The 56,062-nt window shown below is 69.8% G+C and carries 57 protein-coding genes; 26 read left to right on the top strand and 31 right to left on the bottom strand.

Annotation, left to right across the window (positions count from 1 at the left end):
* Positions 1-66: 66 nt before the first annotated feature.
* The 5 genes from ORI60_RS29415 to ORI60_RS29395 all read right to left on the bottom strand — a co-directional run bounded on the left by ORI60_RS29415 (position 67) and on the right by ORI60_RS29395 (position 4,833).
* Positions 67-639 (bottom strand): hypothetical protein, encoded by a 573-nt coding sequence (locus tag ORI60_RS29415; RefSeq protein ID WP_266041244.1) that lies wholly within the window; start codon positions 637-639, stop codon positions 67-69.
* Between the two features lie 48 nt (positions 640-687).
* Positions 688-1,239 (bottom strand): hypothetical protein, encoded by a 552-nt coding sequence (locus ORI60_RS29410; protein ID WP_266041243.1) that lies wholly within the window; start codon positions 1,237-1,239, stop codon positions 688-690.
* 67 nt (positions 1,240-1,306) lie between these two features.
* Positions 1,307-1,858 carry a hypothetical protein gene (locus ORI60_RS29405; RefSeq protein ID WP_266041242.1) on the bottom strand — a complete coding sequence of 184 codons (552 nt, stop codon included), beginning with the start codon at positions 1,856-1,858 and terminating at the stop codon, positions 1,307-1,309.
* A gap of 29 nt (positions 1,859-1,887) precedes the next feature.
* Entirely contained in the window at positions 1,888-2,460 is a 573-nt protein-coding gene (locus ORI60_RS29400; protein ID WP_266041241.1) for a hypothetical protein, read from the bottom strand.
* 63 nt (positions 2,461-2,523) lie between these two features.
* Positions 2,524-4,833, bottom strand: coding sequence for a sodium-translocating pyrophosphatase (locus ORI60_RS29395; RefSeq protein ID WP_266041240.1), 2,310 nt, complete (start codon positions 4,831-4,833; stop codon positions 2,524-2,526).
* 216 nt (positions 4,834-5,049) lie between these two features.
* Here ORI60_RS29395 and ORI60_RS29390 point away from each other — a divergent pair, with 216 nt between their 5' ends.
* Together ORI60_RS29390 and ORI60_RS29385 are read left to right on the top strand one after the other, a co-directional pair.
* A complete protein-coding gene (locus ORI60_RS29390; protein WP_266041239.1) occupies positions 5,050-7,347 on the top strand; it encodes a DEAD/DEAH box helicase in 2,298 nt (765 codons plus the stop codon).
* A 145-nt stretch (positions 7,348-7,492) separates the two neighbouring features.
* Complete coding sequence (locus ORI60_RS29385) at positions 7,493-8,266, top strand: aminoglycoside adenylyltransferase domain-containing protein (protein ID WP_266041238.1); 774 nt, start codon at positions 7,493-7,495, stop codon at positions 8,264-8,266.
* Between the two features lie 565 nt (positions 8,267-8,831).
* On the opposite strand, the gene ORI60_RS29380 is transcribed toward ORI60_RS29385, so the two are convergent.
* From ORI60_RS29380 to ssd, 8 genes are all read right to left on the bottom strand, one after another.
* Positions 8,832-9,452, bottom strand: a complete 621-nt coding sequence (locus ORI60_RS29380; protein ID WP_266041237.1) for a bifunctional DNA primase/polymerase — start codon at positions 9,450-9,452, stop codon at positions 8,832-8,834.
* Between the two features lie 197 nt (positions 9,453-9,649).
* Positions 9,650-10,075 (bottom strand): Rv3654c family TadE-like protein, encoded by a 426-nt coding sequence (locus ORI60_RS29375; RefSeq protein ID WP_266041236.1) that lies wholly within the window; start codon positions 10,073-10,075, stop codon positions 9,650-9,652.
* Positions 10,072-10,371, bottom strand: a complete 300-nt coding sequence (locus ORI60_RS29370; RefSeq protein WP_266041235.1) for a TadE family type IV pilus minor pilin — start codon at positions 10,369-10,371, stop codon at positions 10,072-10,074. Before ORI60_RS29370 ends, ORI60_RS29375 begins: the two co-directional genes overlap by 4 nt.
* Positions 10,372-10,381: 10 nt before the next feature.
* Positions 10,382-10,543 carry a DUF4244 domain-containing protein gene (locus tag ORI60_RS29365; protein ID WP_266041234.1) on the bottom strand — a complete coding sequence of 54 codons (162 nt, stop codon included), beginning with the start codon at positions 10,541-10,543 and terminating at the stop codon, positions 10,382-10,384.
* Between the two features lie 9 nt (positions 10,544-10,552).
* On the bottom strand, positions 10,553-11,080 hold the full coding sequence (locus ORI60_RS29360) for a type II secretion system F family protein (protein WP_266041233.1): 528 nt from the start codon (positions 11,078-11,080) through the stop codon (positions 10,553-10,555).
* Positions 11,077-11,847, bottom strand: a complete 771-nt coding sequence (locus ORI60_RS29355) for a type II secretion system F family protein (RefSeq protein WP_266041232.1) — start codon at positions 11,845-11,847, stop codon at positions 11,077-11,079. Before ORI60_RS29355 ends, ORI60_RS29360 begins: the two co-directional genes overlap by 4 nt.
* Complete coding sequence (locus ORI60_RS29350) at positions 11,841-12,950, bottom strand: TadA family conjugal transfer-associated ATPase (RefSeq protein WP_266041231.1); 1,110 nt, start codon at positions 12,948-12,950, stop codon at positions 11,841-11,843. Before ORI60_RS29350 ends, ORI60_RS29355 begins: the two co-directional genes overlap by 7 nt.
* Before the next feature lie 756 nt (positions 12,951-13,706).
* Positions 13,707-14,741 carry a septum site-determining protein Ssd gene (gene ssd / locus ORI60_RS29345; protein WP_266041230.1) on the bottom strand — a complete coding sequence of 345 codons (1,035 nt, stop codon included), beginning with the start codon at positions 14,739-14,741 and terminating at the stop codon, positions 13,707-13,709.
* Between the two features lie 449 nt (positions 14,742-15,190).
* Here ssd and ORI60_RS29340 point away from each other — a divergent pair, with 449 nt between their 5' ends.
* The 4 genes from ORI60_RS29340 (at position 15,191) to ORI60_RS29325 (ending at position 21,004) form a co-directional block, all read left to right on the top strand.
* Positions 15,191-15,985, top strand: a complete 795-nt coding sequence (locus ORI60_RS29340; RefSeq protein ID WP_266041229.1) for an HAD-IB family hydrolase — start codon at positions 15,191-15,193, stop codon at positions 15,983-15,985.
* 630 nt (positions 15,986-16,615) lie between these two features.
* Entirely contained in the window at positions 16,616-18,271 is a 1,656-nt protein-coding gene (locus ORI60_RS29335) for a glycoside hydrolase family 3 N-terminal domain-containing protein (RefSeq protein ID WP_416234506.1), read from the top strand.
* On the top strand, positions 18,268-19,473 hold the full coding sequence (locus tag ORI60_RS29330) for a DUF1343 domain-containing protein (protein ID WP_266041227.1): 1,206 nt from the start codon (positions 18,268-18,270) through the stop codon (positions 19,471-19,473). The genes ORI60_RS29335 and ORI60_RS29330 overlap by 4 nt, the downstream gene beginning before the upstream one ends.
* A gap of 7 nt (positions 19,474-19,480) precedes the next feature.
* Positions 19,481-21,004, top strand: a complete 1,524-nt coding sequence (locus tag ORI60_RS29325) for a serine hydrolase domain-containing protein (RefSeq protein ID WP_266041226.1) — start codon at positions 19,481-19,483, stop codon at positions 21,002-21,004.
* Here ORI60_RS29325 and ORI60_RS29320 read toward each other — a convergent pair.
* Entirely contained in the window at positions 20,987-22,324 is a 1,338-nt protein-coding gene (locus ORI60_RS29320; RefSeq protein ID WP_266041225.1) for a PLP-dependent aminotransferase family protein, read from the bottom strand. The genes ORI60_RS29325 and ORI60_RS29320 overlap by 18 nt on opposite strands.
* Positions 22,325-22,373: 49 nt before the next feature.
* Between ORI60_RS29320 and ORI60_RS29315 the strand changes: the two genes are divergently transcribed.
* The 3 genes from ORI60_RS29315 (at position 22,374) to ORI60_RS29305 (ending at position 24,719) form a co-directional block, all read left to right on the top strand.
* Positions 22,374-22,820 carry a carboxymuconolactone decarboxylase family protein gene (locus tag ORI60_RS29315; RefSeq protein WP_266041224.1) on the top strand — a complete coding sequence of 149 codons (447 nt, stop codon included), beginning with the start codon at positions 22,374-22,376 and terminating at the stop codon, positions 22,818-22,820.
* Between the two features lie 70 nt (positions 22,821-22,890).
* Entirely contained in the window at positions 22,891-23,811 is a 921-nt protein-coding gene (locus ORI60_RS29310) for a MurR/RpiR family transcriptional regulator (protein ID WP_266041223.1), read from the top strand.
* Positions 23,808-24,719 (top strand): N-acetylmuramic acid 6-phosphate etherase, encoded by a 912-nt coding sequence (locus tag ORI60_RS29305; protein ID WP_266041222.1) that lies wholly within the window; start codon positions 23,808-23,810, stop codon positions 24,717-24,719. The genes ORI60_RS29310 and ORI60_RS29305 overlap by 4 nt, the downstream gene beginning before the upstream one ends.
* Here the strand turns inward: ORI60_RS29305 and ORI60_RS29300 are convergent.
* Positions 24,708-25,832, bottom strand: coding sequence for a globin domain-containing protein (locus ORI60_RS29300; RefSeq protein ID WP_266041221.1), 1,125 nt, complete (start codon positions 25,830-25,832; stop codon positions 24,708-24,710). The genes ORI60_RS29305 and ORI60_RS29300 overlap by 12 nt on opposite strands.
* A 95-nt stretch (positions 25,833-25,927) precedes the next feature.
* A complete protein-coding gene (locus ORI60_RS29295; protein ID WP_211257779.1) occupies positions 25,928-26,368 on the bottom strand; it encodes an Lrp/AsnC family transcriptional regulator in 441 nt (146 codons plus the stop codon).
* Between the two features lie 105 nt (positions 26,369-26,473).
* Between ORI60_RS29295 and ORI60_RS29290 the strand changes: the two genes are divergently transcribed.
* Both ORI60_RS29290 and kynU read left to right on the top strand, forming a co-directional pair.
* Positions 26,474-27,289 (top strand): tryptophan 2,3-dioxygenase, encoded by an 816-nt coding sequence (locus tag ORI60_RS29290; RefSeq protein WP_266041220.1) that lies wholly within the window; start codon positions 26,474-26,476, stop codon positions 27,287-27,289.
* On the top strand, positions 27,286-28,386 hold the full coding sequence (gene kynU / locus ORI60_RS29285) for a kynureninase (RefSeq protein WP_266041219.1): 1,101 nt from the start codon (positions 27,286-27,288) through the stop codon (positions 28,384-28,386). Before ORI60_RS29290 ends, kynU begins: the two co-directional genes overlap by 4 nt.
* Here kynU and ORI60_RS29280 read toward each other — a convergent pair.
* Positions 28,376-29,104, bottom strand: a complete 729-nt coding sequence (locus ORI60_RS29280) for an oxidoreductase (RefSeq protein ID WP_266041218.1) — start codon at positions 29,102-29,104, stop codon at positions 28,376-28,378. The genes kynU and ORI60_RS29280 overlap by 11 nt on opposite strands.
* A 259-nt stretch (positions 29,105-29,363) precedes the next feature.
* Between ORI60_RS29280 and acs the strand changes: the two genes are divergently transcribed.
* The 4 genes from acs (at position 29,364) to ORI60_RS29260 (ending at position 33,989) form a co-directional block, all read left to right on the top strand.
* A complete protein-coding gene (gene acs / locus ORI60_RS29275; RefSeq protein WP_266041217.1) occupies positions 29,364-31,346 on the top strand; it encodes an acetate--CoA ligase in 1,983 nt (660 codons plus the stop codon).
* A gap of 125 nt (positions 31,347-31,471) precedes the next feature.
* Positions 31,472-32,638 carry a Na+/H+ antiporter NhaA gene (gene nhaA, locus ORI60_RS29270; RefSeq protein WP_266041277.1) on the top strand — a complete coding sequence of 389 codons (1,167 nt, stop codon included), beginning with the start codon at positions 31,472-31,474 and terminating at the stop codon, positions 32,636-32,638.
* Positions 32,635-33,075, top strand: coding sequence for a phage holin family protein (locus tag ORI60_RS29265; protein ID WP_266041216.1), 441 nt, complete (start codon positions 32,635-32,637; stop codon positions 33,073-33,075). Before nhaA ends, ORI60_RS29265 begins: the two co-directional genes overlap by 4 nt.
* A complete protein-coding gene (locus ORI60_RS29260) occupies positions 33,072-33,989 on the top strand; it encodes an alpha/beta fold hydrolase (RefSeq protein WP_266041276.1) in 918 nt (305 codons plus the stop codon). The genes ORI60_RS29265 and ORI60_RS29260 overlap by 4 nt, the downstream gene beginning before the upstream one ends.
* Here ORI60_RS29260 and ORI60_RS29255 read toward each other — a convergent pair.
* Entirely contained in the window at positions 33,961-35,445 is a 1,485-nt protein-coding gene (locus ORI60_RS29255) for an FAD-dependent oxidoreductase (protein ID WP_266041215.1), read from the bottom strand. The genes ORI60_RS29260 and ORI60_RS29255 overlap by 29 nt on opposite strands.
* Before the next feature lie 72 nt (positions 35,446-35,517).
* Between ORI60_RS29255 and ORI60_RS29250 the strand changes: the two genes are divergently transcribed.
* Positions 35,518-36,213: a TetR/AcrR family transcriptional regulator C-terminal domain-containing protein gene (locus ORI60_RS29250; protein WP_266041214.1), complete on the top strand. Its 696-nt coding sequence runs from the start codon at positions 35,518-35,520 to the stop codon at positions 36,211-36,213.
* On the opposite strand, the gene ORI60_RS29245 is transcribed toward ORI60_RS29250, so the two are convergent.
* The 4 genes from ORI60_RS29245 to nth are packed head-to-tail and all read right to left on the bottom strand — an operon-like array spanning position 36,210 to position 39,336.
* Complete coding sequence (locus ORI60_RS29245; protein ID WP_266041213.1) at positions 36,210-37,397, bottom strand: MarP family serine protease; 1,188 nt, start codon at positions 37,395-37,397, stop codon at positions 36,210-36,212. The two genes, ORI60_RS29250 and ORI60_RS29245, sit on opposite strands and share 4 nt — an antisense overlap.
* 15 nt (positions 37,398-37,412) lie before the next feature.
* Positions 37,413-38,072 (bottom strand): NUDIX hydrolase, encoded by a 660-nt coding sequence (locus ORI60_RS29240; RefSeq protein WP_266041212.1) that lies wholly within the window; start codon positions 38,070-38,072, stop codon positions 37,413-37,415.
* Positions 38,069-38,632, bottom strand: coding sequence for a TlpA family protein disulfide reductase (locus tag ORI60_RS29235; RefSeq protein ID WP_266041211.1), 564 nt, complete (start codon positions 38,630-38,632; stop codon positions 38,069-38,071). The genes ORI60_RS29240 and ORI60_RS29235 overlap by 4 nt, the downstream gene beginning before the upstream one ends.
* The gene (gene nth / locus ORI60_RS29230; protein ID WP_266041275.1) at positions 38,629-39,336 is read right to left on the bottom strand and encodes an endonuclease III; all 708 of its coding nucleotides are present in this window, start codon (positions 39,334-39,336) and stop codon (positions 38,629-38,631) included. The genes ORI60_RS29235 and nth overlap by 4 nt, the downstream gene beginning before the upstream one ends.
* Before the next feature lie 136 nt (positions 39,337-39,472).
* Here nth and ORI60_RS29225 point away from each other — a divergent pair, with 136 nt between their 5' ends.
* The 3 genes from ORI60_RS29225 to ORI60_RS29215 all read left to right on the top strand — a co-directional run bounded on the left by ORI60_RS29225 (position 39,473) and on the right by ORI60_RS29215 (position 42,638).
* Positions 39,473-39,712, top strand: coding sequence for a hypothetical protein (locus ORI60_RS29225; RefSeq protein ID WP_030477588.1), 240 nt, complete (start codon positions 39,473-39,475; stop codon positions 39,710-39,712).
* 212 nt (positions 39,713-39,924) lie between these two features.
* Positions 39,925-40,599, top strand: coding sequence for a Crp/Fnr family transcriptional regulator (locus ORI60_RS29220; protein ID WP_030477589.1), 675 nt, complete (start codon positions 39,925-39,927; stop codon positions 40,597-40,599).
* A gap of 791 nt (positions 40,600-41,390) precedes the next feature.
* Entirely contained in the window at positions 41,391-42,638 is a 1,248-nt protein-coding gene (locus tag ORI60_RS29215; RefSeq protein WP_266041210.1) for an MFS transporter, read from the top strand.
* Between the two features lie 48 nt (positions 42,639-42,686).
* On the opposite strand, the gene dnaN is transcribed toward ORI60_RS29215, so the two are convergent.
* Genes dnaN through ORI60_RS29200 form a run of 3 tightly spaced genes read right to left on the bottom strand, consistent with a single transcriptional unit; the run spans position 42,687 to position 45,099 of the window.
* Entirely contained in the window at positions 42,687-43,778 is a 1,092-nt protein-coding gene (dnaN, locus tag ORI60_RS29210) for a DNA polymerase III subunit beta (RefSeq protein ID WP_266041209.1), read from the bottom strand.
* A gap of 59 nt (positions 43,779-43,837) precedes the next feature.
* Positions 43,838-44,728, bottom strand: coding sequence for a Gfo/Idh/MocA family protein (locus ORI60_RS29205; RefSeq protein WP_266041208.1), 891 nt, complete (start codon positions 44,726-44,728; stop codon positions 43,838-43,840).
* 14 nt (positions 44,729-44,742) lie between these two features.
* Positions 44,743-45,099 carry a hypothetical protein gene (locus ORI60_RS29200; RefSeq protein ID WP_266041207.1) on the bottom strand — a complete coding sequence of 119 codons (357 nt, stop codon included), beginning with the start codon at positions 45,097-45,099 and terminating at the stop codon, positions 44,743-44,745.
* A 39-nt stretch (positions 45,100-45,138) separates the two neighbouring features.
* Between ORI60_RS29200 and ORI60_RS29195 the strand changes: the two genes are divergently transcribed.
* Positions 45,139-45,933, top strand: a complete 795-nt coding sequence (locus tag ORI60_RS29195) for an NUDIX hydrolase (RefSeq protein ID WP_416234504.1) — start codon at positions 45,139-45,141, stop codon at positions 45,931-45,933.
* On the top strand, positions 45,930-46,739 hold the full coding sequence (locus ORI60_RS29190) for an MBL fold metallo-hydrolase (RefSeq protein ID WP_266041206.1): 810 nt from the start codon (positions 45,930-45,932) through the stop codon (positions 46,737-46,739). Before ORI60_RS29195 ends, ORI60_RS29190 begins: the two co-directional genes overlap by 4 nt.
* Here the strand turns inward: ORI60_RS29190 and ORI60_RS29185 are convergent.
* From ORI60_RS29185 to ORI60_RS29170, 4 genes are read right to left on the bottom strand one after another with little or no spacing between them, the layout of a single operon-like run.
* Positions 46,733-47,863: a hypothetical protein gene (locus ORI60_RS29185; protein WP_266041205.1), complete on the bottom strand. Its 1,131-nt coding sequence runs from the start codon at positions 47,861-47,863 to the stop codon at positions 46,733-46,735. The genes ORI60_RS29190 and ORI60_RS29185 overlap by 7 nt on opposite strands.
* Before the next feature lie 11 nt (positions 47,864-47,874).
* Positions 47,875-48,477: a hypothetical protein gene (locus ORI60_RS29180; RefSeq protein ID WP_266041204.1), complete on the bottom strand. Its 603-nt coding sequence runs from the start codon at positions 48,475-48,477 to the stop codon at positions 47,875-47,877.
* Positions 48,478-48,517: 40 nt separating this feature from the next.
* Complete coding sequence (locus ORI60_RS29175) at positions 48,518-48,973, bottom strand: RidA family protein (RefSeq protein WP_266041203.1); 456 nt, start codon at positions 48,971-48,973, stop codon at positions 48,518-48,520.
* Positions 48,970-49,125, bottom strand: a complete 156-nt coding sequence (locus ORI60_RS29170; protein WP_266041202.1) for a DUF4177 domain-containing protein — start codon at positions 49,123-49,125, stop codon at positions 48,970-48,972. The genes ORI60_RS29175 and ORI60_RS29170 overlap by 4 nt, the downstream gene beginning before the upstream one ends.
* A gap of 68 nt (positions 49,126-49,193) precedes the next feature.
* On the opposite strand from ORI60_RS29170, the gene ORI60_RS29165 reads away from it, so the two are divergent.
* Genes ORI60_RS29165 through ORI60_RS29155 form a run of 3 tightly spaced genes read left to right on the top strand, consistent with a single transcriptional unit; the run spans position 49,194 to position 51,603 of the window.
* Positions 49,194-49,445 (top strand): hypothetical protein, encoded by a 252-nt coding sequence (locus ORI60_RS29165; RefSeq protein WP_090007501.1) that lies wholly within the window; start codon positions 49,194-49,196, stop codon positions 49,443-49,445.
* Between the two features lie 44 nt (positions 49,446-49,489).
* Positions 49,490-50,482, top strand: coding sequence for an ArsA-related P-loop ATPase (locus ORI60_RS29160; protein WP_266041201.1), 993 nt, complete (start codon positions 49,490-49,492; stop codon positions 50,480-50,482).
* Positions 50,479-51,603, top strand: a complete 1,125-nt coding sequence (locus ORI60_RS29155; protein WP_266041200.1) for an ArsA family ATPase — start codon at positions 50,479-50,481, stop codon at positions 51,601-51,603. The genes ORI60_RS29160 and ORI60_RS29155 overlap by 4 nt, the downstream gene beginning before the upstream one ends.
* 13 nt (positions 51,604-51,616) lie before the next feature.
* Here the strand turns inward: ORI60_RS29155 and ORI60_RS29150 are convergent, their stop codons facing one another.
* Complete coding sequence (locus ORI60_RS29150; protein WP_266041199.1) at positions 51,617-51,907, bottom strand: WhiB family transcriptional regulator; 291 nt, start codon at positions 51,905-51,907, stop codon at positions 51,617-51,619.
* A gap of 237 nt (positions 51,908-52,144) precedes the next feature.
* Here ORI60_RS29150 and ORI60_RS29145 point away from each other — a divergent pair, with 237 nt between their 5' ends.
* Complete coding sequence (locus ORI60_RS29145) at positions 52,145-54,571, top strand: transglycosylase domain-containing protein (RefSeq protein ID WP_266041198.1); 2,427 nt, start codon at positions 52,145-52,147, stop codon at positions 54,569-54,571.
* A 3-nt stretch (positions 54,572-54,574) separates the two neighbouring features.
* Here the strand turns inward: ORI60_RS29145 and ORI60_RS29140 are convergent, their stop codons facing one another.
* The gene (locus tag ORI60_RS29140) at positions 54,575-55,225 is read right to left on the bottom strand and encodes a GntR family transcriptional regulator (protein WP_266041197.1); all 651 of its coding nucleotides are present in this window, start codon (positions 55,223-55,225) and stop codon (positions 54,575-54,577) included.
* Positions 55,226-55,278: 53 nt separating this feature from the next.
* On the opposite strand from ORI60_RS29140, the gene ORI60_RS29135 reads away from it, so the two are divergent.
* Positions 55,279-55,992 carry a haloacid dehalogenase type II gene (locus ORI60_RS29135; RefSeq protein ID WP_266041196.1) on the top strand — a complete coding sequence of 238 codons (714 nt, stop codon included), beginning with the start codon at positions 55,279-55,281 and terminating at the stop codon, positions 55,990-55,992.
* The last annotated feature ends 70 nt before the right edge of the window (positions 55,993-56,062 follow it).

Here is a 56,062-nt window from a genome sequence, read left to right as displayed (position 1 = left end):
ATCCGTCATGTCTCCGCGACGCCCGTACGACGAGACAGAGTGACACAACCATGCCGGACGGCCCGCTCAGGCCGCCGGCCAGGTGCTCATCGCCACTCCCTGCGGAGGGCTTCCGACCAGTTCAGCGAGCCGCGCCAGCCTCCGTCGGCCGGTTACCCGCAACGCCGGAGCCCCTACAAGGGTGCACGGAAGTCCGGATGCGAGCAGCGCATTTTGCAACGGTGCGTGTGTCTGCGGTGCGTTGGGGTCCAAACCGAGCAGATAAGCGGACTCCATCCAGCTGCCCGCGGCGAGCGCCCAGACGCGCAGCACTGCTCCGTTCAGCTCGAAGTCCGGCGGCACGGTCTTGACGGTTCCGTCCAGCCAGCGGGCGGCCAGAGGGGTGAGGTCGGTGCGGAACGGCGTGCGGACGAAGTGGGTGCCCTCCCCGTTGACGCACAGCTCGGTGGTGACGCCGCGCTCGGCGCAGGCCTGCTTGAGGGGGCGCAGCCGCCACTCGTCGCGCAGCTCGGTGTACACGCGGGCGGCCGTACCGCGCGCGAAGCTGACGGCCTGCCCCGGCCCGCAGAGGAAGCCGGCGAGGTCCGCCTTGGCCGGCGTGCGCGCCTCGGCCGAGAAGAAGGACAGCTGCCCAACCACGGCCCACAGGGTAGAACAGACGTTCGAGTGTGACCAGTGGGACAACTGTTACTGCCCGACCACCTGGCCCTTCGACCTGATCTCCGCGCACGGTTGCGACTTGCCCAGCGCGTCGGAATACTTCGGCCGCTTCTGCAGCTCCTGGAAGGTCGCGCGGAGATCTTCCGGGCTGGTCACGACGTTGGTGCCGGCCAGCGCCTTCTCCGCGCCCTCCAGGAACTGCGCGTTCGGTTCGAGCGCCCGCACCGGGGCCTGCGCGTCGCCGTACGACTTCGCGGACTCCGCGACGAACTTGACCAGCTGTTCGTGCACGTTCTCGAGGTCGTCCTCGGGCGGGCCGAGCTCCTTCAGCTTCTTCTCCGCGCCGGCGAACGCGGTGGCGTTGGACGTCAGCAGCCCGAGGTAGGCCGTCTTGACCGCGGCGAAGTCCGCCGGGTCCTGTTTGCGCAGCTCAAGGCCCGCTTCCAGGCCCGGGAGGACACCGCCGCAGAACGCGTCCACCCACTGCCGCTGCGCGTCGGTGATCGGCTTGTCCGCCTCCGAACCGCACGCGGACAGCACGACGGCACCGGTCAGCACAGCGAGCAGACGTGTCCTCATCCGTCCTATCTTCCCGGACGCCGGAAAACACCCGTTCGAGCGATCCGACCGGCTGTGTTCACGCTGGTCAGGAAGGAGGAGGAGACGCCTGCAGGCCCTTGCAGTTCGAAGCCTTCCCCGCCGCTCCCGCGAGGCCGGTCTCGTCGAACTTCTTCTGCACGCCGGCGCCCGCCTTCTCCAGCTCACCGGCCTTCGCGACCATCTCGGTGAAGGCGGTGACGACCTGGGTCGAGTCCGCCGACGAGTCCAGCTTCGACTTGGTGTCGGCGAGCAGGGTCTTGATCTGACCCATGCCGTCCTGCGCGGCGGCGGCCAGCTCCTTCGACTTCGGGTGCGGGCCGTCCTCCAGGCCCTTGAGGTCCGCGATCGACCTGTCGACCGCGGACACCTTGGACCCGAGCCAGTCCGAGAGACCCGTCTTGAGCTTCGACGGGTCGCTCATGTCGATCGGCGGTTCGTCGGCCATGGTCTTCACGGTGCCGTCGACGGCACCGCAGACCTTGTCCATCCACGCCACGACGTCCGCCTCGCTGGCGGTGGGCGTCGACGAACCTCCGCCGGTGCACGCGGTGACCGCGAGCAGGCAGCTGGTCATGACTGCGGTGAGTGTGCGACGCATGAGCCGGAAGTTACTCCGAACGGCGCCGCTCAACTCGTCGGCGTGACGTTGAGGCGCTGCATCTCCTGGCACTTCTGCGCCGACTGCGTGGCCTTCTGCAGCTCGGGGACGTCTTTGAGGTCGCGCAGCGGGTCGGCGAGCTCGGAGAGCTTGGCGATGGCCTCTCCGGCGGCCTGGAGGCCTCCGGTGGCGTTGTTGGCGTCGGCCTGCTCGACCTTCGTCTTGGCGTCGGCGAACACGGCGCCGAGCGAGGTGAACGTCTCGGCCATCTTGGTGACGGCCTCCTCACCGCCCGCGACGGGCGACGGGCCGACGTTCTTCAGGCCCTCGGCCGACTTGGTGAAGGCGTCGGCGAGCTGGCCCATGTACGCGGCCATCTCGGCCTTGAGCTTGGCGGAGTCACCGGCGTCGAGCTTGGGGGCCGTCTTCTCGATCTTGGCGAACTCGGATGCCGCACCGCACACCTTGTCCATGTAGGCGACGGCCTGGGGGTTGACCGCGCCGCTGGTGGGTGTCGTGGAAGTGCCGGAGTTGCCGCCGGTGGTGCACCCGGCCAGCGCAAGGGCGGCAACAGCGGCAGTGGCGACGAGGCTGCGCCTCATGTCGGAACTCCTCGGTCGGGGTACGTCGGGGGATACCCGAACGTACCCCGACCGGAGGTGGATCTACGCGGCGCCGTTGCTGACGGACTCCGCGGGCGAGTCCGCGATCGAGGTGCCGCGGCGCTTCGACACGACCACCGCGCCGACGATGATCAGGGTCGCCACCACGGCGATCGCGATCCGGATCGGGTCGGACGCGTTGTCACCGATGGTGAAGGTGACGATGGCGGGCGCGATCAGCACCGAGACCAGGTTCATGACCTTGATCAGCGGGTTGATGGCCGGACCGGCGGTGTCCTTGAACGGGTCGCCGACGGTGTCGCCGATGACCGTCGCGGCGTGGGCGTCGGAGCCCTTGCCGCCGTGGTTGCCGTCCTCGACCAGCTTCTTGGCGTTGTCCCAGGCACCACCGGAGTTGGCCAGGAAGACCGCCATGAGCGTGCCGGTCGCGATCGCACCGGCGAGGTACCCGGCCAGCGGGCCGACGCCGAGGCCGAAGCCGACGGCGACCGGGGCGAGCACGGCCATCAGGCCCGGAGTCGCCAGCTCGCGCAGCGAGTCCCTGGTGCAGATGTCGACGACCTTGCCGTACTCGGGCTTCACCGAGTAGTCCATGATGCCCGGGTTCTCGCGGAACTGGCGGCGCACCTCGAACACGATGGCACCGGCGGCGCGCGTCACGGCGTTGACCGCGAGGCCCGAGAACATGAAGACGACGGCCGCACCGATGGTGACGCCGACGAGGACGTTCGGGCTGAACACCACGTTGGTGAACGAGATCGGCAGATCACCCGCGAGGTTGCCGACCTTGGCCACGGCCTGGTCGATCGCGTCCTTGTAGGAGCCGAACAGCGCCGTCGCGGCGAGCACGGCCGTCGCGATCGCGATGCCCTTGGTGATGGCCTTGGTGGTGTTGCCGACCGCGTCGAGCTCGGTGAGGATCTGCGCGCCCTCGCCGTGCACGTCGCCGGACATCTCGGCGATGCCCTGCGCGTTGTCGGAGACCGGGCCGAAGGTGTCCATCGCGACGATGACGCCGACGGTCGTGAGCAGACCACAACCGGCGAGCGCGATCGCGAACAGCGCGACGACGACGGAACCGGAGAGCAGGAACGCGCCGTACACGGCGGCACCGATGACGAGCGCGGTGTAGACGGCCGACTCGAAACCGACCGAGATGCCGGACAGGATCACCGTGGCCGCACCGGTCAGCGAGGTCTGGCCGACCTCCTTGACCGGCTTGTGCTCGGTGCCGGTGTAGTAGCCGGTCAGCCACAGGATGACGCCGGCCAGCACGATGCCGATGATCACCGCGACGGACGCGATCAGCGCCGGGTTGCCGCTCGTGGACTTGACCGCGTCGCTGATGCCGTTGAGGTCCGCGAAGGAGCTCGGCAGGTACGAGAACGCCGCGATGGTGCACAGCACCGCGGAGATGACCGCGGAGATGTAGAAGGCGCGGTTGATGGCCGTGAGGCCGTTCTCGCCCGCCTTCGCCTTGGTCGTGTACACGCCGATGACCGCGGTCAGCACGCCGATCGCGGGAACGATCAGCGGGAACAGCAGGCCCTGCACGCCGAACGCGGCGGTGCCGAGGATCAGCGACGCGACGAGCGTCACGGCGTAGGACTCGAAGAGGTCCGCGGCCATGCCGGCGCAGTCACCGACGTTGTCGCCCACGTTGTCCGCGATGGTGGCGGCGTTGCGGGGGTCGTCCTCGGGGATGCCCTGCTCGACCTTGCCGACGAGGTCGGCGCCGACGTCCGCGGCCTTGGTGAAGATGCCACCACCGACGCGCATGAACATCGCGAGCAGCGCGGCACCGAAACCGAAGCCCTCCAGGACCTTCGGGGCCTGGCCGGCGTAGACGAGCACGACGAGCGCCGCACCGAAGAGACCGAGACCGACGGTGGTCATGCCGACGACGCCACCGGTGCGGAACGCGATGCGCGTCGCCTTTTCGCGACCGCCTTCTTCGTTCGCGGCGGCGGCGACACGCACGTTGGCGCGCGTGGACAACCACATGCCCAGGTAGCCGATGGTCGCCGAGAACGCGGCACCGACGAGGAAGAACAATGATCGGCCGATTCGCTCGGCCAAATCATCCGCCGGTAGCGCGAACAGCAGTACGAAAACGATCACGACAAAAATGCCGAGCGTCCGGAACTGCCGGTTGAGGTAGGCCGCTGCGCCCTCCTGAACCGCCTTGGCGATGTCCTGCATCTTGGGGGTGCCCTGGCCCGCGGCCAGCACCTCCTTGAGCAGCACGTACCCGACGGCGAGAGCAGCCAGGGCGACCACGGCGACCACGGCTACGACGCCGCGATCACCCCCGGAGAGCTCGAGGCCCTCCGCGAGGAAATGCCGGGACATCCGTCCTCCTGGTGAGTTGCCATGTGCAGCGCCAAGGCAGACCAGCCGCCCAGCGCGACGTGACGCATCCCTCATTGGATGCGATGAGCGGGGAGTCTAGGGGTTGGTTGCAACGAGGCAACGAAACGTCCCGATCCGTGCACACACCGTTATCTGCGCAGGAAGTCGAGTACGGCCCGGCCGGGACTGTCGGTGGTGTATGCGAAGCTCGATCCCGTGGTGGATCAGGGACGCCGGTTGCTGGACCGCGTGCTGGCGGGTGTGCCCGCCGGGGAGTCACCCCTCACGCACGCGCGCGATCTGCCGTTGCGGCAGGCAGATCACGTGCAGTGGCCTGCGTGGACGGCCCCGGCGGTCGTCGAGGCGTTCGTCGGGACCGGTGTGCGCGAGCCGTGGCGGCACCAGGCCGAGGCCGCCGAGCTGGCGTGGTCGGGGCAGCACGTGGTCCTCGCGACGGGCACGGCGTCGGGCAAGTCACTTGCCTACCAGTTGCCCGTGCTTTCCACTCTTTTGGCGGACACGAAGGCCACCGCGCTGTACCTGTCCCCGACCAAAGCCCTTGGGGCGGACCAGCTCCGTTCGCTCGAGGAGCTGGGGATCAAGGGCGTGCGCGCGTCGGCCTACGACGGTGACACCCCGATGGCCGAACGCGACTGGGTCAAGGCGCACGCGAACTGGGTCTTCACCAACCCGGACATGCTGCACCGCGGAATCCTTCCGCAGCACCCGAAATGGCTGCGGTTCTTCCGCCGGCTGAAGTACGTGGTGATCGACGAGTGCCATTCCTACCGAGGCGTTTTCGGTTCGCACGTGGCGTTGTTGATGCGGCGACTGAGGAGGGTCGCGCGGAAATACGGCGCGGATCCGATCTTCGTTTTGGCATCGGCCACTGTGGCTGATCCTTCCGGGTCCGCGCAGCGATTGCTGGGCGTCCCGGTTTCCGCTGTTGTGGACGACTTCTCTCCGCGCGCGTCGCGCACCGTCGCGTTGTGGGAGCCGCCACTGACCTCTCTGGAGGGTGAGAACGGCGCGCCCGTCCGGCGCTCGGCGGGCGCGGAGACGTCGCGCATCCTTGCCGATCTCGTCGTCGAGGGCGCACGGTCGCTCGCCTTCGTGCGCTCGCGCCGCGGTGCCGAGCTGACGGCGCTGGGCACCCAGCGGATTCTGTCCGAAGTGGACGATGAGTTGCCTCCCCGCGTGGCCGCGTACCGGGGCGGGTTCCTGCCGGAGGAGCGGCGGGCGCTCGAGAAGGCGCTGTCCACGGGCGACCTGCTCGGCGTCGCGACCACGAACGCGCTGGAGCTCGGCGTCGACATCGCCGGGCTGGACGCGGTGGTGGTCGCCGGTTTCCCCGGCACCCTGGCGTCGTTCTGGCAGCAGGCGGGCCGTGCGGGCAGGTCGGGCGACAGCGCCCTGGTGGTGTTCGTGGCGCGCGACGACCCGTTGGACACGTACCTGGTGCACAACCCGGCCGCGGTGCTGGACAGACCGGTCGAGGCGACGGTGCTGGACCCGCTGAACCCGTACGTGCTGGGCCCGCAGCTGGCGTGCGCGGCCTCCGAGATGCCGTTGACACCGGCCTGCCTGGACGACTTCGGCGGACCTCTCGCGGAGGAGGTGCTCGCCGATCTGGTGGCGGAGAAACTGCTGCGCAAGCGGCCTGCCGGGTGGTACTGGGCGTCGCACGACCGGCCGCACGCCGGGGTGGACATCCGCGGTTCCGGCGGCGACCAGGTGGCCGTCGTGGAGTCGGACTCGGGCCGGATGCTCGGCACGGTCGACCCGGGATCGGCCTGCTGGCAGGTGCATCCCGGCGCCGTGTACCTGCACCAGGGGCGGGCGTACGTCGTCGACGAGCTCGACCTGGACAGCGGTCTCGCGATGGTGCACCGCGAAGACCCGGAGTGGACGACGCAGCCGCGCGACTGCGTCGACATCACGGTCGTGCGCGAGGTCGAACGCACCGACTTCGGCGGGGTGTCGGTCTGCCTGGGCGAGGTGGAGGTGACGACCCAGGTCGTCGGCTACCTGCGCCGGCTGCCGTCCGGCGTGGTGCTCGACCAGATCCCGCTCGACCTGCCGGAACAGTCGCTGCGGACCCGCGCCGTCTGGTACACCGTCGACGAGTCGCTGCTGTTCGACGCCGGTGTGGAGGCGAAGCGCGTCCCCGGTGCCCTGCACGCCGCCGAGCACGCGGCGATCGGCCTGCTGCCGCTGTTCGCGACGTGCGACAGGTGGGACATCGGCGGCGTGTCGACGGCCGCGCACCCGGACACGGGGATGCCGACGGTGTTCGTGCACGACGGCCATCCCGGCGGGGCGGGCTTCGCTGACCGAGGTCACTCGGCGCTGCGGGCCTGGCTGTCGGCGACCCGGGCCGCGATCAGTGCCTGCGGGTGCCCGATGGGCTGCCCGTCGTGCGTGCAGTCACCCAAGTGCGGCAACGGCAACGACCCGCTGGACAAGGCCGGCGCGGTCCTCGTGCTGGACGTGGTGCTGGGCAAAATCGCCTGACCGGGTGACCGTTCCTTGGCTACCGTGGCGCTGTGAACGCATGCAGCTGCAACGCCACTGACCGGACCCGTCGCGCCTAGGCGCGGCCGGGTCCGATGCTCCGCCGCGCCCGTCCTACCTGGTCACGGGTTCATGGGAGTCTGCCTTGTTCACCCCTTTTGCTGATCTGAACGCACTCCTCGCCGACCTCGTCACGTCCGTGCGCGAGATCCTCGGCCCCACCTACGTCGGCACGTACGTGCAGGGCTCGTTCGCCCTGGGTGCCGGCGACATCCACAGCGACTGCGACTTCATCGTCGCCTGCACCGAACTGCCGTCCGGCGCCCGCGAAGCCGGGCTGCGCGCCCTGCACGCCGAGATCCCGACCCGTCCCGGCCACTGGTCGACGGAGATCGAGGGTTCGTACGCCGACGTGGAGTCACTGCGCTCGGTGGCGGGGCTCGGGGTGCCGTGGCTGTTCAACGATCACGGCACGCGGACCTTGGAGTGGGACCTGCACTGCAACAATCCGCACGCCCGCTGGATCCTGCGCCACCACGGCATCGTGCTGGACGGCCCGCCGATCACCTCGCTCGTCGACGAGGTACCGGCTTCGGTGTTGCGCTCGTCGATGCGGGCCGAGCTGCCGCACGTGCTCGACGGCATTCGCGAGTGGGCGCCGATGGGCAACGCGTGGTCGCAGCGCTACATCGTCTCGGCCTACTGCCGCACGCTCTACACCATCCACACGGGAGAGGTGGAGTCCAAGCGCGGCGCCTTGCTGTGGGCGAAGAAAATGCTCGATCAGCGGTGGCACCCGCTGATCGAGCAGGTCTTGCAGGACCGGGACCTCGGCTGGGACGCCGACGCGGTTCCGCGGCCCGGATCCATGGAGGAGACCTTGGCCTTCGCTTCCTACGCGGAAACTCTCCAGCTCTAGATCTACCACTTTCCGTGAGGGCGCCTAGCGCCCGAGCCTGCGGGGGTCTGGGGGTCGCCCCCCAGATGACAACGCGTCCGACCCGGTGAGCGCGTAGTGCGAACAGAGTCGGCCCGAGGACGCTGAGGCGCGGCGGGGGCTCACGGGTACCCCCGCCGCGCTCTCCACGTGCCGAACACTGTGTTCCCGCCTGCTACCGCTTCGTGACCGGATCCCTTGGAACATCGGTGGAATCTGGTTCGTTCGTCTCGACAGGACACGCGGGAGGCGACGGTGTCGACTGTCTTCTGACGAACTCCGGGGAGGAGCCGGCTTCACCGACCGCGGCAGAGCTGGTGCTCTGCCACTAACGTTCCTCGGTCCGGTCACTGGTGCGGGAGGCTGTCCTTCGGGGTGCGTGTTCGGCTTTTCGCCCGTTCCTCTGCCGGCCCCCGACGTGCGGGGTGCGGAGGCCGATCATCGGATCGGGCTTGGTGGAACGGCCGCGCAGGGCATCGCCTTCGGGGTTGTCGGGGAGAGTCCACGACGACACCCAGCACGGCCGGGCTTCGCATTCAGTTGTGTGTCAGACGGCTTCGAGCTGGTAGCGCGCCGGGGCGTGCACGGCCTCGACGAGCGCGTCCTGCACGACGTGAGCGTCCGGCAGGTTCCAGCCGCAGACCTGCGGCTTGACCCGCCAGTGCACGACACCGTGCGCCATCGTGGTGGGCGGCAGCGGGATGTACTCGCCCTTGCCGTAGAGGTGCACGTCCGGGTTGTTGGCCAGCTCGGTGTTGAGCGTCGAGCCGGACTTCACGAGGAACATCCAGCGGCCGGACGGGGTCGCGGCGATCGGCACGGGGACGCCGATCGACCGCAGTGCGACGGCCGCGCGGCGGCCGAGGTCGGTGCCGACCTCGATCGCGTCCACGACGTGGCCGGTGGCGACGAGGAGGCTGTACGAGCGGCCCGCCCACCACGTGGCGACCTGGTCGGGACTGGTCCCGACGCGGTCCACCCAGTCGCGGTGCACGGGGATCGGGCCGTGGAGCTCGAGGCCGCTGCGGCCCGCCCACTTCGTGACGCCGTCCTCCGTACCGGCCGGATAGGTGCCTGGCAGCACGGGCCAACCGCGGTACGCGAGGCTCACGGCCTCGGCACGCAGTTCGATGCGGAAGGCCCCGCGCCAGCTATCCGACCAATCCATCTTCCGTCGCCTTCTTCCTAGGTTCTGACTCGACATCGGCAAGGTGTCGGTGTTCGTAGGGACACCGCGTCGGTGCCGCCACTACAACTAACGACACCGGCACCGGCCTCCGTAACCCCCGCGCGACAACTGGTAGCTACGGGACGGCGAACGTCCTTTGCCGGACCGGGCAACTGAACTCCGCGCGTTTGGTTCGATCACCGTTCAGCATGTCCCGGCGGCAGTGTGAGTCCGCTCACCGCTGTGAGCCGACCGCTCGTCGTGCTCCAAACGGCTCGATCTTCGGCCGGACCTGCCCTTGCCCGTGCGCTCGCCGGGCCGAACGGCGTAACCGCGGACACCTCGATCACCACCTCCCATCCGTTCACCGCGCAGCTCGTCAGCTCGGCCCGGTTTTCCGAAGCCACGCGTTTTGCCTGCTCACAAGCACTTTTGTCGCCGTCGACGAGACGAGCGGCCGCCGCGAGCGCCGCCAGATCGGCAGCACCGGTCACCCGGTGCCGGGCGACGACCGCCGAACCGACCCGCGCACCGGCCACCACGACGATGATCAGCGACAACATCGCCACCACGCCGCTCACCGCAGCCGAACCCCGCTCGCGGCCGGACCGCTCGCCGTTCACCGCGGCTCCGGCACGGCGAACGCCCGCGCGCTGAGCGGCAGGCCCAACGGTCCGCGTTTGCTGACCACGACCTCGATCGCGTCGCCTTCGGTGCCGATCACAACGTTGGCATCGCCCACGATCCGCCCGGCCGCTTCCTCGCCGCGCTGCCGTTCGCCCCGCGCGGTGAGCCGCGCCGCCTCTCTCGCCGCGTCGGTGCACCGCATCTGCTCGGTGACCGCTGTCAGCCCGTTCGCGCCCAGCCACATGGCCACCAGCAACGCGGACACGGCGATCGCCGCCTCGACCGTGACCATGCCCCGGTCGTCAGACCGAAGACAGCGCACTCTGTATCAGTCCCTCCATCAGCTTCCGCACGAAGTCGCTGGTGAGCAGCACGTACAGCAGACCTCCGAACGCGGCCGCCGCCAGCGTCCCGATCGCGTACTCCACCGTGCTCATGCCGCTGTCGTCGTTCAGCAGTTCCATCTGCTTCTCCTAGTTGAGGAATTGGCCGGCCAGCCCCAGCACCACCGGCGCGACGCCGAGGCACAGGAACGCCGGGAGGAAACACAGTGCGAGCGGTGCCGCCACCGCGACGGCGGCCTGCTGCGCCTTGGCCTCGGCGTCGTCACGTGCCTCGGCCCTGGTCCGCTCGGCGAGCTCGGCGGTCTGCCGGGCCAGTGCCGCACCGGAACGAGCGGTCCGCCGCGCGGCCCTGGCGAGCTGCGCCGTGGCGGGCCGGCCGAGCGCGGACGCCCACGCCGTGACCGGATCAGCGCCGAGCCTGAGCAACTCGGCGACCTGGCTCAGTTCCTCCATCTCGACCGCCTGGATCGCCGTGGGCACCGGCAACCCGGCTTTCAGACACGCGGCCAGCAAATCCAAGGCCGCAGCCCGTTCGAACGGACCACCCGGCTTCGTCGCGTCGTGCGGCGGGTCGTGAGCCCTGGGCTTCAACCGATCAATCGATCGCCGTGGCGCCGGTGCCAGCAGGACTGCCAGCGCGAGCAGGAGGAACGTCACGGCTTCACCTCGGTGATCCGCTGCGTCCACCACACCCCTGCCGCCCCGAGCACCGCGCCCAGTGCCAGCAGGAACTGCCCCGCGGTCGTGCTCGTGAGGACGTGGAACGGTCTGGCACCGCTGAGCTCGCCCAGCAGCACGCCCACCACCGGAAGCACCGCCAGCACCATCGCGCTGGCCCGCGGCCCGGCCATCCGCGCGTGCACCTGCCGCGCGAACGCCGCCCGTTGGTCGAGGTCGCGCCTGGTCGCGTCGAGAACGTCCGCCAGCGCCACACCATGCTTCGCCGACACGTGCCACGCCTTCGCCAGCTGGTCCACGGCATTGCCCAGCAACGGCTGCTTCATCTCGCGCAACGTCCGCTCCACGTCACCACCCAGCCTCGACGCGGCCGCCGCCGCTTTCAGCACCTCCCTCGCCGGAGCCGGCGTGTCCTCCGCCGCGTTCTCGGCCGCCTGGGCGGGGTGCGCACCGGCCCGCAGCTCGTCGACCACGCCGCCCAGGCCGTTGCTCAACGCCTCCGCGGCCTGCCGGAGCGCCTTGTTCTGCCTGCGCTGCTTGAGGATTCGCCGGCCGGTCACCGCCAGCACCGCTCCGGCGACCAGTCCGCCAATGCCCGCCACGAGGTAGGTGACCGTCGCCGCGGCCGCCAGCCAGACGTACGGCGGCACGACGACCTCCCTCTTGCCGCGCGGCCTGAGCCTTCGGACCGACCTGAGCTGCGGCCAGACGATCAGCGCCGTCGCCAGCAGAAGGAGGCTCAGCACAGCAGCTCCTTAGCCAGCCACCCGCTTCCGCGCGTCCAGACCGGACGGACGGCGAGTTCCGGTTTCCGCTCGAACACCCCGATCTCGTTGAGGTACCTGCGGTTGCCGTCCCGGCGCATGTGCAGCACTACCCGGACCGCCGCCGCGACCTGGCTGCGCAACGCTTCGGGCGACAGCCCGCCCAGCGCACCCAGGGCTTCGAGCCGCGCGGGCACCTCCGCCGGAGAGTTGGCGTGCAACGTCCCGGCGCCCCCTTCGTGCCCGGTGTTGAGCGAGGTCAGCAACTCCCTGACCTCGGCACCGCGCACCTCCCCGACCACGATCCGGTCGGGCCGCATCCGCAGGGCCTCCCGCACCAGTTGCCGGGTGGTGACCTCACCCGCTCCCTCGACGTTCGCCGGCCGCGCGGTGAGCCGCACGAACTGCGGGTGGTCGGGACTCAGCTCACCCGCGTCCTCGACGCACACGATGCGTTCCGCCTGCGGCACACACCCCAGCAGCGCCGACAACAACGACGTCTTGCCCGACCCGGTCCCCCCGATCACCAGGAACGCCAGGCGCCGCAGGACGACCGTCCGCAACGCCGCCGCGACCTCCGCGTCGAACGTGCCGAGTGCCTGCAAGGCGGGCAGGTCGTGCGTCGCGGGCCTGAGGACGCGCAGCGACAGGCAAGTGCGGTCCGCGATGGGCGGCAGCACCGCGTGCAGCCGGACCCCGCTGCCCGGCAACCACCCGTCGACGCACGGCGAGGCGTCGTCGAGCCGCCGGCCCGCCGCCACCGCCAGACGCTGGGCGAGGCGCCGCACGGAGTCCTCGTCGGGAAAGGTGATGCCGGTCCGGCGCAGCCCCGTCGTGCCGTCGACCCACACCTGGTCCGGCGCGGTGACGAGCACGTCGGTGGTGCCGGGATCGTCGAGCAGCGGGTCGAGGGGCCCGGCGCCGCTGAACTCCTGGCGGAGCACCTGGAGTGCTTCGAGGACGTCCGAGTCGGCCAGGACACCGCCGGCCTCGGAGCGGACCGCGTGGGCCACGACGGCCGCGGTCATCTCCATGTCGGCGCCAGCGAGGCGGTGGCGGACCCGGTCGATGAGGGCGGAGGTCATGTCGCCGCCTCCGGGCGGCGGGCGTGGCGGCCGTAGATGATCTCGCGGCCGGTGAGGCGGAGCCAGGTTTCCTGGCACCAGATGAGGAAGCGGTTCACTTCGGCTCCTCCTTGAAGATGTAGCGGGGTGGGTAGAGGCGGCCGTAGACGACGAGGTTGCGCAGCATCCGGCCTAGGAGGCGGAGCAGGGTCACGGCTGGAACTCCTTCGATGGCAACGGATTCGGCGGGCCGAGGGTCGGGATCAGCTGGAAGGGACGGTCACCCGGCGAGGCCGCCTGGCGGAGGGCGTGGCGGCGCAGAGCGCCGTAGTGGCCATGCGCCCCCGCAGGGACAAGAAAAGTGCGAGTGGCGGAGGCTGCGACGCGGAAGCGGTGTGTCCAGCACGGACAGCAGCGTGGAACGGGAGCTACGCGACGGCTGCAGACCGTGGCGCAGAAGCGGCGCGTCCCGCAGGGACAGGAACGTGGAGTGGAAACTGCGGCGCGACAGCGAGCCGTGACGCAGAGGCGCTGCGTCTCAGGGGGATGGGCGCGGTGGTGCGTTGGTCGGAGCCGGAAACTCCCCTGCTGCAAGGAAGTGACCGGGAGGACGCGGGTGCGGGACCTTCGACTCGTCCCCACGCAGAACCGGAATGCACCCGCATCCGACCGAGTCCGTCGACGCGATCTCGGCATCTGCCGAGACAAGCGCGAAGTACTCGGCCTCATCGGCCACCGCAGCATCTGGGGCGACGACCAGCGCGACGTTCGGAGCGGTCACGGGCGGAGTTCCTTCAGCACCACGCGGGCCGTGGTGGCGAGCGGGCCCTTGGGGTTGCGGGGGAAGCGGCCCCGTTCCAGCACCTCGGCCAGGCCCGGTTCCGGGCGCATCGAGGTCAGGAGGGGGACGCCGATCACGTCGGCCATCTCGGCCGGCTGGAGGTTGCCCGGGGACGGGCCTCGCACCACCAGGCGGAGGTTGCGGCCGTGGGTCAGGAGGGTGGTGGCCACTCGGCTGGCGGCGGCGGTGGCGCGGACTTCGGCCGGGACGACGAGGACCGTCAGGTCTGTGCGGTCCAGGGCGGCCGAGGCCGCGGCCGTGGGGAAGCGCGGGAGGTCGCAGACCACCGTGCAGCCCGCTCTGCGGCCCGCGTCCAGGACTGCCGCCACCGCTGCCGGTTCCGGGTCGGGGGCCGACCTGTCGCAGGCCAGGACGCTCAGGTTGCCCGTCGCCGGCAGGGCGGCTCGCAGGGCCGACATCGGGACCCTGCCGCCGGTGGCGTGCACGCCCGGCCAGCGGGCGCCCTGGTCGGATTCGGTGCCCAGGGCCAGGTCTATGCCGCCGCCGAGGGGGTCGCAGTCGACGAGCATCGCCTCGCCGCCCAGGGCCACCGCCTCGCGGCCGCAGGCTATGGCGAGGGTCGAGGCTCCCGCGCCTCCCCTGCCGCCGATGAACGACACCACGCGGCCCCGGTCCGAGGGCGGGCCCTCGCCCAGGTCGGTCAGCGCCGTCACCAGGGAGCGGCCCTCCACCGGCAGCTCCAGGACGCCGTCGGCTCCCAGGGCCACGGCCGGGGCCCACGGCGGATCGCCTCCGTGGACCACGAGGACACCGGTGCGGCGGGGGAAGCCCGCGTCCAGGCAGGCGGAGACGGCGGCGGGGTCGAGCAGGACCAAGGGGGCGGTGTGCCACTGCGAGCGCAACGACGTGACGTCGGGGGCGCAGGAGAGCGGGCAGTCGGCCGCAGCGGCCACGCGGAGTACCTCGTCGAGGAGGTCCTGGTCCGTGAGCAGGGCGATGGGGTGGGTCATGGGTTCGACCGTGGCCGGTCGTGATGAACGACACAACCGGGTGAAGATCCATCTGTGGACAACACGGCGGCTGTGGACAAGTCGCAATCTCGGGCGCCTTGCCGGGCCAGGACTGTCGGACCCGCGTGCGACTCTGGAGGGTTGGGCACACGGCGCTCGGACAGGAGCGGCAGAGGTCCAGTCGCACTCACGCGGAAACGGGGTGCGGATATGGGACGACCCCCGCCAGGGGGGAGGGACGGGGGTCGTCAATGGTTCAGTCCCGGGGGGTCGGACTGAACCCGTCCGTCGAACCGGACTCTCCTACTGTATCCCCATGCGCCAGTGCTGCGCGCAACTTCCGCAACAGCTGAGGGCCAAGTTTCGGTAACCGTGCAGCACAAGGATTTCGTACACGAACGAAATGCCGCCCGAACGGCCTACTGACGAGTACACCTAAGCTGAGCCACATGAGCCGGATCGCCGCCTTCTTCGACCTCGACAAGACCGTGATCGCGAAGTCGAGCACGCTGGCGTTCAGCCGGCCCTTCTTCCAGGAAGGTCTGATCAACCGCCGTGCGGTGCTGAAGAGCGCATATGCGCAATTCGTGTTCATGCTCGCCGGCGCGGACGCGGATCAAATGGACCGCATGCGCGCGCACATCACCGCGCTCGCCGCCGGCTGGGACGTGGAGCAGATCCGCGGCATCGTCAACGAGACGCTGCACGACATCGTCGATCCGCTCGTCTACAAAGAAGCGACGCAGTTGATCGCCGACCACAAGGCGGAAGGCCACGACGTCGTCATCGTGAGCGCGTCCGGCGAGGAACTGGTCGCCCCCATCGCCCAGATGATCGGGGCGGACTACAGCGTCGGCACGCGGATGGTGGTCCACGAGGGCCGCTACACCGGCGCCGTCGACTTCTACTGCGCCTCCGACAACAAGGCGGTCGCGATCAAGCAGCTGGCCGCCGAGCACGGCTACGACCTGACGAAGAGCTACGCGTACTCGGACAGCGTCACGGACCTGCCGATGCTGGAGGTCGTCGGCCACCCGACGGTCGTCAACCCCGACCGGGGCCTGCGCCGCATCGCCGTCGAGAAGGACTGGCCGGTGCAGCAGTTCGTCGACCCGGTGAGCCTGCGCTCCCGCATCCCCACCCCCTCGGGCAGGGCGGTCGCGGTCACGGCCATCGGCATCGGCGCGGTCGCGGCGGCCGGAGCGGCCTGGTACGGCCTGCGCCGCAAGCGCTCCCGCGACTGAAGTCAAGCCCTCGCGGCCACAATGCACCGGGAAGAGACCGGTACCGGCGAGTAGCGGCAACGCGCCGCACACGTGGTGCCCAGGTGAGTGCACGGCACCGCCCTCCCGGCGGTACCCGAACACGAACAAAACCTCACAAATCCAGAAACCCCAGCACTTTCACTACTGAACGTGGCTTGACCGGTGCACCCGTCCGAGCCCTTGCTGTGACCGGGCCCACGCACTTAAATGGGTGGTGCGGACCTAGGGTCGGCCAGGGGCCAGACGAAGAGAAGTCAGGATCCACCCCGGCCAAGCTCCGTGCGCGGACTTCGAGTACCCACGCGCAGCACGCCGCGGGAGGCTTGTCGTCTAGGGCCTGCGTACCGGGACGCCGGACGCCGAGGCCAGGGTTGTACGACTGGAGTTGCACGCTTGGTAACTCGCAAGCCCGCGCTGAAGACGGGGCACCCTTTCGAGGGTGCCCCGTCTGCTTGTGCGTGAAAAGTTGGCACCGAACGGCAGAATGTGCGCCCGTTGACCCACCACGCAGTCGTGAGTAACTTGCGAAATACGCCAGTTACCTGTGGGAACATCACCGGGAGGCACGGACAAGTGCGGAAGTTCACCGCGTTGACGCTGGTCACAGCTATGGTCGCCCTCACGCCGGTGGCGAGAGCGGACGCCTCGGTGACCACACTCCGCGGGATGTCGCTGGAACAGAAGGTCGGCCAGCTCTTCGTCACGTACGTCAACGGCCAGGCCGCCGACGTCCCGCACCCCAAGAACCAGGCCGACTTCGGAGTGGCGACGGCCGCGGACATGGTGCGCAAGTACCAGCCCGGCGGTGTCATCTACTTCAACAACTCGAGCCGCGACAACATCGACACCCCCAAGCAGATCGCGCAGCTCTCCAACGGCCTGCAGAAGGCCAGCAAGGTCCCGCTGCTCATCTCGATCGACCAGGAGATGGGCGTCGTCACGCGGATCGGCCCGCCGGCCACCCAGCTGCCGGGCAACATGGCCCTCGGCGCGAGCCGCAGCACGGAGGACGCCGAAGAGGCCGCGCGCATCGCGGGCCAGGAGCTCCGCGCGATGGGCATCAACCAGAACTTCGCGCCGGACGCCGACGTCAACTCCAACCCGGCGAACCCCATCATCGGCGTGCGCAGCTTCTCGAGCGACCCGAAGCTCGCCGCCGACATGGTCGCCGCCCAGGTGCGGGGCTACGAGGGCCGCCGCTGGTTCGACATGACCTCGGTGACCTCGACCGCCAAGCACTTCCCCGGCCACGGTGACACGTCCGAGGACAGCCACACCGCCCTGCCGGTCTCGAACCGCAGCCTCGACCAGTGGCGCCAGATCGACGCGCCGCCGTTCTCCGCCGCCATCGCCGCCAAGATCGACTCGATCATGACCGCGCACATCCAGGTGCCGCAGATCGACCCGTCCGGCAACCCGGCCACGCTCAGCCCGAAGATCATCACCGGTCTGCTGCGAGACGAGCTGAAGTACGACGGCGTGGTCGTCACCGACTCGCTGGAGATGGCGGGCGTCCGCAAGCTGCACTCCGACGCCGAGATCCCGGTGCTGGCCATCAAGGCGGGTGTCGACCAGCTGCTGATGCCGCCGAACCTCGGCGCCGCGATCGACAGCGTCGTCAAGGCCGTCCGCAGCGGTGAGATCACCGAGCAGCGCATCGACCAGAGCGTCCTGCGCATCCTGAAGATGAAGCTGCTGCGCGGCGTCATGCTCACCTCCGAGGTGGACGTGAACAAGGTCGACCAGGTCGTCGGCTCGAACACCCAGCAGGCCCAGGCCATCGCCGACCGCGGCATCACGGTCGTCCGCAACGACGGCCAGGCGATCCCGCTGAACGCCACCGCTCCCCTGGTCGTCGGCACCAGCGACGCGACCGCCTCGGCGCTCGCGACCAGGCTCAAGGGCACCAAGTTCGTCACCGCCACGAGCCCCACCGCCGCCCAGATCCAGCAGGCGGTGGCAGCGGCCGCCAACGCCGACAAGATCGTGGTGCTGACCAACAACGCGAGCACCAGGCCCGCCCAGGTCGACCTGATCAACCAGCTCGTCGCCACCGGCAAGCCCGTCGTCGCGGCCGCGACCGGCAACCCGTACGACGTCGCCCACAGCGGCGCCAAGACGTGGCTCGCCACCTACTCGACGACCACGGTCTCGATGGAGGCGCTGGCCAGGGTGCTGCTCGGCGAGGTCAAGCCGCAGGGCAAGCTCCCGGTCGACGTGCCGGGCCCGACCCCCTACCCGTTCGGGCACGGGGTGACCTGGTGAGAAGGCGGAGCTTCCTCGCGGCGAGCGCCCTGTCCGTCCCCCTCGTCACGACCGCATCCGCCGGCGCGGCCCCGAAGCTCGCCACCGCGGCCGAACAGCTCGCGCAGGACGGCTGGCGCAAGCTCGAGGGCCGCAAGGTCGGCGTGCTGACGAACCCGACGGGCGTCTTGAAGGACCAGACGCACATCGTCGACTCGATGGTCGCCCACGGCGCCAGGCCGACCGCCGTCTTCGGACCGGAGCACGGCTTCCGCGGCACGGCGCAGGCGGGCGGCTCCGAAGGCGACTACGCGGACCCGCGCACCGGTATCCCGGTGTACGACACGTACCAAGCCAGCCCCGCGAAGATCCAGGCGATGTTCACGAAGGCGGGCATCGACACGGTCGTGTTCGACATCGCGGACGTGGGCGCGCGCTTCTACACCTACATCTGGTCGATGTACCAGGCGATGGAAGCGGCCAAGGACCTGGACTTCATCGTCCTCGACCGCCCGAACCCCATCGGTGGCACCGCGAACGGCCCGCAGCTCGACCCCGCCTACGCGACGTTCGTCGGGCTGAAACCGATCGTGCAGCAACACGGCATGACGGTCGGTGAGCTGGCGCGCTACTTCAAGGGCGAGTTCGGCCTGACGACGGAGCTGGACGTGGTCGACGTCCGGGGCTGGCGCAGGAACCAGCTCGACACGGGCCTGCCGTGGGTGCCGCCGAGCCCGAACATGCCCACCCCGGACACCGCGCTGGTCTACCCCGGCACGTGCCTGTTCGAGGGCACGGTCCTGTCCGAGGGCCGCGGCACCACCCGCCCGTTCGAGACGGTCGGCGCGCCCGGCATCGACTGGCGCTGGGCCGAGGCGCTGAACGCCCTGGACCTCGGGGGCGTCCGGTTCCGCGAGACCTACTTCTCGCCCACGTTCAACAAGTTCCAGGGCAAGACCTGCGGCGGCGTCACCCTGCACGTCACCGACCCGCGGAGGTTCGACGCCATCAAGGCCGCCGTGGCCATGCTGATCACCGCGAAGTCGCAGTACCCCGGCGTGTTCGCGTGGCGCCCGGACAACTGGATCGACAAGCTCAGCGGCTCCGACCGGCTGCGCAGGATGATCGACGCCCAGGCTCCCCTGGCCGAGGTCGTCGGCGCGTGGCAGCAGGAGCTCCAGCAGTTCCGCCGCACCCGCCTGCCCTACCTGCGCTACCGGTGAGGACGCCATGCTCATCCCTGCCCTGGCCACCGCACTCGTGACGACCCTGGTCCCCGGTCACTTCGACCAGCCCCAGGACGGCTTCGCACACCAGTGGACGACGCTGCGCGAGTCGAACCCGTTCTGGGCCGGCCTCGACCCGGAGCCGGTCAACACGGCCCTGCGCCAGCTCCGCGACTTCACGAAACCCCAGGCCAACGGCAAGCCGCTGTACGCCGGCGCGGTCACGATGTACGTGCACGACGGCAAGATCGTCACGCACGACCGCACCGGCTACGCGGTCCTCTACAAGGACCAGCAGTCCCAGCTGCCGGAAGACGAACGCGTCCCGATGAAGAAGGACACGATCTTCGACTTCGCCTCCATCTCCAAGCTGTTCACGTCGATCGCGGTGATCCAGCAGGTCGAGCAGGGCCGGGTGAGCATCGACGAGAAGGTCGCCACCTACCTGCCCGAGTTCGGCGTGAACGGCAAGGAGAACATCACCGTCAAGCAGCTCCTCACACACACGAGCGGCCTCGAACCGTTCATCCCGTTGTGGCAGAAGTACCCGGACGTCCCGTCACGCATCAAAGCCGTGATGGACGTGAAGCCGAAGTCGACGCCCGGCACCACGTACGTCTACTCGGACCTGAACCTGATCACGCTGGGCGAGCTGGTCTTCAAGGTCAGCGGCAAGAAGCTCGACCAGGCGGTGAGCGACGGCATCACCAAGCCGCTCAACATGAAGGACACCGGGTACAACCCGAAGGCCAAGGACCGCACGGCCGCGACGGAGTTCCAGGTGACACCGCCACGCGGCATCGTCCGCGGTGAGGTGCACGACGAGAACGCGTGGTCCCTCGGAGGAGTGGCGGGCCACGCCGGTGTGTTCGGCACGGCCAAAGACCTCGCCGTCCTCGGCCAGACGATCCTCAACGGCGGCACCTACCAAGGCCGCCGGATCCTCAGCGAGCACTCCGTCGAGCTGATGCTCACGAACTTCAACCAGCAGTTCCCGGACAACGCCCACGGCCTCGGCTTCGAGCTCGACCAGCGCTGGTACATGGGCGCCCTGAGCGGCCGGGGAACGGCGGGCCACACCGGCTACACCGGCACGTCGTTCGTGATCGACAGGTCCTCGCGCTCGATCGCGATCCTGCTGACCAACCGCGTGCACCCGAGCCGCGACTGGGGCAGCGTCAACCCGGCCCGCCGCGCCGCCGCCGACGGCCTGGCCGGTGCCCTCGCGGTCAGGAGCAACGGGAAGCAGTGGCGCGCAACGACTTCCGGCGGCACGCTCACCGCGGAGCGCCCGGTCGAGGTCTTCGTCGACGTCGACAAGGGCGACAAGCTGACCGTCCAGCACTGGAACGGCACGGACTGGCAGGACGCGCGCACCATCACGACGACCGGACGCCGTTGGGTGCCGACCGAACCCGTGAAGACCAGGTTCGTCTACACCAAGGCGGGCCAGTACAACGGCCGCGGCGTCTACGTGCACGCACGCGGCGACGTCACGGCCGAAGGCTGGTCAGTGGCACGCCGCTAGTACCTCGGTGAACAGCGGGAGCGCCCGTGGGAACGCGGGCGCTCCGAAGCTCAGCACGATCCCCGTGCGGTCGTCGTCGCTCAGCTCGTGCCGGAACCACGAGAGAGGGCTGACCTCGATCCCCCGTTCCCGCGCGGACCGCACGATCTCCTCTTCGTGAGGCGTGTCGAGCACCGCGTGCATTCCCGCCGCGATGCCGGACACCGACACGTACGGCGAGACAGCCTCCACCAGGCGGTCACGACGCCGCTGGTACTTCAGCCGCATCCGGCGCACGTGGCTGTCGTACGACCCGGACTCCAGGAAGTCGGCCAACGTCAGCTGGTCGAGCATGCTGATGTGCTGCTCGCGATCGGTTTTCAACGCCAGCACCGGGTCCACGAACCGGTCGGGCAGCACCATCCACGCGATCCGCAGCGCCGGTGACAACGCCTTGCTGGACGTGCCCAGGTACACGACGTGCTCCGGGTCGAGCCCCTGCACGGCGCCGACGGGTTGCCGGTCGTAGCGGAACTCCCCGTCGTAGTCGTCTTCCAGCACAAGGCCGCCCACGCGCCGTGCCCACTCCACGGCCGATGCACGCCGCCGCGGGTGCAGCGGGCCGCCCAATGGGAACTGGTGCGCGGGCGTCAACACACACGCCCGCAGGTCGTCCGGCAGTTGCTCGGTGTTCGCGCCGTGGTCGTCCACCGCCAACGGCACCGTCGACGTCCACAACGACCGGTGGAAGCCGAGCCCGTACTCCTCGACGACGACCGGCGGCGCGAGCAACCGGTCGAACATCTTGACGGCGCCCCCGAACCCCGAGCACACCACGATCCGTTCGGGATCGGCACGCACGCCCCGCGCCCGTGCCAGGTACTCGGCCAGTGCGGTGCGCAACTCGATGCGGCCCTGCGGATCTCCCGGCCCGAACGCCTCCGAAGGCGCCGCCGTCAGCGCCCGTCGTGTCGAGCGGATCCACTCCGCGCGCGGGAACTCGGTGACGTCCGGCGTGGAGACCGTGAGGTCGAACCGCACCTCGTCGTCCGAGGCACGGCGAGTGACTGGAGGAGGAGGCTCGACTCGTTGCGCCACAACGGTTCCCGAACCTTGACGTGCGGTCAGCCACCCCTCCGCCACCAGCTCCGCGTAGGCCTCGGCGACGGTGTTGCGCGCGATCCCGAGGTCGAGCGCGAGCGAGCGCGAGGCGGGCAGGCGGGTGCCGGGTGGCAGCCGCGCCGACCGGACCGCCTCGCGCAACGACGCCGTCAACCGGTGCCGCAGGCCACCCGGACCGGACAGGTCCAGGTGGAAGTCAAGATTGGCCCACGATTCCACGACCAGATTGCACCACGTCCAGGGCCAATCAGCGCCATAGGTTTTACCCATGACGAACCGCATCGACCTCGCCAAGAAGGCGCCGAAGGTCTACCGCGCCATGATCGCCCTCGACGCCGCCGCCCGCGAGGGTCTCGACGAGCAGCTCGCCGAACTGGTGCGCATCCGCGCCTCCCAGCTCAACCACTGCGCCTACTGCCTCAACATGCACACGGTCGACGCCCGCAAGGCCGGCGAGACCGAGGCCCGCATCTACCTCCTCAACGCGTGGGAGGAGGCCGGCGACCTCTACACCGCGAAGGAGCGGGCCGCGCTGCGGCTCACGGAGGCCATCACCGTCCTGAGCAGCCACGAGTACGTCAGCGACGAGGTCTACGAGGAGGCCGCGCGGCACTTCGGCGAGGAGGAGCTCGCGCAGCTCATCGCGTTGATCTTCACCATCAACTCGTGGAACCGGATCGCGGTCTCCACCCGGAAGGTGCCCGACGTTCACTAGAACCTGCCGACAGAGTGACTTTCGGACACACTCCGTTGACCCTCGCAGTGGCGGTTAGTAAGTTTCCCACGTGTCCACTGAAAGCACTGCCGAGTCCAGTCCACTGGTGAAGATCCGGTCGTTGCTGCCCGGTCTCGCGCGCGCCGAGCAGCGCGTCGCGAAGGTGGTGCTGGAGAACCCCGGAACCGTCGCCCACCGCAGCATCACCGAGGTCGCCGAGCAGGCGGGCACGAGCGAGACGACGGTGACGCGGTTCTGCAAGGCGATCGGCGTCGGCGGGTACCCGGAGCTGCGCATCGCGCTCGCCGCCGACACGGCCCGCAGCCAGGCCAGGGCCAACCACGACATGGGTGGCGACATCGGACCGGGCGACGACCTCAAGCAGGTCGTGGGCAAGGTCGCGTTCGCCGACGCCCGCGCCGTCGAGGAGACCGCGGAGCAGCTCGACATCGAGTCGCTCGACAAGGTCGTCCAAGCGGTCGCGGGCGCCCGCCGCGTGGACGTCTACGGCTTCGGCGCGAGCGCTTTCGTGGCGTTCGACCTGCAGCAGAAGCTGCACCGCATAGGGCTCACCTGCTTCGCGTGGAACGACACGCACATCGCGCTGACGTCGGCCGCCGTGCTGACCGGCGCGGACGTCGCCGTGGGCATCTCGCACACCGGCTCGACCGCGGAGACCGTCGAGGCCCTGCGCGTCGCCGGCGAGACCGGTGCCACCACCGTCGCGCTGACGAACTTCCCGCGCTCGCCCATCACGGAGATCGCCGACCACGTGCTGACCACGGCCGCGCGCGAGACCACGTTCCGCTCCGGCGCGATGGCGAGCCGCATCGCCCAGCTCACGGTGATCGACTGCCTGTTCATCGGCGTCGCCCAGCACCACGTGGACACGGCGAAGACGGCGCTGGAGGCGACCTACGAGGCGGTGTCCGGCCATCGGCTCGGTGCCAGACCAGACGGCCGGCGACGGCCGCGGGAGACGACTAAATGATCGCCCCCCGGAACGGTGTGGTGGTGCACGTGGAATCTCCGACCGAGCAACGGAACCCCCGCACCACGGACATCGACCGGGTACCCACGATCGACGTGCTGCGCATGATCAACGAGGAGGACCGCACGGTCCCCGCCGCGGTCGCGCAGGCACTGCCGCAACTGGCCAGCGCCGTCGACCTGGGCGTCGCGGCGATCATGTCCGGCGGCCGCGTCCACTACGTCGGCGCGGGCACCTCCGGGCGTCTCGCCACACTGGACGCGGCGGAGCTCGTGCCCACGTTCAACGCACCGGCGGACTGGTTCGTCGCCCACCACGCCGGCGGTTCGGAAGCCCTCGTCCGCGCCGTCGAAGAGGTGGAGGACCACTCGGGCGCCGCCCAGATCCGCCGCCACGCCACCGCGAAGGACCTGGTCGTGGGCGTGACGGCGTCCGGGCGCACACCGTTCGTGATCGGCGCGCTGCAGGAGGCGCAAGCAATTGGCGCCCACACCGTGCTGGTGTCGAACAACGCGTCGGTGCCGTTCGCGCCGGACGTCCTCGTCGCGCTGAACACCGGCCCCGAGGCCATCGCCGGCTCCACGCGGATGAAGGCGGGCTCGGCCCAGAAGCTGGTCCTGACGTCGTTCTCCACGGCGGTGATGGTCAAGCTCGGCCGCACCTACTCGAACCTGATGATCAGCATGCGCGCCACCAACGCGAAGCTGCGCGGCCGGACGATCCGGATCCTGCACGAGGCCACCGGGCAGCCCGAGACCGCGTGCGAGCAGGCGCTGCTGGACGCGGACGGCGACCTCAAGGTGGCGCTGGTGCACCTGCTGTCCGGCGCACCGACCGAACGTGCGGCCGCTGCCCTGGAGGACACCAAAGGCCACGTCCGCAACGCCTTGGACCGGCTAGCCGGCTGACACGATGTCCGGCCCGAACACCTCGTAGTGGATGTCGGTGACGCCCGCCGCGAGCAGCTGGGTCCGCATCGCGCGCACGAACGGCACCGGCCCGCAGAGGTACGCGGTGGTGTTCCCGGGGACGGGAACGCCGCGGAGGTCGACCTGCCCGGTCCGCTCGGCCGGCCACTCGCCGACCGGCCGCTCGTAGAAGAGGTGCGCCGTCGCGTCCTCCAGCTTGGCCACGAGCTGGGTGAGCTCGGCGCGGAACGGGTGGCTGAACTGGTCGCGGTCACCGTGCACCACGATGACCTGCCGCGGCGAGCCGGTGGCGGCGAGCTCGGCGAGCATCGAGATCATCGGCGTGCAGCCGATCCCCGCCGACGCGAACAGCACCGGACCGTCACCGGGCCGCAGCGTCACGTCCCCGGCCGGACGGCTGAGCCTCAGCGTGCTGCCCACCGGCGCGCAGTCGTGCAGGTACCGGGACACCTCGCCGTCGCGCTTCACCGAGAACTGCAGCGCGTCGTCGGTCCGCCCGGACAGGCTGTACTGGCGGATCTGCCGGGCCCCGTCGGGCAGCGGGACCTGGATCGACACGTACTGGCCGGGCACGTTCAGGGGCACCGGACCGGTGACCGGCCTGACGACGAACGTCACCACGTCCTCGGTCTCCTGGAACCGGGCGATCACCCGGTAGTCCTGCTGTCCCCTGGGCAGGAACCGCTCCAGCCCGATCAGCGTGTCGGCCATCAGCCAGTAGACCTCGCTCCAGGCCTCCGCGATCTCCGGCGTGACGTTCAGGACCTCGCCGACCGCCGCGAGCAGGTGGTCGTGCACGACCGCGTACTGCCCGGCCGTGACGCCGACCGAGACGTGCTTGTGCGCGATGCGGCGCAGCATCGCTTCGGGCTTCTGCCCCGCGAGCAGTCCGGACGCGAAGGCCGCGACCGAGCCGGCCAGCGCCTGGGCCTGCGTGCCGTCGGCCTGGTTGCCGCGGTTGAACAGGACCCGGAGCAGGACCGGGTGCTCGGCGAACAAGCGCCGGTAGAACAGCCGGCTGATCTCGCCGATGGTGGCGCCGACCGCGGGCAGCGTGGCCTCCACCAGCTCAGCGGACTTCGGGGACAGCATCGAGAGCTCCTCGTGTCAGCGCCCGGCATGAGAACCGGAGCAGTGGTTGAGCGATGAGGTCCCCGACGGACTGCGGATCGAGCGCGGTCCAGAGGCTATCCCGGTAGCACCGGGCGCCACGGGATAGGCGTCGACAGCACCATCGCGCTGGACGTCTCCCCGTGCGCGGCCAGCCGGACCAGCAGCCGTTCCAGCTCGACGATGGACGTGGTGACGACTTTCACGACCGAGCAGATGTCCCCGGTCAGCCGCACGACCTCGACCACCTCCGGGAGGTCGTCGAGCAGTTCGGGGTGCACGGTGATGCACCGCGGGCCGTAGCACTTCATGCGCACCAACGCGACGACCGGACGCCCGACGACGGTGGGGTCGACCACGGCGCGATAGCCGGTGATCGCGCCCATGTTCTCGAGCCGGCGAACCCGCTGCGCGACCGTCGGCGGCGAGACGTGGACGCGGCGAGCCAGCTCGTTGTACGACAGCCGCGCATCCTCTTGGAGAGCCTCCAACAGGGCCTTGTCCACCTCGTCCAACATGAACGCAAAGCTACCCGGCGATTCGTTTTCTGATTGGAAGAAGTTCGAGCCAAACGCCTTTCGTCGCCCATTCAGGTGACGGGCCGTTCCGGCGACGATTGACGCATGAGCTGCCCCGTGTCCCCCAAGCTGGATTTCGGCGGCACCACGCCGTACGAGGACTACGTGCACGCGTCGGTGCTGCACACCCTTCAACAGCAGTGGTCCAAAGATCCCCGTGAGATGTCGTTCCTGGTCATCACGCAGGTGATGGAGCTGTACTTCGGCCTGCTCTGCTTCGAGTGGCGGCAGGCCCAGACCGAGCTGCGCGCCGACGACCTGCGCGCGGCCGTGCGCACGCTCCGGCGTTCCGACCTGCACCTCCAGGCGCTGTCCGCGGCCTGGAGGCCGATCGCGCGCATGACGCCGACCGAGTTCAACTCGTTCCGCGACGCGCTCGGCGAGGGCTCCGGGTTCCAGTCGGGCATGTACCGCGAGATGGAGTTCCTGCTCGGCGAGAAGTCCAGGTCGATGCTCGTGCCGCACCGCGCCGTGCCGGCGATGCACGACCAGCTGGAGAAGTCTCTGGGCGAGCCGTCGCTCTACGACGACGTGCTGGCCGCGTTGCGGCGCAGGGGTTTCGACATCCCGCAGAGCGTGCTGGACCGCGACCTGACCAAGGCCTACGAGCCGTCGCCCGAGGTCGAGCAGGTGTGGGCGGCGATCTACCGCGGTGACGACCGCGACCTGCTGGAACTGGGCGAGGCGCTGACCGACATCGCCGAGGAGTTCGCCCGCTGGCGTTACGACCACCTGCTGGCGACCCGTCGTTCGATGGGCTCGAAGGTCGGCACGGGCGGCTCCGCCGGTGTCGCCTGGCTGGAGAAGCGCACCCAGCGAGCGGTGTTCCCGGAGCTGTGGACCGCGAGGAGCTACGTGTGAGGCGCGAGCTGTTCGACATCCCCGAAGGCGTCATCTACCTCGACGGCAACTCGCTCGGCGCACCTCCGAGGCACGTGGCCGAACGCGTGCAGGAGGTCGTGCGGCACCAGTGGGGCACGCGGCTGATCAGGTCGTGGAGCGAGGGCTGGTGGGAGGCGCCGCAACGGATCGGCGACCGGATCGGCCGGCTGGTCGGGGCCGCTCCCGGTCAGGTCGTGGTGGGCGACTCGACGTCGGTGAACGTCTTCAAGGCGTTGATGGGCGCGGTGAAGGGCACCGAACGCACCGAGATCGTGTGCGACGAGTCGACCTTCCCGACCGACGGCTACATCGCGCAGTCGGTGGCTTCGCTGACAGGGCTGAAGATCCGCGCCGCACAGCCGTCCTCTTTGGACCTGAGCGAGGACACCGCCGTGGTGTTGCTCAACCAGGTCGACTACCGGACCGGTGCGCTGCACGACATGAAGGCGCTCACCGAGCAGGCGCACGCCGTCGGCGCGCAGGTGGTCTGGGACCTCTGCCACAGCGCCGGTGTGCTGCCCATCGAGCTGGACGCCCTCGGCGTCGACTTCGCGGTGGGCTGCACCTACAAGTTCCTCAACGGCGGACCGGGCTCGCCGGCGTTCATCTACGTGCCGGAGCACCGGCAGGCGACGTTCGAGAACCCGCTCTCGGGCTGGAACGGCCATCGGGAGCCGTTCGGCATGAAGCCTTCCTACGAGCCCGATCCCGGCATCGCCCGCGCACGGGTCGGCACGCCGGACATCCTGTCGATGCTGGCGCTCGACGCGGCGCTGGACGTCTGGGACGACGTCGACCTGGCCGAGCTGAGGCAGCGCGGACTGGCGCTGACGGCGTTGTTCCGCGAGCACGTCGAGAAGCTGACGAACCTCGAGGTGATCACGCCGGACCAGCGGGGCAACCAGATCTCGGTGCGCTGCCCGGACGCCAGGGCCGTCATGGACGAACTGATCGCACGCGGAGTCATCGGCGACCACCGGCCTCCGGACATCCTCCGGTTCGGCTTCGCCCCGCTCTACGTGACCGACGAGGACGCGGTCAAGGCCGCCGAGGTCCTGGCGGACGTCACCCGGTGAGCGCGGCGTCCGCGATGCTCTTCGCCTCGCGGGCGCCCGCCTCCAGCGCCGAGCAGACGAACAGGATCCACTGGGCGAGGCCCTCCAGGGACCCCGACGCGAACGCCACGGACGCGGCCTCGTACTCCGCTGAACGACGCAGGCACGCCACCTCCGGCACGCCGAGGCCCTTCGGGTCCAGGCCGGTGGAGATCGACGTCATCCGCGCGGCCGCGCGGGCGACCACCCCGTTGGCGACGTCGAACGGCGCCAGCCCGAGCAGTTCGCCGTGCACCACCGCGACGACGATCGGCGCCGGCACGGACGTGCCGCCGGTGACCAGCGAGCCGAGCATGTCGAGGCGCTGCGACACGTCCTCGGAGACGCGCGGGCGCCCGACGTCGGCCGTGAGGTCGGCGGCGGCGAGAACGTGCAACCGCGCGAGGGCCTGCAACGGCGCGCGCTGCCACGTGGCGACGAGGCCGCCCAGCGCCTCCGCGATCCGCAGGGACCCCGCCAGCACCGGGTCCGAGACCTCGCCGGACTCCGGGATCTCGGTCGGACCGCCTTCCAGGGCCGCCGACGCACGTGCCGCGCGGACGGACGCTTCCGCGGCCGTCGTGGCCCAGCCGCGCAGGTTCACCCGATGGCGGTGGACCTGGAAGACGGCGTCCTTGGCGGCGTTCGCGGCGTCTGCCACTCCAGGCAAGGAAAGCAGCGGTGCGAGAGGATCGGTCACGGTCGCGCAGAGTACCTGACCAGGTGAAACGGGTGACCCAGCTCACTGGCCCAACCGTTGAGCGCGCAACTGCGCCCGTTCAACGCGCCACACGTGCCTGGACCAGACGAAACGGGTTACACAATGACAGCCGTGTAACCGACCTCCCCAGATTGGTCTGAACCTTTTTGGGGAGGAACCTGTTGGAAGTGAACTGGCTCGCACTACGGTCAGTACCCGCATCCCCAACCGGTCTGGACTTTCCAGGAGGTCTCGCACCATGACGCAGTCGCCAGGCCAGGGCAACGCTCTGGACAACCTGCTCACGGAGAGCAGGACGTTCCCGCCTTCCGACGAGTTCGCGGCACAGGCGAACGCACAGCCCGCGCTGTACGAGGAGGCGAAGGCCGACCGCGAGGCGTTCTGGGCGAAGCAGGCGGAACGGCTGCACTGGGACACCAAGTGGGACCAGGTGCTCGACTGGTCCGGCGCCCCCTTCGCCAAGTGGTTCGTCGGCGGCAAGCTCAACGTGGCCTACAACTGCGTCGACCGCCACGTCGAGTCGGGCCACGGCGACCAGGTCGCCATCCACTGGGAGGGCGAGCCCGGCGACTCCCGCGCCATCACCTACGCCGAGCTGCAGCGCGAGGTCTCCAAGGCCGCGAACGCGTTGACCTCGCTGGGGATCGGCGCCGAGGACCGCGTCGCGATCTACATGCCGATGGTCCCCGAGGCGATCTTCGCGATGCTGGCGTGCGCCCGCGTCGGCGCGATGCACAGCGTCGTGTTCGGCGGGTTCTCCGCCGAGGCGCTGCGCACCCGCATCGAGGACTCGGCGTGCCGCCTCGTGATCACGACCGACGGCCAGTACCGCCGCGGCAACCCGGCTCCGCTCAAGCCCGCCGTGGACGAGGCCGTCGCCGGCGCGCCGTCCGTGGAGAAGGTCATCGTCGTCAAGCGCACCGACACCGAGGTCGCGTGGACGGACAAGGACGTGTGGTGGCACGAGCTGGTGGACTCGCAGTCCGACCAGCACACCCCCGAGGCGTTCGACTCGGAGCACCCGCTCTTCATCCTCTACACCTCGGGCACCACGGGTAAGCCGAAGGGCATCCTGCACACGTCCGGCGGCTACCTCACGCAGGCGTCGTACACGCACAACTACGTGTTCGACCTCAAGCCGGACACCGACGTGTACTGGTGCACCGCGGACATCGGCTGGGTCACCGGCCACAGCTACATCGTCTACGGCCCGCTGTCGAACCGCGTGACGCAGGTCGTCTACGAAGGCACCCCGAACACCCCGCACGAGGGCCGCCACTGGGAGATCGTGCAGAAGTACGGCGTCTCGATCTACTACACGGCGCCGACGCTGATCCGCACCTTCATGAAGTGGGGCGCGGACATCCCGGCCAAGTACGACCTCAGCTCGTTGCGCGTGCTGGGTTCGGTCGGCGAGCCGATCAACCCCGAGGCGTGGATCTGGTACCGCGAGAACGTCGGCGGCGGCAAGGCCCCGATCGTCGACACGTGGTGGCAGACCGAGACCGGCGCGATCATGATCTCGCCGCTGCCCGGCGTCGTCTCGACGAAGCCCGGCTCGGCGCAGCGCCCGCTGCCCGGCATCGGCGCGAAGGTCGTCAACGACGAGGGCGTCGAGGTCGAGCACGGCGGCGGTGGCTACCTCGTGCTGGACGAGCCGTGGCCGTCGATGCTGCGCGGCATCTGGGGCGACGAGGAGCGCTACCGCGACACGTACTGGTCGCGCTTCGGCGAGCAGGGCTTCTACTTCGCCGGTGACGGCGCCAAGTACGACGCCGACGGCGACATCTGGCTGCTCGGCCGCGTCGACGACGTGATGAACGTGTCCGGTCACCGCATCTCGACCACCGAGGTCGAGTCGGCGCTCGTGTCGCACCCGACCGTGGCCGAGGCCGCCGTCGTCGGCGCGTCCGACGACACGACCGGCCAGGGCATCGTGGCGTTCGTGATCCTGCGCGGTGGCGCGGGTGCGGACGCCGGTGGCGCGGAGGCGATCAAGGCGCTGCGCGACCACGTGGCCAAGGAGATCGGCCCGATCGCGAAGCCGCGCCAGATCATGGTCGTGCCGGAGCTGCCGAAGACGCGCTCGGGCAAGATCATGCGCCGCCTGCTGCGCGACGTGGCGGAGAACCGCACGGTCGGCGACGTGACGACGCTGGCCGACTCGTCGGTCATGGACCTGATCTCGGCGGGCCTGCAGTCGGGCAAGGCCGAGGACTGATCAGCTCAAACGTGACGGGCGTCCTCACTCGGGGCGCCCGTTCGCGTTAAGATCGCGTTCAGGTGAGCCGGGAAGTCTGGTCGGCACGAGTATTCGTGTACCTGCTGATCGCCCCGGGAGCCCATTTGTCGCGCAAGAAGGCCGCAGTCGCCGAGTTCGCCCGCTACCTCCGCACGGAAACCGTCGGCGGCATGGTGCTGCTCGGAGCCACGGCCATAGCGCTGATCTGGGCCAACTCGCCGTTCTCCCCCGCCTACTTCGGACTGCGGGACCTCCACCTGGGACCGCTGTCGGTCGGCGACTGGGCTAAGGACGGCCTGCTCGCGATCTTCTTCTTCGTCGCCGGGCTCGAGCTGAAGCGCGAGCTCGTCGTCGGCGAGCTGTCGAACTTCAAGGCCGCCGTCCTGCCGATCGTCGCGGCGGTCGGCGGGATGATCGTGCCCGCGCTGGTCGCGCTGGGCATCGGCTGGGGCGAGCCCGGGATCGAGAAGGCGTGGGCGATCCCCGTCGCGACGGACATCGCGTTCGCGCTCGGGGTGCTGGCACTGACGGCGTCGGGGCTGCCGTCGAGCCTGCGGGTGTTCCTGCTGTCGCTGGCCGTGGTGGACGACCTGGGCGCGATCGTCGTGATCGCGATCCTGTTCACGGCGCAGTTCAACCTGCTCGCGGCGGGGGCGGTCGTGCTGCTGCTGGCGCTGTACTGGTTCCTGCAGCACAAGAGGATCACCAGCCCCTGGCTCTACGTGCCGATCGCGCTGGCCACGTGGTGGTTCATGCACGAGTCGGGCATCCACGCCACGATCGCGGGCGTCGCGCTGGCGTTGCTGACGCGGGTGCGGCGCGACCCGTACGAGCAGGAGGCGCCGGCCGTGCGGCTGGAGCACCGGCTGCAGCCGTGGTCGGCGGGGGTGGCCGTGCCGGTGTTCGCGCTGTTCGCGGCGGGTGTGCCGGTGGGCGCCGAGGCGTTGGGGAAGCTCTTCGAGGACAAGATCGCGATCGGCGTGATGGCGGGGCTGGTCGTCGGCAAGGTGATCGGGATCGTGGGGGCGTCGGCGCTCGCCGTGTGGCTCAAGGCGGCGGTCTGGCCGTCCGGGGCGGGGCCGCGCGACATCGTGGCCGTGGCGACGCTGGGCGGCGTCGGGTTCACCGTCAGCCTGCTGATCGCGGACCTCTCCCTCGCCGAGGCGGAGACCGCGAAGGCCGCTGTGCTGATCGCCTCGATGATCGCGTCGCTGCTCGCCGCGGTGTTGCTCATTCGTCGCAGCCGGGCTCATGGCACCATGTCCGAGTGACCACCAGGGAGCACATCGCGTCGATTCCGCTGACCGCAGACGACCCGACGGCCGAGGCGTCGATCGGCGGTCTTGTCCGTGATGCGACGGCCCACGTGTCGACTTTGGTCAGAGCGGAGGTCGAGCTCGCCAAGGGCGAGATCACGGCCGAGATCAAGAAGGGCGTCAAGGGCAGCGTCTTCTTCATCGTCGCCCTGACGATCCTCTGCTTCAGCCTGTTCTTCCTGTTCATGGCGCTCGGCTTCGGCTTCGCCGAGTGGTTCGGCTGGGGCTACTGGGCGGGCTTCGGGCTCGTGTTCGTCGTGATGCTGCTGACCGCCGTCGCCTTCGCCTTCCTCGGCTACCGCAAGGTGAAGAAGATCAGGGCGCCGGAGAAGTCGATCGCGGCCGCGAAGGACACCGTCGCGGCCCTCACGCGCAGGGGCGACGACAACTGAGCCGCAAACCCGACCCGTCCGTCGTGCGGGTCGCGGGTCCGTGGACGCACCGCGACGTCTCGGCCAACGGCATCCGCCTGCACGTCGCCGAGCTCGGCGAGGGCCCGCTCGTGCTGCTGCTGCACGGGTTCCCCGAGTTCTGGTGGGCGTGGCGGCACCAGCTGACCGCACTGGCCGAGGCGGGCTATCGCGCCGTGGCCGTGGACCTGCGCGGCTACGGCGACTCGGACAAGCCTCCTCGCGGCTACGACGGCTTCACCCTCGCGGGTGACATCGCCGGACTGGTCAAGGCGCTCGGCGCTCCACGTGCCCACCTCGTGGGTCACGCGTGGGGCGGTGCGACCGCGTGGACCGTCGGCGCCCTGCACCCGCGCGTGGTCTCGTCGATCTCCGTGCTGTCCGCACCACACCCCCTGGTGACGCGCCGGACGTTCCGCCGGCATCCCCGGACGAACTCGCACGTGCTGCGCTTCCAGCTGCCGATCCACCCGGAGCGCTGGCTGACCGCCGAGAACGGTCTGCAGGTCGCCAAGCTGCTGTCCGCGTGGTCCGGTCCGAAGTGGCGGTCGGCGCCCGAGTTCGACGAGGTCATCCGCCGCTGCCGGCAGGCGATGACGGTGCCGGGCGTGGCCCACAGCGCGCTGGAGTACTACCGCTGGGCGGTGCGCTCGCAGCTGCGCAGCGACGGCCGCCGGTTCGCCGAGGCCGTCGACAAGCAGGTGCAGGTGCCGGTGCTGCAGATCCACGGCGCGCTGGACCCGATCGTCCTGGAGTCCTCCGCACGGGAGTCACTGCAGTGGCTCGGGCCCGAGTCGGAGTTCCGCTACCTGCCGGAGGTGGGGCACTTCCCGAACCAGGAGGCGCCCCACACCACGAGCAGGCTGATCACCGAGTTCCTGCAGAAGCTGAGCTGAACGCGGTCGCGAGCGCGGCGGCCGGGTCGTCCGGCAGGTCCACAGACCGCCAGGCGACGTAGCCGTCTGGCCTGACCAGCGACGCCCCCTTGGTCGACAGCCCGAACACGTCCAGCTGCTCGAACCGTTCGTACCGGACGGCCAGGCCTGCCGCGGCCTCCTCCCACTGCGGGTGGTCGGCGACGAGCACCCAGCCGCGCTGGAACAGGTCCACAGTGGACCTGCCCGGCGCGGTCCACGCGTGCGGCGCCCTGGTGCCCGGCTGGCCGTTCCACCGCTCGGGGAGCTGGGCGGGCGGGAGTTCCGGGCCGGCGCCGAGCACCGCGTCCGAGCGGTAGAGGACGCCGAAGTGCATGGCGTTGTTGTCGTACAACGGCGCGTCGTCCGGCTCACCGTCGCGGTTGTGGCCGTCGTCGCGCGCGAAGATCTGCTGGTGGCAGAGCATCGCGACCGGACGCCGTTCCGCGTCGTAGGTGTCCAGGAGGGACGGTCGCGACTCGCCGTCCAGCACCGCGGCGAGCTTCCACGCGAGGTTGTGCGCGTCCTCGATGCCGACGTTCGCCCCGAACCCGCCGCGGCTCGGCGGCAACGTGTGCGCGGCGTCGCCCGCCAGGAAGATCCGGCCCTGCGAGAACCGGTCCGCGACGGCCGCGCTGATCGTCCAGCGACCGGTGGTGATGATCTCGACGTCGAGGTCGTCGCGGCCGATGGCCTGGAAGATCTTCTGCCTCAGTTCCGGCTCGTCGTACTCGCGGTCGTCGAGCATCAGGACCCAGCGGCCGTCGCCGTAGGTGGTCAGGAAGCCCACGCCGTCGATGACGAACTGGCCGATCCCGTCCTTCAGGTACTCCTGCAGCGGCGCGCGGAACAGCACGCTGCGGGAGGTGTGCATGTACCCGCGGCCGGTGCGGCCGATGCCGAGCTGTTCGCGGACCGGGCTGCGGTGGCCGTCGGCCGCGATCAGGTAGTCGGCGCGGATCTCGTACGGCTCCCCGTCGCCCTGGACGACCGCCGTGACGCCCTCGTCGTCCTGCGCGAACTCCAGCATCCGGGTGCTCATGCGGATGTCCGCGCCGAGTGCACGGGCCTTGTCGCGCAGGATCGGCTCCATCCGGTCCTGCGCCACACCGATTCCCGCGGACGGCGAGTGCTCGACGTCGGAGAGCTCGGCCGGCGGCGACCAGAACGTCTCGTCGAACTTCTTCCCCACCAGGCTCTCGGCCCTGACCCGCCGGACACCGAAGCCCTTCGCCATCCTGCTCGGCGGCAGCTCGTCCTCCAGCCCGACCGCCCGCAGCAGCTCGCCGACCCGAGCGTTGAACCCGACCGCTCGCGGGTGCGCCGAACTGCCCGGATGCTTCTCCACCAGCGTCACGGGCACCCCGCGCCACGCGAGGAACAACGCGGCCGACGTGCCCGCCAGGCCGCCCCCGACCACCAACACCGAAGTCTTCACGACCATCCCCTCTCGATACAGCGTATCGCTCAATACACTGTATCGCGATGAGACGCTGTATTGTCCAGCTCGATGTCGACCGAACCCGTGTGGGACCGCCCAGAGCCGCCCAGCAAGCCGTCACCGACCCCGTTGAGCAGGGAACTGATCGTGGGGGCCGCGATCAGGCTCGCCGACGAGGGCGGGCTCGACGACGTGTCGTTCCGCAAGGTCGCCGCCGCGCTGAACGCCGGTCCGATGCGCCTGTACGGCTACGTCGAGACCAAGGACGAGCTGCTGGACCTGATGGTCGACGAGGTCTACGGCGAGATCACGCCACCGCCGGCGAGGTCGGGCTGGCGCTCCGCGCTGGAGCACGTCGCGCACGAGGTCCGGAACGCGGCGAAGCGGCACGAGTGGTTCATCGACCTGCTCAGCGGCCGCCCGCACCAGGGCCCGAACTCGCTCGCGCACATCGAGTCGACGCTCGCCGCGGTCCGGCTCCCGGACATCGACCAGGTGCTCGCCGTGGTCAGCGCCGTGATGGCGTACGTGTTCGGCGCGGTCCGCAGCGAGATCACGGAGCTGCGCGCCGAACGGGCCACCGGCCTGACCGAGGAGCAGTGGCAGCGGGCGTCCGGCCCGTACATGGCGCGGATGCTCGCCACCGGACGCTTCCCCCTGCTGGGCAGGGTCATGCACGAGTCCACCGACCGCGATCCGGCCGAGGTCTTCGACACCGGTCTCGGCTACGTCCTGGACGGCATCGCCGTCCGGCACTCCCTCTAGCTGGCGCAGCCCTGGGTCGAGGCGCGCTTGGTGAGCGTCGGCGCCTTCTGCACCATCGCCTGCACCTGCTGGGCGGTGAGCACGAAGCCCGTCTCCGGGTCGTCGACCGCGGCGCCGAAGACCACGCCCATCACCCGGCCGTTGGGGTCGACCAGCGGGCCGCCGGAGTTGCCGGAGCGGACCTCGGCACGAACCGTGTAGACGTCACGCGTGACCGTCTGGGCGTCGTAGATGTCCGGGCCGCGCAGCAGCGGGATCCGCTCCCGCACACGGGCCGGCGAGGCCTTGTACGGGCCGTCGAGCGGGTAGCCGAGCACGATGCCGTCCTCGCCCGGCTGGACCTCGTCCGAGCGGAACTGCAGCGGCGTGGCCTCCAGGTCCGGCACCGCGAGCACGGCGATGTCCGTGCGCGGGTCGTAGGAGACGACCGTCGCGTCGAACTGGCCGCGGCCGACCTCGACCGTCACCTCGTTCGTGCCGGCGACCACGTGCGCGTTGGTCATGACGCGTTCCGGCGCGATGACGAAGCCGGTGCCCTCCAGCGCACGGGAGCACGACGGCGCACGGCCGCGAACCTTGAGCACGGACGCCTTCAGCTTGCCCGCCACCGGTGACGTCGCCAGCTGGTTGTCCGGCGGCTCGACGTCCTTGAGCGGCGTGCGGTTGAACGGGTCCATCGCCTGCGGGAAGCCCGAGACGTCGAAGAGCTTCTGCAGGTCGCCGGACAGCACGCGGGCGGCCTGCGGCATGGTCTGGTCGACCTTGCCGAGGATCACCGACTGCTTGAGCGACGAGGTGAGGTCCGGCAGGCCGACGACCGAGGTCAGCGGCAGCGCGATCATCCAGGCCACGACGAAGACGACGAAGCCCTGCACGATCGCGCCCAGCGCGTTGTCCGCGCCGCGCAACGGCGACGCGTTGACCCGCGCCTTGATCGTCCGGCCGATGTAGACACCGATCGTCTCGCCGAGCGCCACGAGCAGCACGACGATGCCGACCGCGAACACGACCTTCGTGACGACGTTCTCGAACTGGGAGACCAGCAGCGGAGCGATCTGTGTGCCGAGGATCAGGCCGACGAGCACGCCGACGAAAGCGGGCAGCGCGACGACCATGCCTTGCCTGGCCCCGGAGACCGCGGCGATCGCGGCAAGGCCCAGCACGAGCAGGTCAACCCAGTTCAACCCGAAACCTCCGCCTCACTGTGTAGCGCGCAACGCTAGTTCAAGGTCACGCACATCGGTCGCATCCCACGGCTGTTCCCAGCCGCCGAGTGCGATCAGGCCGTTGATCAACCCCGCGGTGAAGCCCCACACCAGCATGCCCGGCGCGGAGAAGGCCGCTCCGACGTAACCCGCGGGGTGACGCACCCGGAACCTGTTGGCAGGATCGGCGAGGTGCGCGACCGGCACCCGCGCGACCGCGGCGGTCTCCGCCGGGTCGACAGGTGCGACGGGGCTCGGCTGTTCCCAGTAGGCGAGCACGGGCGTGACCACGAACCCGGACACCGGCACGTACAGCTCCGGCAGCGTCGTCAGTGGTCTCACTCCTGACTCAAGTACACCTGTCTCCTCGTAAGCCTCGCGTAATGCCGTGCCCACCGGCCCGTCGTCGGTCTCGTCGGACGCACCGCCGGGGAACGCGACCTGGCCGGGATGCGAGCCCAGCGTGTCCGAGCGGCGCAGCAGCAGCACGTCCGGCCCGTGGTCCTCGGACTCGCCGAACAGCATGAGCACGGCCGCCTTGCGCACGCCCTGCTCCGGCGCCCGCGGGACCCGCATGAACGTCTGCGCGTCGATCTCCTCGGTGGCCTTGGCCAGGCGCTGCATCCAGTCGGGTGGCTCTGTCGCCTCCGTCATCGAACCGCCTTCTCCACCTGTTCCGGCGCCTTGAAGTACGGCGGATCGGTGATCTGCCGGACCTGACCGTCCGCTGCTACGTAATACGTGGCGGGAAGCGTCATCGGCGCCTTGACTTGCTTTCGCAGCTCGTCCGCCCCGTCGTGGACGGAGGGCAGCCGCACGCCGAGCCTGGTGAGCAACTCCAGGCCGTCCGCCTCCCTGCTCTCCACGAGAACTGGGACGACCGGGACGGCACCTGGTTGCTTCGCGTACGCGTCCAGCACGGGCAGCTCCTCCTGGCACGGCTGGCACCAGGTCGCCCAGAAGTTGATCAGGAGCGGGCCCTTGAGCGCGAGGGCCGTCCGGGTGCCGTCACCCAGGCAGGTCACGCCGACGCCGCCCTCCGCCGCCTGCACGCACGGCCGGAGCTGGGCCTGCGCGCGCAACGCGGCCATGTCCTGGGTGGGGCGGGTGGACGTGGGCTGCGGCCCCGGCGCTTCTTCACGGGGCCACAGCGCCACGACACCCGCCACGCCGAGGACGAGCACCACTACCAGCCAGCGCGTGCGGTTGTTCACGCTCCTAGCTTCTCACCGGCCCGCACCCGCTCGGCGAGCTCGATCAGGTGCGGCTTCTCGTCGCCCTTCACGAGCTTGGCGGCCTTGTCCGGGTCCTCCGGGCCGAGGCCGTACGACGGGCAGTCGTTCATCAGCAGGCAGGCGCCGCAGGCCGGCGTCTTGGCGTGGCAGACGCGGCGGCCGTGGAAGACGATCCAGTGCGAGGCCATGGTCCAGTCGCGCTTCTCGATCAGCTCGCCGATGGCGTGCTCGACCTTGACCGCGTCCTCCAGGTCGGTCCAGCCCCAGCGGCGCACGAGACGCCCGAAGTGGGTGTCGACTGTGAGCCCGGGCACATCGAACGCGTTGCCGAGAACCACGTTGGCCGTCTTGCGTCCTACACCGGGGAGCTTGACCAGCTCCTCCATGTTGCCCGGCACCACACCGTCGTGCTGCTCCACAAGAGCGGCACCGAGACCCATCAGAGACGTCGCCTTGTTCCGGAAGAAACCGGTCGGGCGGAGCATCTCCTCGAGTTCGGCCCGGTCGGCACCGGCGTAGTCGGCGGCCGTCGGGTACTTCGCGAAGAGCGCGGGAGTGACCTCGTTGACCTTCTTGTCGGTGCACTGCGCGGACAGGATGACCGCCACGACGAGCTCGAGCGGCGTGGTGAAGTCCAGCTCGCAGTGCGCGTCCGGGTATCCCTGGGCCAGCACGCGCACCATCCGGCGGGCCCTGCGGGTCAGGCCGAGTTTTGTTTCCGGTTTCTTGGTTGCGGGCACTGATCCAGAGTAGTCAACACGCCGGAACCCACCCCTAGATCCGCACTCGAATCCCTCATGCGCCACACTTCGGAGCATCATGACTGCCTGGCTTGTGATCGTCGTTCCGATCGTGATCATGTTCTTCGCGCTCTTCATGGAGCGCGTCGAAGCGAAGCTCCGGCACGTAGCCGTGCAGGAGAACGAGGTCGAGGAGTTCCTGGAGTCCGCCAGGCCTGAAGAGGTCAAGGCGCTCTACGGACACGGCATCGGTCGCGCACTCGACATGTTCCGGCTCCGTCGTCGTGGCCGTGGTGGTGCGCGCAAGCGCGTCCGTTAGGACCCAGGGCCCTGCGTTGACCGGCACCCGAATGGCGTAGACTGGTTCGTTGGGCTCTGGATCGAGTCAGTCTTGTTCTGCCTAGCAAGACGGCGAGCCGAGCGGCGATCCACAAGAGAGCCCTTAGACTGCAACGCAGTGATCGGCGGCACGGCGCTGACTCCACCAAAGATGGTGGTAGGCGTGCCGTCGCGTCGATTAGGAGGGACGAGGTGGACGAGACCCTGGCGCGAGCGGGCATCTTCCAGGGGGTGGACCCGGCGGCCGCAGAGGCGCTGGCGACGACCCTGGAGACGGTGGAGTTCCCGCGTGGCCATGTGATCTTCGCGGAGGGTGAGCCGGGCGATCGCCTGTACATCATCCAGTCCGGCAAGGTGAAGATCGGCCGCAAGTCGCCGGACGGCCGCGAGAACCTGTTGGGGATCTTCGGGCCCTCCGACATGTTTGGCGAACTGTCCATTTTCGATCCCGGCCCCCGCACGTCGACTGCGACGACGGTGACCGAGGTGCGCGCGGTGTCCATGGACCGCCCCGCGCTCCGTCAGTGGATCACCAACCGGCCGGAGATCGCCGAGCAGCTGCTGAGGGCCCTGGCCCGCAGGCTGCGCAGGACGAACTCGATGCTGGCCGACCTGATCTTCACGGACGTGCCCGGCCGCGTCGCCAAGGCGCTGCTGCAGCTCGCACAGCGCTTCGGCTCGCAGGAAGCCGGCCTGCTCCGCGTCACGCACGACCTGACGCAGGAGGAGATCGCGCAGTTCGTCGGCGCGTCCCGCGAGACCGTGAACAAGGCTCTCGCCGACTTCGCGCACCGCGGCTGGCTGCGACTCGAAGGCAAGAGCGTGCTGATCCTGGACCCGGAGCGCCTCGCGCGCCGAGCCCGCTAGGTCAGAACGCGAACCAAGCACCAACGCCACGGAGCCCCGAGCAGTCAACGGGGCTCCGCTGCGTTGAGGCCCAAACGCGAGCCAGAACTCAACCAGCACCGCAGACACCACGAGCCCGCAACGGAACTCCGACCAGCACCGCAGGCACCGAGAGTCCACGACAGGCGCTCCGACCAGCACCATAGGCATCGCGAGCCCGCAACGGAACTCCGACCAGCACGACAGACATCGCGAACTCGCGGCAGGCACTCCGACGAGCACCGCAGGCATCGCGAATTCGCGGCGAGCGCTCCGACCAGCACCACGAGTCCGCGGCGGGCGCGCCCGACCAGGCGAGGAGTTTCGCGAGTTCGCGCTGGTCGTCCGTTCGCCTCTTCGTCTCGATTCGGCGAAGCCCAATCGGGGCGAAGCGGCGGGCGGACGGCCAGCTTCCCGGCGAACTCGCCCGGAGTCTGCGAAGCAGCGACCAAGAACAAAGGACCGGGCGCCACCCCCGACGTGGCGCACCGGTCCTTTGTGTTCGCGCGGCCCATCCCCCGACGAACCACGCCTTCCATCCTCTGGCGCGCAGGCCCCGACCCTCTGGCCAGAGGTTGGTCTTCGGTCGGCGAGTCAACTTTCGCACGTCAGCACCCCGACCGCTCAAGCCCTTTCACCCTCAAGGACCCCACGTGTGGCCGATTCGTTGCATGTTTCACCCGGTCATCCCATTCCCGTGACCCAATCGCAACCATCGTGACTCCGAGCACCCGATCTGGTACATCCGTACCAACTTTGGCATACTGGTACACATGTCCCACTCCGCCCGTCTCTCCGACTACCGCGCTGCCCTGACGACCCCCGGCATGCGCGGCCCCGTGGTCGCGTCTCTGCTCGCCCGCCTGCCCATCGCGATGGTCGGGCTCTCGCTGCTGCTCTACGTCGAGCGCGCGACGGGATCGTTCGCGGTCGCCGGCATGGTCTCGGCGGCGGCGCTGACGGGTGTGGCACTCGGCTCCGTCGTCCAGGGCCGGCTGATGGACCGCTTCGGCCCCACCCGCCCCCTGCTCTGGGTGACCGGGATGTTCGCCGTCTTCGTCACCGTCTCCGTGCTCGCCGTCGAGGCGGCCTCGTCGGTGTTCGTGCTGGTCCCGCTGGCCCTCGGCGTCGGCGCGACCGAGCCGATGGTGGGCTCGGCGTCGCGTGCGCTGTGGGAGCGGATGGTCCCGGCGGGCCCGACCCGGATGGCGGGTTACGCCTACGAGGCGATCAGCATGGAGGTCTTCTTCATCCTCGGACCGGGTCTCGCCGGTCTGCTGCTGGCCGCGCCGTGGGCGGGCACCGGTGTCGTCGTCGGCGCCGTGCTGATGGTCGTCGGCGCGCTGTGGTTCGCGTTCAACCCCGTCGTCCGCGCCTGGGGCCCGGTCGAGCAGGCGCCGCGTCCGTTGCTCGGCGCGTTCGCCTACCCCGGCATGCGCACGGTGGCGCTGGCCGCGCTCGGCTTCGGTGTGACCATCGGTTTCGTCGAGGTGGCCGTGCCGGCGTTCGCAAAGGCCGCGGGTCACGCCTCGATGGGTGGCCTGATGCTGTCGCTGTGGTCGATCAGCTCGGTGATCTTCGGCGTGCTCTACGGCATGCGCCCGTGGCCGCGCCCGATGCACCTGCGCCTGCCGGTGCTGCTGGGCGGCTTCGCGCTGCTGACGTTCCTGCTCTCGATCCCGGCGACCCTGATCGGTCTCGCGATCGCGCTGTTCCTGGTCGGCACGCTGATCACGCCGCAGTCGACCGCGCACTCCGCGGCGATCGAGCAGGTCACGCCGAACGGCATGGCCGCGGAGGCGTTCGGCTGGGTGATCACCTCGGTGACGGTCGGCCTCGCCATCGGGCAGGGCCTGTCCGGCCAGCTGATCGAGCACTTCGGCACGCGACCGGCGTTCGTCGCGGCGGGCGTCGCGGGACTGCTGATCGCACTGGCGGTCTGGCTGCTGCGCGGCACCGTGCAGCGCGGCGTGCCCGCCGAGGTGCCGGCCCGCTCCGACATGGAGCTCGCCTCGCGCTGATCGGTTCGCAGGAAGGCCGGCCCGGATCGGGCCAGCCTTTCGCGTTCGTCAGGCCACCGACCGCATCGGCACCACGAGGTAGGTGAGCTCGACGCCGTCCTCACCGGGCGGCGACGTCAGCACCGTCGAGCGCAGGCCGTCCTGGATCTTCAGCTCGATCCGGCGGCCGGCGAACGCCTTCAGCGCGTCCGCGAGGTAGCGGGCCTGGAACGTCTTGGTCAGCCGGTCGCCCTCGACCGTGGCCTTGACGAACTCCTCGGACTCGCCCTGCTGCGGGTCGCTGCCCTTGACCCTGACCTCCGAGTCCTCGACCTGGATGGTCACGGCCTGGTGCGGGCCGCCGTAGGGCGTGGCTCTGCGGACGGCGCGCGCCAGCGCGTCCGCGTCCACGAGCACCGTGCTGTCGATGACTGCCTCCAGGAGTCGGCGCGCCCGGTCGTCCGGGAACGGAGCGGCCAAGAGCGCGGTGGAGATCGAGTTGTTGCCCCAGGCGAGGCCGATGCGGTCCTCGTTCGCGTGCAGGGCGACCCTGTTCGTCGCCTGCCGAGCCGCCTCGACGATGGCCTTCGCAGGTACCAACAGGTCGAGTTGACCTTGTTGTTCCCACGGAAGTGTGGCGTAGGCCATGCGGTAGCGGTCCGTGGCCATGAAGTGCAGCTTGTGGGCGTCCGACTGGATCCGGATGCCGGTGAAGATCGGCAACGCGTCGTCCTTGCTCGCCGCGCCCGCCACCGCCGCGATGATCCTCAGCTTGGCCGCGTCGATGTGGCCCTGGAGCTCCGGCAGCGCCGGAACACCGGGATGGTGGGCGAGGTCGAGCAGCGGGAGCGCGAACCGCGACGTGGGTGTGCGGATGGCCAGCCGCTGCCCCTCGACCTTGAGCCTCACCTGCGGCTCGTCGAGCGCCTGCAGGGTCGCGGCCAGCGGCTTCGCCGGCACGAGCACCTCGCCCTCGGTGTGCACCGTCGCGTGGACGCTCAGGCGCACACCGTGCTCCTGGTCGCTGCCCGCGACCTCCACGTCCATGTCTGCCTTCAGGCGGAGCCCGGCCAGCACCGGGTCGAGCACGCGGGTCGGCAGCAGCCGTGCCACCTCGGCGGCGGCGCCGGCGAGCTCGGCTGTGGTGGCGGTGAGGTCCATGGTTCGAACGCTAGCGGGCACCCCTGACAATTTCGGGCGCCTCGGTTCCGGCTGGGATCTCAGGCGCCTGCCTTGCGGCGCGCCAGGTCGATGATCCGCTGCAGGTGCAGCCCCCGCCGCACGTCGCACTCGTGCACTGTGGTGCCGCTGTCCACCATCGCCACGAAGTCGTCGAGCAGGTTCGTGAAGCACTCCAGGGCGGGCGTGTCCCGGTTCGTCAGGGTGCGGTGGCCCTTGGTGCCGAAGACGGTGAAGTCCGCGAACGGCGGCTGCACCGGCAGCGAGAGGCACAGCGAGACGGTGCTGGTGGCGCCGCCGGCGTGCTGGAGGATCAGCTGCCACAGGCCTGTGTCCGTGACGTTCGCGGCCAGCACGTCGGTGATCTCGCCCAGGGCGGCGTCGAGCAGGTCGAACGCGTGCGGGCCCACGTCGTCCAGGGCGCCCTTGTCGTGGCGCCACGGGGAGTTCGAGAACGGGCCGTCGAGCAGCGCGCCGGAGATCCAGCGGCTGTCGGCGCCGGTCCAGCCACCGGTGCGGTGCAGCTGGGCCAGCATCTCCTTGGTCTCGGGGGCGTAGCGGCGGGTCAGCACGACCAGGGACGCGACACCCGCCTCCTCCACGGCCGCCACGAGGTCCGCCGCCACCTCGGCGGACTCCGCGATCGGCTTCTCCAGCACGAGGTGCTTGCCGGCCTTCGCCGCCTCGACCGCCATGGGGCCCTGCACGCCCGGCGGCACGCAGAACGCCACGGCGTCCACAGTGGACAGCATTGCGCTGTAGTCCTCGAACGGTTCCGCGCCAAGGGAACCGGCGAGCTCTCGCGCCGCTTCCGGGCGGCGCGCCCACACGCCGGTCAGCGTGGTGCCGGGGTGGTTCGCGATTCCGGGACCGTGGATCATCCGGGCCCACGGGCCCGCACCGACAAGTCCTACGCGCAGCTGTTCGTCCACTCGCACATCCTGCCTCAGGTGTAACTGGCCTTGGGGACGAAGATCTCGCCGCCGTTGCCGAACTTCAGGCGCACGCCGTCCTGGCCGGCCTCCCGCTTCGGCTCGTGACCCCAGCCGCCGGGCACCGTGACCACGTAGCCGCGGTCCGCCGACGGCCCGAGCCAGACCTCGTAGTGGTCGCCGCCGACGAGCCGTTCGACCCTCTTCACGTACATGCCCGGCGCGTCCGATGTCGGATCGACGCTGCTCACCGTCGTGGTGTCCGGCACGAACATCACCACGCCCGCCACCGCGGTGAGGCCTGTGCCCATCACCGCGCCCAGCAGGAACAACAGGACCTTCACCAGGCAGCCGGAGACGTTCGTCGCCATCACACCATCCTCGAGTAAGCGCGGTCGTACGCTCGGAGGATGCCCGACGACATGACCTTGCCGGGAAACCTGGTACCCGCTTCGCCGGTTTCCCAACCGGTCGAGCCCCGTGACGCCGTGACCGTGGTCCTGCTCCGAGACGGCGCCGAGGGCCTCGAGGCCTTCCTGCTGCGCCGTGTGAAGGGCATGGCGTTCGCGGGCGGCATGACCGTCTTCCCCGGTGGGGGCGTCGACCAACGCGACGCCGACACGTCCGTCGCGTGGACCGGTCCGCCGCCGGAGTGGTGGGGCGAGATCTTCGGCGTCGACGCGGCCACGGCCCGTGCGTTCGTGTGCGCGGCCGTGCGCGAGATGTTCGAGGAGTCCGGCGTGCTGCTCGCGGGCCCCGACGCCACCTCGGTCGTCGCGGACACGAAGGACTACGCGCGGGCGCGGCAGCAGCTGGTCGACCGCGAGCTGTCCCTCGCGCAGTTCCTGGCGGCCAACAACCTGGTCCTGCGCGCCGATCTCCTGCGGCCGTGGGCGAACTGGGTGACCCCGTACGAGGAGCCCCGCCGCTACGACACCCGCTTCTTCGTCGCAGCGCTGCCCTCGGGCCAGAAGGCCGACGGCGAGACGACCGAGGCCTCCGACGCGGCCTGGCAGACCCCCGCGGCCGCCATCCAGGACGCCGAGGAGGGCCGTCGCATGCTCATGCCGCCCACCTGGCGCACCCTCGACGAGGTGGGCGCTCTCGGCAGCGTCGAGAAGGTCATGGCCGAGGAGCGCAGTGTCGAGAAGATCATCCCCAAGCTGATCCGCGACGGCGACGTCATCCGGGTGGTGTTCCAGTGAGCGGCTCCCCGCTGATCGGCGCCCGCGCGCAGCACCCGCGGTACGGCGAGCTCCGCCAGGTCACCGAACACGCCGCCGTGCTGCTGGCCGACAACCCGTCCCCGATGACGCTCGACGGCACGAACACGTGGCTGCTCAAGGCCCCGGACGCGACGTCGTACGTGGTCGTCGACCCCGGCCCGCTCGACGACGTCCACCTCAGGCGCATCGCGGAGATCGGCCCGGTCGCCGAGGTCCTGCTGACCCACGGCCACCCCGACCACTCCGAGGGCGCACGGGAGTTCGCGGAACTCGTGAAGGCCCCGGTGCGCGCGCTCGACCCGACGTTCACCCACGGGTCGGAGGGCCTCACCGACGGCGACGTGATCACCAGTGCAGGCCTGGAGCTCCGCGTCCTGGGCACGCCCGGCCACACCAGCGACTCGCTGTGCTTCGTGATCGAGGGCGAGGCCGTGCTGACCGGCGACACCGTCCTCGGCCGCGGCACGACGATCGTCGCCCACCCGGACGGCAGGCTCGGCGACTACTTCGAGTCGCTCAAGCTCCTCGCCGAACTACCGGAGAACACCGCCGTCCTGCCCGGCCACGGCCCGGAGCTCGCCGACGCGGGCGAAGCGGCGCGGATGTACCTCGCCCACCGCACGCAACGCCTGGAGCAGGTCCGCAGGGCCGTCCAGGAGCTCGGCGGCGCGCCGACCCCGCGCCAGGTCGTCGAGGTCGTCTACGCGGACGTCGACAGGGTGCTGTGGCCCGCGGCCGAGTGGTCGGTGCGGGCCCAGCTGGAGTACCTGCGGACCGGTTACTGAGGCTGGTGGCCGTTGTTCGTGACCCCGAACGCCGACTGGCGCGACGAGGACCGGTCGATCTGCCAGCGGCCGCTGTCGGTGGCCGGGGAGCCGGTCTGCTCCCGCTGCGCCAGCTCCTCGTGCAGCTGCTGCAGCAGGGCCCGCTCGCGCTCGCTGAGGTTCGCGTCCACGGAGGACGGCTCGGCGGGCTCGGCGAGGGCGGCCTGCAGGGCCGCCAGCTCGTCGGGCTTGAGCTCGGTGGTGATCTCGGCCCGGTTGATCGGCACCGGCTCCGGGAGCGCCTCGATCTCCGGCTCCACGGAGGCCATCGGGATGCGCTTCACGGGCTTGGGCGGGAAGGGCTGCGAGCCCTCCACCACCGCCGGCGGTGTGGAACGTGTGCGTCGTGAGCCGGTCTCTTCCCGTTGCTCCGGCGCCGGTGTCGGCTCGGCCACCGGCGCCGGAGCCGGAAGCTCCTCGGCGGGCTGGTCGAACCAGGCTTGCTGCTGCTGGGAGACGTGGTCGGCCATCGGGGCCGGGGCACCGGAGAGCGGCACCGCGACGGACGACGTCACCGCGGCGGCGTGGTAGTCGCTGACCTGCACACCGGTCGTCAGGACCTCGACGGCGGCGCGGACGCCCGCCTTGCGCAGCACCGTGTCGACCCGGTAGGCGGTCGCGGGCGCGAAGCCCTGCGGACCGATGTCCACCAGCACCACGCGCTGCGGCAACGGGCCCGGCGTGGAACCCGTCGGCGACGAACGCCAGACGCACCGCACCGAGCGGACGTCCGGCAGCACCGACACCGCGCGGGCCAGGTCGGCCGCGATGTCCGAGGCCGGGTCGGTCTCGGAGGTGAAGCGGTGCCTGATGAACGGCAGCATCTCGACCACCGGCAGGCGGTCGGTCAGCGACGCGTCCGAGCGGACCTCGTGGAGGATCCACGTGATGGCGGCGCGCTCGTCCGGCAGCACGGGGATGCTGCCCGCGACGAGCGTGCCGACGAGCAGCTCGATCGATCGGTCCAGTTCTCCGACCGCGAGGAACTCGCGGGCCTGCGACAGAGCGGCGTCGTCCACGCGCCCGGCCATCGACAGCAGGAGATCGTGGAGACGGACCGGCAGGCCGACACCGTCGTTCGTCACGTCAACTCTCCTTAGCTGAGCACCAGGTGCTCATCGGACTCGGCGCCGGCGCACACCAGCTCGGATGCGGCCAACGCCGCCCGGTGATAGGGCGGAAGGTCCATTCCGGACGACATGACCTCGACGCACGGGTCGTGCTCGCCCAACGCCCGCAGAACGCGCTGCAGCTCACCGGTCAGCCGGGCGTGGCCGGTCGTGGCCGCCACCAGCAGGACGCGGTTGATCCCGGAGGGACCGATGCGCCAGCAGGAGCGAACCTCACCGACCCCGTGCCGGCCTCGCAGCGTGGCACCGAGAACGACGGTCGCGGAATCCCCCATCGGCACCCGATCGGGTGATTCCGGGGAAAAGGTGTAGTCGGTGGCGGGCAGTTCGTCCAGTCCTTTGACCGAACTGAGGGCACCGGGTTCCGCCCCGTAGGGCACCAGCGCGTCCTGCAAAAGGCGGAGCTCGTGATCGGTCAGAGGGATGCGTCCGTGCAGAAGGGTGCGCGGCAGCGACCGCGCGAGCACCGCGTACGCATCCGACGCGGCCCAGTCCCGGTACCGCCACAGCAGGTCGTCCGGGAGGCGCCCGGCGAGCCGCAGCAGCAGTTCGTGGCACGTGTCCGACATGTCACACCCTTCAGCAGAACCCGTAACTCGAACCGGGAACTCAGACCTCGACGATCAGTTCGATCTCCACCGGAGCGCCGATCGGCAGCTCGGCCACGCCCACGGCGGACCGGGCGTGCTTGCCCTCGTCACCGAAGATCTCGCCGAGCAGCTCGGAGGCGCCGTTGATGACACCCGGCTGACCGGTGAAGCCCTCGGCGGAGGCCACGAACCCGACAACTTTCACGACTCGCTTGATCGAGTCAATCCCCACGAGCGCGTGCACGGCCGCGAGAGCGTTGAGGATGCACGTCGCGGAGTACTGCTTGGCCTCCTCCGGGGAGACCTCGGCGCCGACCTTGCCGGTGGCCGGCAGCTTGCCGTCGACGAACGGCAGCTGGCCGGAGGTGAACACCCACGAGCCGCTCTGCGTGGCGGGCACGTAGGCGGCGAGCGGGGCGGCGACGCCGGGAAGCTCGATGCCGAGCTCCTTCAGGCGGTTGCTCCAGGTGCTCACGGCTTCACCCGCTTCAGGTACGCGACGTGCTGCTCACCGGTCGGATTCGTCAGCACGGTGACCAGCTCCCAGCCGTCCTCGCCCCACTGGTCGAGGATCTGCTTCGTGGCGTGGATCAACAACGGCACGGTCGCGTACTCCCACTTCGTCATGCGGGGAGCCTAACTTGCCACCCGAGCGGGGCCTGCGCGGTCGGCGCGGTTGGAGCTACCTTGATCACATGGAGACCTGGCGGATCATCGCCACCGGCCTGTTCGCGGTCGGCGGGCTGGTGATGGTGCTCGTCGCCATGGCCCAGGTGCGTGACCGCAAGCACAGCCAGCGCGTCGCCGTCGTCCAGGCCGGGCTGATCGGACTGGTGGTCGTGGTCGTCATCACGGCCAGCATCGCGCTGTGGCTGCCGTCGGTCGTGGCCTGGGCCTTGGTCGCCGCCACCGCCATGGCCGTTCTCTTCCTCACCATGGTGGATTGACCGACCAGTCCACCTCCGACCGATTTCACACATAGTCTGGACGTGTGACGTCGTGGACCGAGGAGCTGACCCGAGCCCGTCTGCACGTGGTCTCCGGCAAGGGCGGCACGGGCAAGACGACGGTGGCGGCCGCGCTGGCGCTGGCCCTGGCCACCGGCGGGCGCCGGGTGCTGCTGGTCGAGGTCGAGGGCAGGCAGGGCATCGCCCAGCTCTTCGACCGGGCCCCGCTGCCCTACTCCGAGGAACGGATCGCGTCCGCGCCGGGCGGCGGTGAGGTGCACGCGCTCGCGGTCGACGCGGAGGCCGCGCTCCTCGAGTACCTGGCGATGTTCTACAACCTCGGCTTCGCGGGCCGCACGCTGCGCAAGATGGGCGCGATCGAGTTCGCGACCACGCTCGCCCCCGGCCTGCGCGACGTCCTGCTGACCGGCAAGGTCAAGGAGTGCGTGAACCGCACCGGGCCGGACGGCCGCCACCTCTACGACGCCGTCGTGCTGGACGCGCCGCCCACCGGGCGCGTGGTCAAGTTCCTCGACGTCACCAAGGCCATGGCCGACCTCGCCAAGGTCGGGCCGATCAAGGGGCAGAGCGAGGGCGTCGTGCGGCTGCTGCACTCCGGCGACACGGCGGTGCACCTGGTGGCGCTGCTGGAGGAGATGCCGGTGCGCGAGACCCTGGACGCCGTCGCCGAGCTGGACGGCGCCGACCTGCGGCCGGGCGCGGTGCTCGTGAACCGGGTCCAGCCGGCCCGGCTGCCCGCGCGGTCGCTGCCGGTCGCCGCCGAGGGCAGGCTCGACGAGGCACGGGTGCGGGCGGGGCTGGAGTCCGCCGGGCTCGCCCTCGACGAGTTCACGCTCGAAGGTTTGGTCGACGAGACCGTGGAGCACGCCATCCGGGTGCAGTCACAACAAGAGGCCAAGGAACTGCTCGGCGAGTCGGACCTGCCGACGCTGGAGCTGCCGGACCTGACGGACGGGGTGGACGTGGCCGCGCTCTACGAGCTGGCCGAGGCGCTGGTCGCGGCAGGAGTCCGATGAACAAGCTCGAGTTCGACCCGCTGCTCGACGACCTGGGGACGCGCGTCCTCGTGTGCTGCGGCTCCGGCGGCGTGGGCAAGACGACGACGGCGGCGGCGCTGGCGCTGCGCGCGGCCGAACGCGGCAGGCGCGTGGTCGTGCTGACGATCGACCCGGCACGGCGCCTGGCGCAGTCGCTGGGCCTGCGGGAGCTGGACAACCACCCGCGCGAGGTCGTCGTGGAGGGCTTCGAGCCCAAGGGCGAGCTGTTCGCGATGATGCTCGACATGCGTCGCACGTTCGACGACATGGTGCTGACGCACGCGGGCCGCGACCGGGCCGACCAGATCCTGTCGAACCCCTTCTACCAGACCATCTCCTCGTCGTTCTCCGGCACGCAGGAGTACATGGCGATGGAGAAGCTGGGCCAGCTGGTGGCGCAGGACGAGTGGGACCTGATCATCGTCGACACCCCGCCGAGCCGGTCGGCGCTCGACTTCCTGGACGCCCCGCAGCGGTTGTCGACGGTGCTCGACGGCAGGTTCATCCGGATGCTCTCGGCTCCGGCGCGGGCGAGCGGCCGCGGCCTGCTCAAGATCGTTGGAACCGGTTTCAGCCTTTTCACGCGGGCCGTGTCGACGATCGTCGGTGGCCAGCTGCTGCAGGACGCGTCAACTTTTGTTCAGGCTTTCGACAGCATGTTCGGAGGATTCCGCGAGCGCGCCCAGCGCACGTACGAACTGCTCCGCTCGCCCGGCACCGGTTTCGTCGTGGTGGCGGCGGCGGAGCCGGACGCGTTGCGCGAAGCGAGCTATTTCGTGGAGCGGCTCAGCGCCGAGAACATGCCGTTGTGCGGACTCGTCGCGAACAGGACGCATCCCGTGCTCGCGACCGACCTGCCCGCGGCGAAGGCGGTCGCGGCGGCGGACGACCTCGACCGCTCCGGTGACGCGCCGCTCGCCGCGGCAGTGCTCCGGCTGCACGCGGACCGGGTGGCAGTCGCCGATCGTGAGAAGCGGCTGCTGGCCCGGTTCACGCGTGCCCACCCCGGCGTTGCGCTGGTCGGCGTGCCCGCATTGCCTGCTGACGTGCACGACCTCGACGGCCTGCGGGAGATAGGTCGTCGACTCGCCGGCGAGTAGACGCCCGCTGCGCCTAGCCGACCCTCGTGTCCTCGACGTGTTCCTGACGTGCGTTGTCGAGAAGCTCGAGCCACGAGTCGACGTCCGGACGGCGGCGCAGCAGAGCACGGCGTTCGCGCTCGGTCATGCCTCCCCAGACCCCGAACTCGATCTTGTTGTCCAGCGCTTCGGCCAGGCATTCCATGCGCACCGGGCAACCCAGGCACACGAGCTTCGCCTTGCGCTGCTCCGCACCTCGGACGAAGAGCTGATCCGGCTCTTCGTCACGGCACGAAGCGTTGATACGCCAATCCCCCTGGTTCATATCCCCCACTCCTCAGTGCTGTCCAAATGTGGAAATCCGCCACACCCCTGCCACGGATGCCGTAGCGTTCGAGCTACGGCTGCTTTCCTTGGACGTTGACGGACTGTAGTGCCGTTCGGTTCCCTGTCCAAGCCTGGGTCACCCGACTGTTACCTGTCTTGCGTATGTCTACTCATGCTGAGTAACGGCACTTACTGATCACCTTCACCCGTTCGTGTACGGCGTACGCTGGCCCGCGTGCGAGTCAGGAATGGCGTGCTCAAGATGCTCGGCCTGTGCCTGCTGGCTGGGGTTCTCCTCGCCGGCATGCTGTTCCCAGTCGTGGGCGCGACAGGTCTCGTCTCGAACAGGGCCAGCGACACCGTGGACAGCATCTCGGCCGACCTGGTGACGACGGATCCCCCGTTGATCACCACGGTCACGGACAAGGACGGGGCCCCGATCGCCTACCTGTTCGACCAGTACAGAGTGCTGACGCCTCCCGAGAAGATCTCGCCGACCATGAAGGCCGCGCTGATCTCGGTCGAGGACCGCCGGTTCTACGAGCACCAGGGCGTCGACTGGAAGGGCACGATCCGCGCCGGCCTGACGAACCAGGTCAGCGGCTCGGTCTCGCAGGGCGCGTCCACGCTGACCCAGCAGTACGTCAAGAACTACCTGGTCCACGTCGTGGCGCGGAACAACAAGCTGGAGCAGGCCAAGGCCCAGGAGCAGACCATCGCGCGCAAGATGCGCGAGGCCCGGATCTCGCTGCAGCTGGAGCGCAAGCTCGGCAAGGAGGAGATCCTCGCCCGGTACCTGAACGTCGTTCCTTTTGGTTCGACCATTTACGGCATCGCGGCGGCGGCCCAGGCTTACTTCAACACGACTCCCGACAAGTTGACGGTTCCACAAGCCGCGATGCTCGCCGGAATGGTGAACAGTCCGTCAGCACTCGACCCCGAAGCGTATCCGGACAAAGCTTTGGACCGGCGCAACAAAGTGATCGACAGGATGGTCGAGAACGACAAGTTGTCGCGCGACGCGGGTGAGGCGGCGAAGAAGGAAGGCCTGGGTCTCGCCACTCCGGTGCGCACCCCGCCGAACGGTTGTGTCGGCGCCGGTCCGGAAAACGGCTTCTTCTGCTCGTACGTCGTGAACTACTTGCAGCGCGCGGGTTTCAGCGAGGAACAGCTGCGCACCGGCGGCTACACCATTCAGACCACTTTGGACCGAGCAGCCACGTCGCAGGCGAAGGCCGCGGCGGAGGCCGGCGTCCCCAAGACCACCGAGGGCATCGCCAACACGATGGCCATCGTGAAGCCCGGCAAGGACCGCCACGAAGTGCTCGCGCTGGTCGCCAACCGCGACTACGGCCTGAAGTCCGACCTGCGCCAGACCACGTACGACCTGCCCAGCGGCGTGGAGAACAAGTTCGGCGCAGGCTCGATCTACAAGGTCTTCACGGCCGCGGCGGCGCTGGAGAAGGGCCTCGGCATCGAGAACGTCATCCCGACGCCGACCTCGCACGTCTCCAGGGTCTTCAAGGGTGGCGCCCAGCGCTGCCCGAGCACCGGTGAGCCCGGCACCCGCTGGTACTGCCTGTCGAACTTCGACTCGAAGTACCCGTCCTCGATGACGCTGCAGCAGGCCCTCGCGACGTCGCCGAACACCGGCTTCGTGATCCTCGAGGAGCAGACGGGCATGGACCCGGTCGTCGACATGGCCTCGCGCCTGGGCATGCGCGAGACGATGGCGACGAACCTGCAGGGCACCAGGCCCGACCCGAAGGCCAAGGACAAACAGAACCGCATCTCGCAGACGGAGTTCTACAAGCAGAACGGCGGCAACGCGTCGTTCACGCTCTCGCCGGCGCCGGTGTCCACCCTGGAGCTCGCGAACGTCGCCGCGACCATCGTGAGCGGCGGCAAGTGGTGCCCGCCCACGCCGATCGCGAAGGTGCTGGACCGCAACGGCAAGACCGTCCCCGTCAACGAGGCCCCGTGCGAGCAGGTCGTCGCCGAGGGTCTCGCGAACGGCCTCGCGGTGGGCATGAGCAAGGACGACACCGGCAACGGCACCGCCGCGGCCGCCGCCCGCGCCGCCAAGTGGTCCCGCCCGATGATCGCCAAGACTGGCACCACCGAGGAGTACAAGTCGGCCGCGTTCATCGGCGCGACCCCGGACTTCGCGGGCGCCGTGCAGACGTTCAACGACGGCACCAACCCGCGTCCGATCTGCATCGGCGCCGCACCGCGGTTGTGCGGCAACGGCAACATCTTCGGCGGCACGATCCCCGCCAAGACGTGGTTCGAGACGATGACGAAGGTGCACGGCTCGATCCCGGCCTCGCCGCTGCCGCAGGTGGAGCAGCGCTACCTCAAGGGCGGCCGCGAGATCCAGATCCCCGACGTCGTGGGCAAGCAGATCAACGACGCCACGCGGATCCTGGACCAGGCCGGCTACAAGGTGAGCCAGCAGTCGGTCAACTCCGAGCAGCCGAAGGGCACGGTCGTCAGCCAGACGCCGCGCGGCAACGCGTTGCGCGGCACGGTGATCACGCTGTCGGTGAGCTCGGGGTACGTGCCACCGCCGGTGGCCACGGAGCCGTCGCAGCCGCCGCCCAGCCCCGGCAACCCGAACGAGCCACCACCGATCACGCTGCCGACCGAACCGGGCAGGTAGCTCTCAGCCGAGCAGCTGCTTGAGCTGCTCGACGCTCACGTCGACGTGGGCCCGGATCTCGGCGACCGCCCTGTCGTGGTCGCCGAGCAGGAGCGCGTCGAGGATGACCCGGTGCTGCGCCACGACCTCCTCCGGCGTCTCGGACTTCGAGAGCACCGTGAGGTAGAAGCGCAGCTCCTCGGTCAGCGAGGTGAAGAACTCGTCCAGCCTCGTGCTGTCGAGCAGCGCCACGATCGCCTGGTGGAACGCGAGGTCTCGATCGACGATCCTGCTCGTATCGCCTTCGGCGGCGGCCTCGGTGAGCTCGTCGAACGCCCTGGTGATCGCGTCGAGCTGCTCGGGACGCGGCGTGCGGAGCGCCGCCGCCGTCTCAAGGCGTTCGCGGGCGGTGTAGAGCGCCTCGATCTTCTCCGGGGTCGGGGCGATGACGACCGCGCCCCGGTTGACCTCGTAGCGCACCAGACCGGTCAGCTCCAGGATGCGGACGGCCTCGCGGATGGTGTTGCGCGCGACGCCCAGCTCGGCCGCGATCGCGCTCTCCCTGAGCCTGTCACCAGGGCCGAAGGCGCCGGCCATGATCCGTTCGGAGAGGCCGTCGGCGAGCTGCTGGGCCGTGGTGGTGCGGCGCACCTCAAGGCCGTCCAGGGCTGACATGTAGCCAGTCTAACCAGTTGCCCTACAGTTGAACTGTACTACAGTTGAGCGTCATGGACCTGACGACGTTCAAGGCGCTCAGCTTCGACTGCTACGGCACGCTCATCGACTGGGAGGCCGGGCTCATCGCGGTGCTCTCGCCGTGGGCGCGGGAACAAGGGCTCTCGCTGTCCGACGAGGAGCTGCTGCTCGCGTACGCCTCGGCCGAGGCCGAGGTGGGGACGGCCGAGTTCGCGCTGTACCCGGACGTGCTGGCCGCGGCGTTCCGGCAGGCCGGTGCCGACCTGGGACGCGAGGTGAGTGACGAGTGGGCGTGGCGGCTGGGCTCGTCCGTGCCCGACTGGCCGGCGTTCCCGGACTCGGCGGACGCGCTGGCACGCCTGGCTTCCCACTACAAGTTGATCATTCTGTCCAACGTGCACCGCGAGGGGTTCGCCGGGAGCAACCGGCAGCTGCGCGGGGACTTCGCGGCGATCATCACCGCGGAGGACGTCGGCGCGTACAAGCCCGCCGAGAACCACTTCCGCGCACTCGACACCACGCTCGGCTCGTTGGGGATCGAGCGTTCGGAACTGCTGCACGTGGCACAGAGCCTGTTCCACGACCACGTGCCAGCCAAGCGCGAGGGGCTGCGGTCCGTGTGGATCAACCGGCGGCACGACCGGCCCGGCTGGGGCGCGACGCCGAAGCCGGCCGAGGACTTCAGCTACGACCTGGAGTTCGGGTCGATGGGCGAGTTCGCGGACGCGGTCGACAAGGCCTTCTGAGTCGGGGTGGGGCGGCCGGCGCGCGCCCGCCGGGCCCCGCCAGGAGGCGGGACTGCTCGGCGGTAAACCC

This window comes from Lentzea sp. NEAU-D7, assembly GCF_026242055.1.
In the GTDB taxonomy this organism is placed as follows: Bacteria; Actinomycetota; Actinomycetes; order Mycobacteriales; family Pseudonocardiaceae; genus Lentzea.
The sequence above is the reverse complement of the archived record's forward strand: the minus strand, read 5'-3'. Positions and strand labels throughout refer to the sequence as shown.

Coding starts and splice junctions, on each gene's coding strand:
- ORI60_RS29410 (WP_266041243.1), bottom strand. CDS start 1,239: ATGAGGACACGTCTGCTCGCTGTGCTGACCGGTGCCGTCGTGCTGTCC.
- ORI60_RS29405 (WP_266041242.1), bottom strand. CDS start 1,858: ATGCGTCGCACACTCACCGCAGTCATGACCAGCTGCCTGCTCGCGGTC.
- ORI60_RS29400 (WP_266041241.1), bottom strand. CDS start 2,460: ATGAGGCGCAGCCTCGTCGCCACTGCCGCTGTTGCCGCCCTTGCGCTG.
- ORI60_RS29395 (WP_266041240.1), bottom strand. CDS start 4,833: ATGTCCCGGCATTTCCTCGCGGAGGGCCTCGAGCTCTCCGGGGGTGAT.
- ORI60_RS29380 (WP_266041237.1), bottom strand. CDS start 9,452: ATGGATTGGTCGGATAGCTGGCGCGGGGCCTTCCGCATCGAACTGCGT.
- ORI60_RS29370 (WP_266041235.1), bottom strand. CDS start 10,371: ATGGTCACGGTCGAGGCGGCGATCGCCGTGTCCGCGTTGCTGGTGGCC.
- ORI60_RS29365 (WP_266041234.1), bottom strand. CDS start 10,543: ATGGAACTGCTGAACGACGACAGCGGCATGAGCACGGTGGAGTACGCG.
- ORI60_RS29350 (WP_266041231.1), bottom strand. CDS start 12,950: ATGACCTCCGCCCTCATCGACCGGGTCCGCCACCGCCTCGCTGGCGCC.
- ssd (WP_266041230.1), bottom strand. CDS start 14,741: ATGACCCACCCCATCGCCCTGCTCACGGACCAGGACCTCCTCGACGAG.
- ORI60_RS29340 (WP_266041229.1), top strand. CDS start 15,191: ATGAGCCGGATCGCCGCCTTCTTCGACCTCGACAAGACCGTGATCGCG.
- ORI60_RS29335 (WP_416234506.1), top strand. CDS start 16,616: ATGGTCGCCCTCACGCCGGTGGCGAGAGCGGACGCCTCGGTGACCACA.
- ORI60_RS29325 (WP_266041226.1), top strand. CDS start 19,481: ATGCTCATCCCTGCCCTGGCCACCGCACTCGTGACGACCCTGGTCCCC.
- ORI60_RS29315 (WP_266041224.1), top strand. CDS start 22,374: ATGACGAACCGCATCGACCTCGCCAAGAAGGCGCCGAAGGTCTACCGC.
- ORI60_RS29305 (WP_266041222.1), top strand. CDS start 23,808: ATGATCGCCCCCCGGAACGGTGTGGTGGTGCACGTGGAATCTCCGACC.
- ORI60_RS29300 (WP_266041221.1), bottom strand. CDS start 25,832: ATGCTGTCCCCGAAGTCCGCTGAGCTGGTGGAGGCCACGCTGCCCGCG.
- ORI60_RS29295 (WP_211257779.1), bottom strand. CDS start 26,368: ATGTTGGACGAGGTGGACAAGGCCCTGTTGGAGGCTCTCCAAGAGGAT.
- ORI60_RS29290 (WP_266041220.1), top strand. CDS start 26,474: ATGAGCTGCCCCGTGTCCCCCAAGCTGGATTTCGGCGGCACCACGCCG.
- acs (WP_266041217.1), top strand. CDS start 29,364: ATGACGCAGTCGCCAGGCCAGGGCAACGCTCTGGACAACCTGCTCACG.
- ORI60_RS29250 (WP_266041214.1), top strand. CDS start 35,518: ATGTCGACCGAACCCGTGTGGGACCGCCCAGAGCCGCCCAGCAAGCCG.
- ORI60_RS29240 (WP_266041212.1), bottom strand. CDS start 38,072: ATGACGGAGGCGACAGAGCCACCCGACTGGATGCAGCGCCTGGCCAAG.
- nth (WP_266041275.1), bottom strand. CDS start 39,336: ATGGTGCGCGTGCTGGCCCAGGGATACCCGGACGCGCACTGCGAGCTG.
- ORI60_RS29225 (WP_030477588.1), top strand. CDS start 39,473: ATGACTGCCTGGCTTGTGATCGTCGTTCCGATCGTGATCATGTTCTTC.
- ORI60_RS29215 (WP_266041210.1), top strand. CDS start 41,391: ATGTCCCACTCCGCCCGTCTCTCCGACTACCGCGCTGCCCTGACGACC.
- dnaN (WP_266041209.1), bottom strand. CDS start 43,778: ATGGACCTCACCGCCACCACAGCCGAGCTCGCCGGCGCCGCCGCCGAG.
- ORI60_RS29200 (WP_266041207.1), bottom strand. CDS start 45,099: ATGGCGACGAACGTCTCCGGCTGCCTGGTGAAGGTCCTGTTGTTCCTG.
- ORI60_RS29195 (WP_416234504.1), top strand. CDS start 45,139: ATGCCCGACGACATGACCTTGCCGGGAAACCTGGTACCCGCTTCGCCG.
- ORI60_RS29180 (WP_266041204.1), bottom strand. CDS start 48,477: ATGTCGGACACGTGCCACGAACTGCTGCTGCGGCTCGCCGGGCGCCTC.
- ORI60_RS29170 (WP_266041202.1), bottom strand. CDS start 49,125: ATGACGAAGTGGGAGTACGCGACCGTGCCGTTGTTGATCCACGCCACG.
- ORI60_RS29165 (WP_090007501.1), top strand. CDS start 49,194: ATGGAGACCTGGCGGATCATCGCCACCGGCCTGTTCGCGGTCGGCGGG.
- ORI60_RS29155 (WP_266041200.1), top strand. CDS start 50,479: ATGAACAAGCTCGAGTTCGACCCGCTGCTCGACGACCTGGGGACGCGC.
- ORI60_RS29150 (WP_266041199.1), bottom strand. CDS start 51,907: ATGAACCAGGGGGATTGGCGTATCAACGCTTCGTGCCGTGACGAAGAG.
- ORI60_RS29140 (WP_266041197.1), bottom strand. CDS start 55,225: ATGTCAGCCCTGGACGGCCTTGAGGTGCGCCGCACCACCACGGCCCAG.
- ORI60_RS29135 (WP_266041196.1), top strand. CDS start 55,279: ATGGACCTGACGACGTTCAAGGCGCTCAGCTTCGACTGCTACGGCACG.